This is a genomic window from Klenkia sesuvii (assembly GCF_037083825.1).
Lineage (GTDB): Bacteria > Actinomycetota > Actinomycetes > Mycobacteriales > Geodermatophilaceae > Klenkia > Klenkia sesuvii.
The window spans coordinates 1-43,634 of record NZ_JBAPLU010000028.1; the positions used below are offsets into that span (position 1 = coordinate 1).

The 43,634-nt window shown below is 73.4% G+C and carries 43 protein-coding genes and 2 tRNA genes; 26 read left to right on the forward strand and 19 right to left on the reverse strand.

The window, feature by feature from the left end; translation table 11 throughout:
- Nucleotides 1-209 precede the first annotated feature (209 nt).
- Complete coding sequence (locus TEK04_RS19175; protein ID WP_336405965.1) at nucleotides 210-947, reverse strand: IclR family transcriptional regulator; 738 nt, start codon at nucleotides 945-947, stop codon at nucleotides 210-212.
- 276 nt (nucleotides 948-1,223) lie between these two features.
- Here TEK04_RS19175 and TEK04_RS19180 point away from each other — a divergent pair, with 276 nt between their 5' ends.
- From TEK04_RS19180 to TEK04_RS19235, 12 genes are all read left to right on the forward strand, one after another.
- A complete protein-coding gene (locus TEK04_RS19180) occupies nucleotides 1,224-2,087 on the forward strand; it encodes a DODA-type extradiol aromatic ring-opening family dioxygenase (protein WP_336405966.1) in 864 nt (287 codons plus the stop codon).
- The gene (locus TEK04_RS19185; protein ID WP_336405967.1) at nucleotides 2,084-2,458 is read left to right on the forward strand and encodes a hypothetical protein; all 375 of its coding nucleotides are present in this window, start codon (nucleotides 2,084-2,086) and stop codon (nucleotides 2,456-2,458) included. Before TEK04_RS19180 ends, TEK04_RS19185 begins: the two co-directional genes overlap by 4 nt.
- An 83-nt stretch (nucleotides 2,459-2,541) precedes the next feature.
- On the forward strand, nucleotides 2,542-3,954 hold the full coding sequence (gene ligM, locus TEK04_RS19190; RefSeq protein ID WP_336405968.1) for a vanillate/3-O-methylgallate O-demethylase: 1,413 nt from the start codon (nucleotides 2,542-2,544) through the stop codon (nucleotides 3,952-3,954).
- Between the two features lie 143 nt (nucleotides 3,955-4,097).
- On the forward strand, nucleotides 4,098-4,994 hold the full coding sequence (locus tag TEK04_RS19195) for a methylenetetrahydrofolate reductase (protein ID WP_336405969.1): 897 nt from the start codon (nucleotides 4,098-4,100) through the stop codon (nucleotides 4,992-4,994).
- A gap of 2 nt (nucleotides 4,995-4,996) precedes the next feature.
- Nucleotides 4,997-5,914, forward strand: a complete 918-nt coding sequence (gene purU, locus TEK04_RS19200) for a formyltetrahydrofolate deformylase (RefSeq protein WP_336405970.1) — start codon at nucleotides 4,997-4,999, stop codon at nucleotides 5,912-5,914.
- An 11-nt stretch (nucleotides 5,915-5,925) separates the two neighbouring features.
- A complete protein-coding gene (gene folD, locus TEK04_RS19205) occupies nucleotides 5,926-6,813 on the forward strand; it encodes a bifunctional methylenetetrahydrofolate dehydrogenase/methenyltetrahydrofolate cyclohydrolase FolD (protein WP_336405971.1) in 888 nt (295 codons plus the stop codon).
- 232 nt (nucleotides 6,814-7,045) lie between these two features.
- Nucleotides 7,046-7,933, forward strand: a complete 888-nt coding sequence (locus TEK04_RS19210) for an ABC transporter substrate-binding protein (RefSeq protein WP_336405972.1) — start codon at nucleotides 7,046-7,048, stop codon at nucleotides 7,931-7,933.
- A 2-nt stretch (nucleotides 7,934-7,935) separates the two neighbouring features.
- Nucleotides 7,936-8,733: an ABC transporter permease gene (locus tag TEK04_RS19215; RefSeq protein WP_336405973.1), complete on the forward strand. Its 798-nt coding sequence runs from the start codon at nucleotides 7,936-7,938 to the stop codon at nucleotides 8,731-8,733.
- Nucleotides 8,730-9,500: an ABC transporter permease gene (locus tag TEK04_RS19220; protein WP_336405974.1), complete on the forward strand. Its 771-nt coding sequence runs from the start codon at nucleotides 8,730-8,732 to the stop codon at nucleotides 9,498-9,500. The genes TEK04_RS19215 and TEK04_RS19220 overlap by 4 nt, the downstream gene beginning before the upstream one ends.
- 7 nt (nucleotides 9,501-9,507) lie before the next feature.
- A complete protein-coding gene (locus tag TEK04_RS19225) occupies nucleotides 9,508-10,272 on the forward strand; it encodes an ABC transporter ATP-binding protein (protein ID WP_336405975.1) in 765 nt (254 codons plus the stop codon).
- Nucleotides 10,273-10,326: 54 nt separating this feature from the next.
- Nucleotides 10,327-11,991 (forward strand): thiamine pyrophosphate-binding protein, encoded by a 1,665-nt coding sequence (locus TEK04_RS19230; RefSeq protein ID WP_336405976.1) that lies wholly within the window; start codon nucleotides 10,327-10,329, stop codon nucleotides 11,989-11,991.
- 157 nt (nucleotides 11,992-12,148) lie between these two features.
- Nucleotides 12,149-12,219 (forward strand) — tRNA-Gly (locus TEK04_RS19235).
- Nucleotides 12,220-12,237: 18 nt separating this feature from the next.
- Here TEK04_RS19235 and TEK04_RS19240 read toward each other — a convergent pair.
- The 3 genes from TEK04_RS19240 to TEK04_RS19250 form a co-directional block, all read right to left on the reverse strand.
- Complete coding sequence (locus tag TEK04_RS19240; protein ID WP_432277358.1) at nucleotides 12,238-13,734, reverse strand: methyl-accepting chemotaxis protein; 1,497 nt, start codon at nucleotides 13,732-13,734, stop codon at nucleotides 12,238-12,240.
- Nucleotides 13,735-13,883: 149 nt separating this feature from the next.
- Complete coding sequence (locus TEK04_RS19245; protein WP_336405978.1) at nucleotides 13,884-14,870, reverse strand: sigma-70 family RNA polymerase sigma factor; 987 nt, start codon at nucleotides 14,868-14,870, stop codon at nucleotides 13,884-13,886.
- 7 nt (nucleotides 14,871-14,877) lie between these two features.
- Nucleotides 14,878-16,371, reverse strand: coding sequence for a hypothetical protein (locus TEK04_RS19250; RefSeq protein WP_336405979.1), 1,494 nt, complete (start codon nucleotides 16,369-16,371; stop codon nucleotides 14,878-14,880).
- 139 nt (nucleotides 16,372-16,510) lie between these two features.
- Here TEK04_RS19250 and TEK04_RS19255 point away from each other — a divergent pair, with 139 nt between their 5' ends.
- Complete coding sequence (locus TEK04_RS19255) at nucleotides 16,511-17,791, forward strand: GNAT family N-acetyltransferase (RefSeq protein ID WP_336405980.1); 1,281 nt, start codon at nucleotides 16,511-16,513, stop codon at nucleotides 17,789-17,791.
- Nucleotides 17,792-17,800: 9 nt separating this feature from the next.
- Here the strand turns inward: TEK04_RS19255 and TEK04_RS19260 are convergent, their stop codons facing one another.
- Genes TEK04_RS19260 through TEK04_RS19285 form a run of 6 tightly spaced genes read right to left on the reverse strand, consistent with a single transcriptional unit; the run spans nucleotide 17,801 to nucleotide 20,932 of the window.
- Nucleotides 17,801-18,193, reverse strand: coding sequence for a type II toxin-antitoxin system VapC family toxin (locus TEK04_RS19260; protein WP_336405981.1), 393 nt, complete (start codon nucleotides 18,191-18,193; stop codon nucleotides 17,801-17,803).
- Nucleotides 18,180-18,410, reverse strand: coding sequence for a FitA-like ribbon-helix-helix domain-containing protein (locus TEK04_RS19265; RefSeq protein ID WP_336405982.1), 231 nt, complete (start codon nucleotides 18,408-18,410; stop codon nucleotides 18,180-18,182). Before TEK04_RS19265 ends, TEK04_RS19260 begins: the two co-directional genes overlap by 14 nt.
- Before the next feature lie 32 nt (nucleotides 18,411-18,442).
- Entirely contained in the window at nucleotides 18,443-18,997 is a 555-nt protein-coding gene (locus TEK04_RS19270) for a hypothetical protein (protein ID WP_336405983.1), read from the reverse strand.
- Between the two features lies 1 nt (nucleotide 18,998).
- Nucleotides 18,999-19,466, reverse strand: coding sequence for a ribose-5-phosphate isomerase (locus TEK04_RS19275; protein WP_336405984.1), 468 nt, complete (start codon nucleotides 19,464-19,466; stop codon nucleotides 18,999-19,001).
- Between the two features lie 12 nt (nucleotides 19,467-19,478).
- The gene (locus TEK04_RS19280) at nucleotides 19,479-20,240 is read right to left on the reverse strand and encodes an SDR family oxidoreductase (RefSeq protein WP_336405985.1); all 762 of its coding nucleotides are present in this window, start codon (nucleotides 20,238-20,240) and stop codon (nucleotides 19,479-19,481) included.
- A gap of 26 nt (nucleotides 20,241-20,266) precedes the next feature.
- Complete coding sequence (locus TEK04_RS19285) at nucleotides 20,267-20,932, reverse strand: mycothiol-dependent nitroreductase Rv2466c family protein (protein WP_336405986.1); 666 nt, start codon at nucleotides 20,930-20,932, stop codon at nucleotides 20,267-20,269.
- A gap of 136 nt (nucleotides 20,933-21,068) precedes the next feature.
- Between TEK04_RS19285 and pepN the strand changes: the two genes are divergently transcribed.
- Nucleotides 21,069-23,624 carry an aminopeptidase N gene (pepN, locus tag TEK04_RS19290; RefSeq protein ID WP_336405987.1) on the forward strand — a complete coding sequence of 852 codons (2,556 nt, stop codon included), beginning with the start codon at nucleotides 21,069-21,071 and terminating at the stop codon, nucleotides 23,622-23,624.
- A gap of 104 nt (nucleotides 23,625-23,728) precedes the next feature.
- On the opposite strand, the gene TEK04_RS19295 is transcribed toward pepN, so the two are convergent.
- Complete coding sequence (locus tag TEK04_RS19295) at nucleotides 23,729-24,169, reverse strand: DUF5130 family protein (RefSeq protein WP_336405988.1); 441 nt, start codon at nucleotides 24,167-24,169, stop codon at nucleotides 23,729-23,731.
- A 60-nt stretch (nucleotides 24,170-24,229) separates the two neighbouring features.
- Nucleotides 24,230-24,541: an aa3-type cytochrome oxidase subunit CtaJ gene (ctaJ, locus tag TEK04_RS19300; protein WP_336405989.1), complete on the reverse strand. Its 312-nt coding sequence runs from the start codon at nucleotides 24,539-24,541 to the stop codon at nucleotides 24,230-24,232.
- An 84-nt stretch (nucleotides 24,542-24,625) separates the two neighbouring features.
- Between ctaJ and kynU the strand changes: the two genes are divergently transcribed.
- Nucleotides 24,626-25,891, forward strand: coding sequence for a kynureninase (gene kynU, locus TEK04_RS19305; RefSeq protein ID WP_336405990.1), 1,266 nt, complete (start codon nucleotides 24,626-24,628; stop codon nucleotides 25,889-25,891).
- Between the two features lie 130 nt (nucleotides 25,892-26,021).
- On the opposite strand, the gene TEK04_RS19310 is transcribed toward kynU, so the two are convergent.
- Nucleotides 26,022-26,609: an HNH endonuclease gene (locus TEK04_RS19310; protein ID WP_336405991.1), complete on the reverse strand. Its 588-nt coding sequence runs from the start codon at nucleotides 26,607-26,609 to the stop codon at nucleotides 26,022-26,024.
- Between the two features lie 119 nt (nucleotides 26,610-26,728).
- On the opposite strand from TEK04_RS19310, the gene TEK04_RS19315 reads away from it, so the two are divergent.
- The 6 genes from TEK04_RS19315 to TEK04_RS19340 all read left to right on the forward strand — a co-directional run bounded on the left by TEK04_RS19315 (nucleotide 26,729) and on the right by TEK04_RS19340 (nucleotide 35,032).
- Nucleotides 26,729-28,858: a prolyl oligopeptidase family serine peptidase gene (locus tag TEK04_RS19315; RefSeq protein WP_336405992.1), complete on the forward strand. Its 2,130-nt coding sequence runs from the start codon at nucleotides 26,729-26,731 to the stop codon at nucleotides 28,856-28,858.
- A 60-nt stretch (nucleotides 28,859-28,918) separates the two neighbouring features.
- A complete protein-coding gene (locus TEK04_RS19320; RefSeq protein WP_336405993.1) occupies nucleotides 28,919-29,923 on the forward strand; it encodes a mechanosensitive ion channel family protein in 1,005 nt (334 codons plus the stop codon).
- Between the two features lie 62 nt (nucleotides 29,924-29,985).
- Entirely contained in the window at nucleotides 29,986-31,215 is a 1,230-nt protein-coding gene (locus TEK04_RS19325; RefSeq protein ID WP_336405994.1) for an MFS transporter, read from the forward strand.
- Complete coding sequence (locus TEK04_RS19330; RefSeq protein ID WP_336405995.1) at nucleotides 31,212-31,637, forward strand: globin; 426 nt, start codon at nucleotides 31,212-31,214, stop codon at nucleotides 31,635-31,637. Before TEK04_RS19325 ends, TEK04_RS19330 begins: the two co-directional genes overlap by 4 nt.
- A gap of 65 nt (nucleotides 31,638-31,702) precedes the next feature.
- Entirely contained in the window at nucleotides 31,703-33,295 is a 1,593-nt protein-coding gene (locus TEK04_RS19335) for a glycoside hydrolase family 13 protein (protein ID WP_336405996.1), read from the forward strand.
- A 162-nt stretch (nucleotides 33,296-33,457) separates the two neighbouring features.
- A complete protein-coding gene (locus TEK04_RS19340; protein WP_336405997.1) occupies nucleotides 33,458-35,032 on the forward strand; it encodes an ATP-binding cassette domain-containing protein in 1,575 nt (524 codons plus the stop codon).
- Nucleotides 35,033-35,161: 129 nt separating this feature from the next.
- Here the strand turns inward: TEK04_RS19340 and TEK04_RS19345 are convergent, their stop codons facing one another.
- Nucleotides 35,162-35,530, reverse strand: a complete 369-nt coding sequence (locus TEK04_RS19345) for a hypothetical protein (RefSeq protein WP_336405998.1) — start codon at nucleotides 35,528-35,530, stop codon at nucleotides 35,162-35,164.
- Between the two features lie 346 nt (nucleotides 35,531-35,876).
- Between TEK04_RS19345 and TEK04_RS19350 the strand changes: the two genes are divergently transcribed.
- The 3 genes from TEK04_RS19350 to TEK04_RS19360 are packed head-to-tail and all read left to right on the forward strand — an operon-like array spanning nucleotide 35,877 to nucleotide 37,782.
- On the forward strand, nucleotides 35,877-36,440 hold the full coding sequence (locus TEK04_RS19350; RefSeq protein WP_336405999.1) for a biotin transporter BioY: 564 nt from the start codon (nucleotides 35,877-35,879) through the stop codon (nucleotides 36,438-36,440).
- Entirely contained in the window at nucleotides 36,437-37,168 is a 732-nt protein-coding gene (locus TEK04_RS19355; RefSeq protein ID WP_336406000.1) for an energy-coupling factor ABC transporter ATP-binding protein, read from the forward strand. Before TEK04_RS19350 ends, TEK04_RS19355 begins: the two co-directional genes overlap by 4 nt.
- Complete coding sequence (locus TEK04_RS19360; protein WP_336406001.1) at nucleotides 37,165-37,782, forward strand: energy-coupling factor transporter transmembrane component T; 618 nt, start codon at nucleotides 37,165-37,167, stop codon at nucleotides 37,780-37,782. The genes TEK04_RS19355 and TEK04_RS19360 overlap by 4 nt, the downstream gene beginning before the upstream one ends.
- Here the strand turns inward: TEK04_RS19360 and TEK04_RS19365 are convergent.
- The 3 genes from TEK04_RS19365 to TEK04_RS19375 form a co-directional block, all read right to left on the reverse strand.
- Nucleotides 37,779-38,873, reverse strand: coding sequence for a thiolase family protein (locus tag TEK04_RS19365; protein WP_336406002.1), 1,095 nt, complete (start codon nucleotides 38,871-38,873; stop codon nucleotides 37,779-37,781). The genes TEK04_RS19360 and TEK04_RS19365 overlap by 4 nt on opposite strands.
- Nucleotides 38,874-38,970: 97 nt before the next feature.
- Nucleotides 38,971-40,029, reverse strand: a complete 1,059-nt coding sequence (locus TEK04_RS19370; protein ID WP_336406003.1) for an AMP-binding protein — start codon at nucleotides 40,027-40,029, stop codon at nucleotides 38,971-38,973.
- Nucleotides 40,002-40,418: an acyl-CoA thioesterase gene (locus TEK04_RS19375; protein ID WP_336406004.1), complete on the reverse strand. Its 417-nt coding sequence runs from the start codon at nucleotides 40,416-40,418 to the stop codon at nucleotides 40,002-40,004. The genes TEK04_RS19370 and TEK04_RS19375 overlap by 28 nt, the downstream gene beginning before the upstream one ends.
- Before the next feature lie 164 nt (nucleotides 40,419-40,582).
- Here TEK04_RS19375 and TEK04_RS19380 point away from each other — a divergent pair, with 164 nt between their 5' ends.
- The gene (locus TEK04_RS19380; protein WP_336406005.1) at nucleotides 40,583-40,900 is read left to right on the forward strand and encodes a protein-tyrosine phosphatase family protein; all 318 of its coding nucleotides are present in this window, start codon (nucleotides 40,583-40,585) and stop codon (nucleotides 40,898-40,900) included.
- 54 nt (nucleotides 40,901-40,954) lie between these two features.
- Here TEK04_RS19380 and ettA read toward each other — a convergent pair whose 3' ends face one another.
- Both ettA and TEK04_RS19390 read right to left on the reverse strand, forming a co-directional pair.
- Entirely contained in the window at nucleotides 40,955-42,625 is a 1,671-nt protein-coding gene (gene ettA / locus TEK04_RS19385; RefSeq protein ID WP_336406006.1) for an energy-dependent translational throttle protein EttA, read from the reverse strand.
- Nucleotides 42,626-42,788: 163 nt separating this feature from the next.
- Nucleotides 42,789-43,301 carry a single-stranded DNA-binding protein gene (locus tag TEK04_RS19390; RefSeq protein ID WP_336406007.1) on the reverse strand — a complete coding sequence of 171 codons (513 nt, stop codon included), beginning with the start codon at nucleotides 43,299-43,301 and terminating at the stop codon, nucleotides 42,789-42,791.
- A 175-nt stretch (nucleotides 43,302-43,476) separates the two neighbouring features.
- Here TEK04_RS19390 and TEK04_RS19395 point away from each other — a divergent pair.
- A tRNA-Arg gene (locus tag TEK04_RS19395) sits at nucleotides 43,477-43,552 on the forward strand.
- Nucleotides 43,553-43,634: the final 82 nt, after the last annotated feature.

Consider the following 43,634-nt stretch of genomic DNA (forward strand, 5'->3'; position numbering starts at 1 on the left):
GGTGGTGGGGACGGCACGCACCACCAAGGCGAGCGGACAAGACAGTGACGGGTGCTTGCTGGCACAAGCTCCTATGAGGTCACGAACCCTCGGCGGTGGGTGCACGAGCACCGCAGCAGGTCGAACCAACAGATCCCGTTGAAGACCCGAAGTCAGTCAGTCGGTGGGTCAGGAACGACCCGCTGCGGTGCTCTCCACCATCCTCACTGTCAGTCGGGGGAGCCGCGTTCGGACAGGACCCGCGAGATCCCCGTTGCGGTCGTGGTCACCGCGGCGCCCAGCCAACGTCCATCGGTCAGCTTCTCCGGGACGACGACGGACAACGCGGCGACCGTCCGGTTGCCCGGCGCCACGATCGGCGCGGCGACGGACACCATCGGCACCGGGCGGTCACGGCGCAACGTGGCGAGTCGGCTCCTTCGTGCACCGGCCAGCGTCCGGCGCAGCGCCTCGGCCGATATCGGCAGCTTCTCCGGCTCCTGCACGAGATGCTGAGCCAGGATCGCCTCCTGCAGCTCCGTGGGAGCGTGGGCCAGCAGGACCAGACCGGCACCCGTCGAGTGGAGGGGCAAGCGGTCACCCGGGTGGTACAGCGGCGCGAGAGCCCGGTGCGAGGAGATCCGGTCCACGAGCACGCCTTCGTCCCCGTCCCGGACGACGAGCAGGACGTGCTGGTGGACCGCTTCGGCGAGGTCACCCATGAAGGGCAACGCGATCTCCCGGAGGCCCTGTCCGCGCGGCGCAAGGGATGCCACCTGCAGCAGGCGGAGCCCCACGGCGTACCGACCGTGCTCGTCCCGCTCCAGCGCGCCCCAGTTGACCAGTCGGCCCGCGAGCCGAGCCGCGGTGGTCTTGGGAAGGCCGCTGCGGCGGCTCAGATCCACCAGGTTCAACCTGGGGTGATCACGGTCGAAGGCGCCGAGCAGCGCGAAGCCGCGATCCAGCACCGGGTCGCTGTGCGGGGGCCGCCGCCCCCGTCTGGGCGGCGGCTGGTCTGCCGTCATCGGGTGCTCGCGGACGGGGCGCGATCGCGCGCCTGGAGTACTGGGAGGGCCATTGGTTGGGATTGTGCCTCACGGCTTGTGGGCTCCGTCACCCATGCTCCCGGGCATCCGGTCGAGGAACGGCCCGGAGCTGCACACCCCCGCCGAGCGGCCGGGCGGGCGAGGTGGGGATCACCGCCCCCCACCCGGCCCGTTCGGCAGATCGTGGAAGGAGAGACCATGGCAGTCGTAGGTGCCGTGCTGGCCACCACGCACCACCCGTTCTTCTACCGGGAGACCGTGCTCACACCGGCCGAGAAGCGTCGTCCCGAGGCCGCCGAGTGGAAGCGGAAGGTCGAGGCCTACCGGGAGACCCTCACCGCTTCCCGACCCGACGTCCTGGTCATGGTCGGCGCCGATCATTTCCATCAACTGTTCTACGACAACTACCCGACCTTCCTGATCGGCAAGCAGCCGAAGTACGACGCCACCTTCCACAACGAGGAGCGCTACTTCGGGCTCCCGAAGTTCGTGCTGGACGGCAACGAGGACCTGTCCGGCTTCATGCTGCAGGGGCTCATCGATCGGGGCTTCGACTTCGCCGTGAGCCACGAGCTCAAGATCGACCACTCGATCACGTGCGCCATCGTGACGGTGCGCCCCGACGCCGACCTGCCCATCGTGCCGATCTACACCAACATCTTCGCCCCACCGCTGGCGAGCCCGTCGCGCTTCTACGCCCTCGGCAGGGCGATACGGGAGGTCATCGAGGCGTACCCGAGCGACCAGCGGGTGGCCGTCATCGGGACCGGTCACCTGTCCCTGGAGATCGGGGGGCCCCGCCAGTTCCAGAGCACCGCCCCCGACATCGAGTTCGACCGACGCGCGGTCCAGTGGCTGGCTGATGGCGACATCGACGCGATCCTGCAGAACGTCACACCGGAGGTCCTGGAGGCCGCCGGCAACGCGACCGACGGGTTCCTGGACCTCGTCCTGATGCTCGGCGTCGCCGGCCCCGGCCCAGCGCACTACGCCGACCACATCGAGCTCTTCCAGACGACCGAGGCGTTCTTCACCTGGTACCCCGAAGGGGATCCCCGGTGAGCCGCTACTACGTCAACAAGTTCCTCTTCCAGGCCGACCGTTCCCCGGAGCTGCTCGCCGCCTACAAGGCCGACCCCGTCGCCGCTCTCGCGCGCTGGGAGGAGACCCAGGGTGGGTGGCTGGACAGGAACGCGACGGTCGAGCAGACGACCTGGTTGAGCTTCACCGACGAGGAGCGTCGGGCGCTCGAGGAGCAGGACCACGTGGCGCTCTTCGAGCTCGGCGCGCACTGGTTCCCGACCCTGCAGGTCTTCGTCGGGATGCACGAGAAGGACTACGAGGCCATCAGCGGGCCGCTCGCCTACCAGCGGGAGTTCGCCGCGGACCTCGCGCACTGGCGCGGCAAGAAGTACCCGGACATCCGGCTCTAGCCGGCGTCTGCCCTCCACGCACCGACCGGCACACCCCCCGTCGGCGAGCAGTCGACCCCCTCCCCGAGGAAGCAGAGGAACTGATGACCCCCCCTACCCTGCAGGACAAGATCGACGAGCACGGCGACGTCGTCGGCATGCTGCGGAACTCCACGGCTCTCCCGTACATCTCGCACCCCGTGGTCCAGCCGGACTTCCACAACTGGCGGGACGAGGCGCTGGCGTGGCGGCAGAGCGTCGTGCTGTTCGACCAGACCCACCACATGGATGCCCTCTACATCCGTGGCCGGGACGCCCACCGGCTCATCAGCCAGACCTCGGTGACCACGCCGAACTTCCCGGTGGACTCCGCGAAGCAGTACGTCGCGGTCAACCACGACGGCCACGTCATCGGGGACGGGATCATCCACCGGGAGGGCGACGAGGACTTCATGTACGTCGGCCGCTCGCCGGCGGCGAACTGGCTGCTGTTCAACGCGGAGACCGGTGGCTACGACGTCGACGTCGAGGTCGACCGGCGTTCGTTCGAGTACCCGATGGGACAGCAGGTGACCCGGCGGTACTGGCGGTTCCAGATCCAGGGCCCGCGTGCGTGGGAGGTCATCGAGAAGATCAACGGCGGCGCGGTCGAGCAGATCAAGTTCTTCCGCGAGGCCTGGCTCAACATCGCCGGTGTGCGTGCCCGCTCGCTGCGCCACGGGATGGCCGGGGCGGCGGGCCTGGAGATCTGGGGACCGTACAACAGCTACCTGCAGGTGCGGGAGGCAATCCTGGAGGCGGGGCAGGAGTTCGGCATCGTGCCGGTCGGTGCCCGGGCCTACCCCACGTCGGCTGTCGAGTCCGGCTGGATCCCCTCCCCGCTGCCGGCGGTGTACTCCGGCGACCAGCTGCGGGACTACCGCACGTGGCTGCCGGCCGACAGCTACGAGGGCCGCCTCCCGCTGGCCGGCTCGTACGTCCCCGATTCGGTCGAGGACTACTACCTGACGCCGTGGGATCTCCGGTACGGGTCCTTCGTCAAGTTCGACCACGACTTCATCGGCCGCGAAGCGCTCGAGTCGCACGATCCCGAGACGTACCGCCGGAAGGTCACCTTCGCCTGGAACGCCGAGGACGTGACCCGCATCCTCGGGTCGGTCGTGGACGTCGACGGCCCTCAGTACAAGTACCTGGAGCTGCCGCTGGGCAACTACGGGATGTCCCAGTACGACAGCGTCCTGGACGGCGCCGGCAAGCTCGTCGGGTTGTCCTTGCTCAACGTCGCACTGTCCTACAACGAGCGCAAGGTCCTGTCCACGGGAGTCGTGGACCGCGACGTGCCGGACGGCGCGGAGCTCCAGCTCGTCTGGGGAGAGCCGAACGGCGGCACCGACAAGCTGAACGTGGAGCGTCACGAGCAGACGAAGGTGCGCGTCGTCGTCAGCCCCTCGCCGTACTCGGCAGTCGTCCGCAGCGACTACCAGGGCGGGTGGCGCAGCTCGGACTCCGTTCTCTGAGGCCGGTCCGCTCGGTGGCGGCTGGCGACCTCGGGGAGCGACCTCGTGGTCCCTGCGATGTCCGCCCGCCGCCGTCGAGCGGGTACCCGTGGACAGGCCCCCACGTCACCTTCCCAGCGCATCCACCGCTCAGGAGAAGCAGCATGGTGAACCGACATCTCCGCGGCCGAGCCGCGGCCGCGCGCGCGGAGCTGAGCCAGGCACTCGATCGCGTCGGCTACGAGGTGATCCCGTTCAAGAGGACCGAAGAGGCGGTCCGCGCGCACGTGCCCACCACCGTCCCCCTGACCGTGACGGCATCACCGGCGAAGGGGCAGGACGCCACCGTCGACCTCGCCGTCGCGCTGGCCGGGCGCGGCTACGCCGTCTCCCCGCACCTGTCCGCGCAGCAGGTGCGGGACCAGGCCCACCTCGCCGAGATCGTGGACAGGTGCCGGACGGCAGGCATCACCGGCGTGTTCGTCGTCGGCGGTGACCCGACGGACGAACCCACCGCATTCCGGCACGCGCAGGACCTGCTCGTCGCGCTGCACGAGCTGGACCACGGCTTCACCGACATCGGGATCGGCGGGCACCCCGAGGGCCACCCGGAGGTCTCCGACGACGTGCTGTTCCAGGCGCTGGCGGACAAGGCTCCGCTGGCCACGCACATCACCACGCAGATCGTCTTCGACCCCGGGACCATCCTGGCCTGGGCGCGGGAGCTGAAGCGGCGGGGGATCGACCTACCGGTGCACATCGGCGTCCCAGGGGCGGTCCACCGGCAGAAGCTGCTGCGGGTGTCCGGCGGACTGGGGATCGGTGAGTCGGCGAAGTTCCTGAAGAAGCAGCAGAACCTGCTCTGGCGCTTCTTCCTGCCCGGCGGATACCGGCCCGACCCGATCATCCGCGGTCTGGCCCCCCATCTGGGCGGACCCGACAACGCCATCACCGGGTTCCACGTCTTCACCTTCAACGACCTCGGCCCCACCGAGGCGTGGCGGCAGCGAACCCTCCAGCAGCTAGACCCCGCCCGCCCGGGCCGGCGACCACGGAAGTGACCATGTCCAGCGCACCTTCGACCAACCTGTCGGCGCTGCCGCGCAGGACTTCGACACCCCCGACCGACCCCGATCACGGCAGGTTGTTGATCCAGTGCCCTGACCGTCCGGGGATCGTCTCGGCGATCAGCACCTTCCTGACCGAGGCCGGGGCGAACATCATCACCCTGGACCAGCACGCCACCGAGGGGGCGGACGGACAGTTCTTCCAGCGCACGCAGTTCCACCTCCCGGGCCTGCCGGCCGCCCGGGAGGGACTCGCGCGGTCGTTCGCCGCCCAGGTCGCGGCGCAGTTCCACATGGAGTTCCGGCTGACCGAGACGGCCAAGCCCAAACGGGTCGCGATCATGGTCTCCAAGACCGACCACTGCGTGCTGGACCTCCTGTGGCGCAACCGCCGCGGCGACCTCGACATGAACGTGGTGATGGTGATCTCCAACCATCCCGACCTCGCCGACCAGGTCCGCTCCTTCGGGGTGCCCTACTTCCACGTCCCCGCGACGAGGGAGAACCGGGCCCAGGCCGAGGCGCGCATCCTCGAACTGCTGCGCGGCAACGTCGACCTGGTGGTCCTTGCCCGCTACATGCAGATCATCACGCCGGACTTCCTGGACGGCGTGGACTGTCCGTTGATCAACATCCACCACTCGTTCCTGCCCGCGTTCATCGGAGCCGGGCCCTACCAGAAGGCCAAGGACCGTGGCGTGAAGCTCATCGGCGCCACCGCGCACTACGTGACCCCCGACCTGGACGAGGGCCCGATCATCGAGCAGGACGTCGTCCGGGTGGACCACCGGCACGTCACGGCCGACCTCGTGCGCCTGGGCGCCGACGTCGAGCGGGCCGTGCTGTCGCGCGCGGTGCGCTGGCACCTCGAGGACCGGGTCGCACGCCACGGCAACACCACCATCGTCTTCTGAGGAGCCCACCCATGCCCGCGGAGCTGATCAACGGCACGGCCATCGCCCGGCAGGTCCGGGAGGACGTCGCACGGGGGGTCGCAGAGCTGGTCGCGACCGGTGGCGCCGCGCCCGGGCTGGCGACCGTGCTGATCGGTGACGACCCCGCCTCGGAGGTCTACGTCCGCAACAAGCGACGCGCCTGCACAGCGGCCGGGATGATCGACCAGCACCGTCACCTGCCCGGCGACGTCGACCAGGCCACCGCAGCTGCACTGATCGACCAGCTCGCCGCCGACCCGGCCGTCTCCGGCATCCTCCTGCAGCTGCCCACACCGGCCCATCTCGACGTCGAGGTGCTCCTGGCCCGGATCCCGGCGGACAAGGACGTCGACGGGCTCACCGTCGCCAACGCCGGCCTGCTCGCCCAGGGGCGGCCGGGGCTGCGACCGTGCACGCCGTCCGGGGTCATGGCACTGCTCGACCAGCACGACGTGCCGCTGCAGGGGGCAGAAGCCGTCGTCGTCGGGCGCTCCGTGCTCGTCGGCAAGCCCATGGCGCACCTGCTGCTCGAACGGCACGCCACCGTCACCACCTGCCACTCACGAACGCGCGACCTCGCCGAGGTCTGCCGACGCGCCGACGTGCTCGTCGTCGCCGCCGGAATACCTGGACTGATCGGACCCGAGGCGGTCAAGCCGGCCGCGACGGTGATCGACGTCGGCATCCATCGGAGCGGGAACGGCCTGCGCGGCGACGTCGACACCGCCGCCGTCGCCGAGGTCGCCTCCCGCATCACCCCCGTGCCCGGCGGGGTCGGGCCGATGACCATCGCCCTGCTGCTGGCGAACACCCTGACAGCCGCACGTCGCCAGCAGGGGCGGGCAGATGGCCCAATCAATGGGACCACGGCTAGCTGATGCGACGCAGGTCACACATCCTCTCGATCACCTGCAGCGGGTCTCGAACGACGAACTGCACACCATTTCGCACGGGCGTCTGAGCAAGGAGAACGGTATGTCCACAGGACGTGCACCGCGTCGAGTCGGTGCTCTGCTCACTTCGGTTGCGGTCGGGGTCACCCTTGCCGCGTGTGGCGGTTCGGACGGCACGTCCGGTTCCTCGTCGTCAGGAGCAGGTGCCTCCGAGCCGGTGACGGTCAGGGTGTCGGTCCTCCCGCTCATCGACGTCGCCCCGCTCTACCTCGGGATCGAGCAGGGCTTCTTCGAGGACGAGAACATCACGGTCGAGGTGCAGTTGGCGAACTCGGGGGCGGCGACCGTGGCATCGCTGCTCTCGGACGAGGTCCAGTTCGCCTACACCGGAGTCATCCCCTTCATGATCGCCCGGTCGCAGAACGTCCCCATCGCGGCGGTCACGAACGCTCAACTGCAGAACTCCCCCGAGGACCAGGACACGCTGGAGCGCGGCAACGCCGACATCCTGGTCGCCGACTCCAGCCCGATCCAGACCGCCGCCGACCTCGAAGGTCGCACCATCGCCCTGAACGCGCTGGCGGGTGTGCAGGAGGTGCTGCTCCGGAACACCCTCGACGTGGCCGGCGTGCCCCAGGACTCCGTACAGCTCGTCGAGCTGGCCACCCCCACCATGGTCGACGCGCTGTCCAACGGAACGGTCGACGCGGCATTCGTCAACGAGCCGTTCGAGACGATCGGGCTGAGCCAGGGACTGCGGATCGCGGCGACGCCGTTCCTGGACCTGGAGTACCCGGCCAACTTGTCGATCTACGTCACCTCGCAGCAGTTCGCCAGCGGCAACCAGGATGTGGTCGAACGGTTCGGCCGCGCCGTGAACGAGGCTTCGACGTACGCCCAGGAGAACCCGGACGAGGCGCGAGAGCAGGCGGCGACCTACACCACGGTGCCCGAGAACGTCCTCGCGGACGTCCTCCTCCCCTACTGGACCCCCGACATCAGCCGGGAATCCATCCAGGAGCAAGCCGATCTGGCGGTCAGGTACGACGTGCTCCCCGAAGCCCCGGACGTCGACGAACTGTTCTCCGACATCATCACCGACTGACCATGGCCGCCGCCGCATCGACGAGGAGGCAGCTGCCGGGTCGCGTCGCCATGACCTTCGGCAGCTTCCTCATCGGCCTGGTCGCCTGGCAGTTGCTGTCGTCATCGGGCCTGGTGCCGCGCAACGCGCTCCCGGGCCCGGTGGCGACCGCCACTGCGGCCGGTGAACTCCTCCGCACGGGTGCCATCTGGTCACCGATGCTCGACACGCTCGTCGGCGCGGCGGCCGGGCTCGGCATCGCCATGGCTCTGGCGATCCCGATCGGGCTCGGGATCGGGAGCAGCACGTTCCTCGATCGAGCGACCAGCGCCGTGCTGGAGTTCCTGCGGCCGGTCCCGGCCCCCGCCATTCTCCCCATCGCCATCCTGCTGCTGGGCAGCGGATCGACGATGAAGATCGCGCTGGTCGCATTCGGGTGCTTCTTCCCCATCCTCGTACAAACCGTCCACGGCATCCGCGAGACCGACCCGACCCTCCTGCAGACGACGAGGGCATTCCGCATCTCGCCGGCCCGCCGGTTCCTCATCCGACTGCTGTCGGCGTCGCCGAACATCTTCACGGGGGTACGGGTGTCGGCATCCATCGCTCTTCTGGTGGCCGTCGCGGTCGAGATCATCGCCGGGGCGCCCGGTCTGGGCAGCGCGATCCAACTCGCGTCCGGTGGCGGCAACCCCGCCGCGGCCAACGTCTACATCATCCTGGCGGGTGCGCTCGGGGTGCTCGTCGCGGGAGGACTGGGATCGGTCCAGCGGTCGACCATCACCTGGGTGGGCGAAGGAAGGAGCGCCGAGCTCCGATGAGTTCCGCCCTGACCCGCTACGGGCTCCCCCTGGTCCTGCCCATCGCGATCCTCACCACCTGGGCTGTGCTCACGGCGAACGGCGAGTCCTTCTACTGGCCGCCGCTGGCGGACATCATCCCGAGGATCTGGTCCCTCTGGTTCGTGGAGAACTTCCAGAGCGACTTCCTGCCCAGTCTCTGGCGCGTGCTCGCCAGCTGGACCCTCGCCTGCGGCATCGGGGTCGTCGCGGGCATCGTCACGGGCAGCCTCCCCGTCGTCCGGGACCTGCTGAACCCCCTCGCGAACTTCCTCCGCGCCATCCCCGCCGCCGCGCTCATCCCCTTCACCATCCTCGCGTTCGGCATCGGGGACACCGCCAAGGTCTTCGTGATCACCTTCGTGGCGGTGTGGCCGGTGTTCATCAACACCATGGATGGGGTGGACGAGATCGATCCCGGGCTGGTGCAGGCGGCGCGGGCGTTCCGCATCTCCCCTGCGCGGCGTCTGTTCGGCGTCGTCCTGCCCGCTGCGGCTCCGCGCATCGCCACCGGCATGCGAACCAGTCTCGCGATCGCAGTCATCGTCATGCTGATCAGCGAGATGGTCGCGAGCACGAACGGTATCGGCCTTGTCACCATCCAAGCGCAACGCACCTTCCAGACCGTGGACATGTGGGCCGGCATCCTCGTCCTCGGGATCCTGGGCTTCGTCCTCAACTTCATCTTCCAACGCGTCGAACGGCGGCTACTGAGATGGAACTTCGACAGCAAGCGCCTGGGAGTGTGACACCGCGGTGACGGAACTGCTGAGTGTGGACCAGATCCACAAGGTGTACGGGAGCGGCGACCAGGCACACACCGCGCTGGAGTCGGTCAGCTTCGACGTACGTCACGGGGAGATCGTCTGCGTGGTCGGACCATCCGGCTGCGGGAAGACGACCCTCCTGCGATGCATCTCGGGGCTGTCCACCCCGACCACGGGCATCGCCCGCCTGCGAGGCGAGCCGGTCACCGAACCACCGGCCGGCCTCGGGTTCGTCTTCCAGGACTACAGCCGGTCGCTGTACCCGTGGTGGAGCGTGGCGGCGAACGTCGCGTTCCCGTTGCGGGGCCGCCTACCGCAACGGGAGATCGAGGTCCGCGTCGACCGGGCGGTCGAGGCCGTCGGTCTGGCCCAGGCCAGAGATCGCAAACCGTTCCAGCTGTCCGGTGGGATGCAGCAGCGGGTGGCCATCGCCCGGGCGATCGCCTACGAACCGGACGTCATGCTCATGGACGAGCCCTTCGCGTCCGTGGATGCGCAGACCCGTGCCGAACTCGAGGACGTCGTACGCAACCTCCGCAGCGAGTTCGACATGACCATCCTGTTCATCACCCACGACATCGACGAGTCGGTCTACCTCGCCGATCGCGTCGTCGTGCTGACCCCGTCGCCGACGACGGTCCGGGAGATCGTGGAGATCCCGCTGGGTGCAGAACGCGACCAGATCAAGACCAAGGAGCTGGACGAGTTCGTCCACCTCCGCGGCCACATCTACCGAGCTGTCAAGAACCGCTGAACCGCGCGAGCAGCGCGACGTCGCGGCTCGCGCCACTCGACGAGGAGGTCCGCCGTGAAGGCTTACGAAGCGCTGGGTGCGGTGCTGCACTCGCTGGGCGTGACGACGGTGTTCGGCGTGCTCGGTGACGGCAACCTGAGGTTCGCCGTCGCCGCACGCGCTGCGGGGATCGGCTACTTGGCGGCCCGTCATGAAGCGTCAGCGGTCGCGATGGCGGACGCCTACGCCAGAGCACGTGGACAGGTCGGCGTCGCCACCGTCACGACGGGGCCCGGCGTGACCAACGCCGTCACCGCCCTGATGGAGGCCGTGCGCTCGCAGACGCCCGTGGTGCTGCTCACCGGCGCCGCCTCGACGTCCATGGAGGACTACCCCCAGCTCATGGACCAGGAAGCCATGGCGAAGTCACTCGGGGTGGGGGTGGTCCGCTTCAGGTCCAGCCGCTACCTCCCGACGGACCTGGCGAGTGCGCTACGGCGGGCGGCCCGGGAACGCAGACCGATCATGTTCTCCGTCCCGGTCGATGTGCAGGAGGACGAAGTCGGAGACTGCCCACGGGCGGTCCCGCCCGCGTCGCCCGGCGTCGTGGTCCCCGACCGCCCCACGATCGAGCAGGTCGCCGGGCTCATCCGCGCCTCGAACCGGCCGGTGATCCTCGCCGGCTGGGGAGCCTGGCTCGCAGGCGCCGGCGAAGCGCTGCGCCGGCTGGGCGAACGCACCGGCGCCGTCCTCACGACGACTGCACTCACGAAGGGCTTCTGGGCCGGGGAACGGGCCAGCGTCGGTGTCAGCGGCGGCTTCGCGTCGGAGGAGGCTGCGACGATCCTCGGTCGGGCGGACCTGGTACTCGCCTTCGGGGCGAGCCTGAACCGATGGACGACACGCGGCGGCAGGATGTTCCCGGATGCCGTCGTCGTGCAGGTCGACACCTCTGTGGCTGCGTTCGAGCACTACCTGCGCGGGGTGGTGCCCGTCGTCGGGGACGCCGGCGCGACCGCGGAGCTGCTCCTGGAATGCCTGGGCGACCTGCCGGCAGCGTCGACCTTCGCCCACGAGATCGACGACGAACGGTTCACGACCGCACGCAACGGAGATCCCTTCACCGATGCGTCCACGGAGACCACGATCGATCCCCGGACGCTCACGGTGCACCTCCGGGAGCACCTGCCGCCGAACGCCGTCGTCGTCCAGGACAGCGGAGCCTTCGTCGGGTTCCCGGGCTCCTACTACGAACCCGCGCGACCCGGGGGCTACCTGTTCGTGCAGGGCTTCCAGACCATGGGACTCGGGCTGGCCCTGGGTGTCGGAGTCGCTGCGGCAGACCCCGATGCCCTGCCGGTCACCCTCGTCGGCGACGGCGGTCTGCTGATGAGCCTCGGCGAGCTCGAGACCATCATCCGTCAGGGTACCCCGCACCTGGTCGTCGTCTACAACGACTCCGCCTACGGCGCCGAGGTGCACATCGGTGGCCACCACGGGTTCGACACCGACATCGTGCGCTTCCCCGACACCGACTTCGCCGCCACCGCTCGCGCCCTCGGCGGCGAGGGGTTCGTGGTCCGCGGCGTCGCTGACCTGGAACCGCTGTCGACGTGGCTGGAGGACCCGCGCGGCCTCCTCCTCCTCGACTGCAGGACTGAAGCACACATCGCATCTCCGTTCCTCGGCGAGGTCTTCAAGCCCGCCCTCGATGCGCCACGCGCGCAACCGGTCCGCTGAACGGCTGCGGTCCGCCACGCCGGCCGGCCACCGCGGGAAGGCACCGCTCCCGGAGCAGGTGCGCTACCGAGCTGCGCCACACCCCCGGGCGAGGGCCGAGTCCACATGCGCGACCACCGCGGCCGGACCTACCGCTACCCTGGGCGGGCAACGTCTCGCGGGTGTAGCTCAATGGTAGAGCCCCAGCCTTCCAAGCTGGCCATGCCGGTTCGATCCCGGTCACCCGCTCTCCCCGGCACGCACGGCTCAGCGCGCGACGTCCTCGAACGCCGACGCCATTCGCGCCTGCTCCTCGAGCACCTCGGCGATGCGGGCCTGGACGACGTCCAGCCTGCCGATGGTCTCCGAGGTGCTGTGGATGCCCTCGGCGACCGACCGGCTGGACGCCTGGATCCCGGCGATCTGGTCGGAGACCCTCTTGGTCGCCGCGGCGGTCTCGCGGGCGAGGTCCTTCACCTCCGACGCCACCACCGCGAACCCCTTGCCGAGCTCGCCCGCGCGGGCGGCCTCGATGGTGGCGTTGAGCGCCAGCAGGTTGGTCTGGTCGGCGATCCCGGAGATGATCCGGATGACCTCGTCCACCGCGGCCGAGGCCTGGCCGAGCGCCTCCACCTCGCGGGTCATCGTCGTGGCCTGCCCGACGGCCTGGTCGGCGACCAGCCCGGCGTCGCCCGCGGCCTCGCGCAGCCGGGCGATCGTGTCCAGCAGCTCCCTGGCGTTGCGGGCGGCGTGGTCGCTGCGGCGCAGGACGTCGAGCCGCTGCGACACCAGCTGCTGCACGTTGCGCAGGGCAGCGGCCCGGGACTCGGAGAGCTCGATGGTGTCGGTGACGAAGAAGTCCATGGTGCCGATGACGACGCCGCCGACGACGAGCGGGAAGCACACCCCGGACTTGACGCCCGCGCGCTGTGCGGCCGGTGCCCGGACGCAGTCGGTCACCTCGCCGATGTCGCGGACGAACACGAGGTCGCGCTGGCGCCAGGCGCGGCCGGACAACCCGACCCCCTCGGCGAAGGAGGCCGCCAGGGTCACCCGGCGGAACTCCTCGCCCGCCGACCCCGACTCCTGGACGAACCGCAGGACGTCCTCGCTCTCGTCGCGCGCCCAGAAGGAGCCGTAGGCCCAGCCGAAGGCGGTGCGCACCGTGTCCAGGGCCACGCGCAGCGCGCGCTCCTCGGTGGCGGCCTCGGCGATCTGCCCGACGACCGTGGTGACCGCCCGGCGGTCGTCGAGGGTCTCCCGCAGGGCGGCCATGCTCACGGCGGCCCTGCGGGCGTTGGTCAGCAGCCGCTCGAGCGAGTGCCACTTCGCCTGCCAGAAGACCGGCAGCTCGCCGTCCTTGTAGAACTCCTTGATCGCCACCACCGTGCCGTCCTCGACCACCGGCAGGAAGGCACCGCTGGTGGCACCGCCCGCGCTCGCCGCGGCCCAGCGCGCGCAGGCGCCGGGGTCGGTGGTCGCGTCGCAGACCACCGGCTCGTGGGTCGACAATGCCCGACCACCCAGCCCCGTGGACGACGTCAGGGTCTGCGCGCGGGCACCCTGCAGCGCCGGGACCAGCGCTCCCCACTCCCCGGCGAGCCGGAAGGCCCCGCGCCCGGCAGGCAGCCACACCGCGCCGTAGTCGAGCCCCAGCTCCGCCACCAGCGTGCCGGTCATGACCCGGTGGGCCTCGACGTCGTCGGCCACGCCGCGGTCCAGCGCGGTGATCACGGCTTCGACGGCCTCGACGTCCCGGGGCATCTCCGCCACCGGCGTCACGTCCCGTCCCCTGCGTCGTCCCACCACGACCCCTCCCGTTCCCCACCGGGTCCCGACGACTCGGCACCGCCATCATCGGCACCGGATCGTCCGAATCGTCCCGAACGCACGAGGAGGTGTGCGGTGCGCACCTACCGGTGCCCTGCCTCCACGGGCGGGGTGGCCGGCAGGCCCCAGAGGGCGAACAGCCGGGTGTCCAGGAACGAGGTGATGCGGCTGATCCGGCCCTCGTGCACCTCCAGCGCCTGGATGGCGAAGGGGGTGTACCCGCCCGCCCCGTCGGGCCGCCACTGCGCGAACGCCGTGGACCCGTTGACCGACACCGGCAGCAGGACCGACCCGCGGCACCCCGCACCCGGTCCCTGCATCCAGGCGACGACGTCGCGCGCCGAGCGCAGCCACATCGCGAAGGGCGGCATGTCCTGCACGGCGTCGTCGTGCAGGAGCCGGACGAAGGCGGCCATGTCGTAGCGCTGGAAGGCGTCGACGTAGGCGCCGAGCAGCTCGGCCTGGTCGGCGTCGACCTCACCGGACCGGGCCTTGCCGTCCCAGCCGGCCAGGGTGGCCCGGGCCCGCTGCAGGGCGCTGTTGACCGCGGCCACCGTGGTGCCCAGCAGGCCGGCGACCTCCTCGGCCCGCCAGCGCAACACCTCGCGCAGCACGAGGACGGCGCGCTGGCGGGGCGGCAGCACCTGCAGCGCCGCGACGAACGCCAGCCGCACCGAGTCCCGCTGGGCGACGAGGTCCGCGGGGTCCCCGCCCAGCACCGAGGAGGTGAGGGCCGGTTCCACCCACGCCCCGTCGGGCAGGGTCTGCGCCAGGGACGCCTCCACCGGGGCGTAGGGCTCGTCGGACAGGTCGACCGGCAGGGCCCGCCGCTTGCGCCCGTCGAGGGAGTCCAGGCACACGTTCGTGGCGATCCGGTACAGCCAGGACCGCAACGCACCCGGGCCCTGCAGCGTGTCCAGCGAGCGCCACGCCCGGACCATCGTCTCCTGCACCGCGTCCTCGGCGTCGAACGAGGACCCCAGCATCCGGTAGCAGTACCCGGTCAGCTCGCGCCGGTGGGTGGCCATCCGCTCCTCGAGGTCCGCGCGGGTCTCCAGCAGCTCGGTCATGGCGTCCTCACTGGTAGGTGACGAGCTCCGGCAGCGGCTGCGCCTGGGCCACGGTCTCGGCCGGGGTGAGCATCGGCTGGTCCTCGTCGATGAAGTTCTTCCACCCCCAGTACAGCGGAGCAGGTGCCCCCTGGTGAAGGGCGTTCCACGTGCCCTGCTTGGCCGGCTGGCTGCCCTGGCCGTCGACGTGCACCATCACGGCCAGCTCGTCGCGGGACGTGTCCAGCCGCTCCCGGTCGGTGATCATGCTCAGCCGGAACTGGTGCAGCACCAGCAGCTTCTGCGGCAGCGCGTTCGCCCGGGTCAGGTCGGCCAGCCAGGTGACCACCTGGTTGACCTCGTCGACGCCGACCGAGCCGATCTGCCGCAGGTGCACCTCATCGGGGCCCAGCCGCCACTCGGGGTCCAGCGCCAGGCCGACGTAGGGCAGTTCCAGCAGCGACTGGTACTGCTGCGCCTGGGTGAGGAAGTCGGTGCGCCCCGGCTGCAGGTCGAGCACCACGTACAACCCCGCGGCGCCGGCGGCCTCGACGTAGGGCCGCAGGGCCGCCGGGTCGGCCTCGCTGGAGTAGTTGCCGTCGGGCCCGGCCGAGGCCGAGGCCACCGTCACGATGATCTCGAAGGTGGGGACGACGGTGCGGTCGGGCAGCAGGTCGGCGTAGGGGGCGGCGAACTCGCCGGCCCGGGCGATCGAGGCGTCGAGCCCCTGCTCCCCCAGGACGCCGAGGGCCGGGCCGTCCGGCGAGCCGTAGAGCGCCACCAGGAAGTGCTCGGGGAACAGCAGTTGGCCGCCACCGGGGAGCTGGGTGCCCGAGGCGGCCGTGGTGGTCTTCCAGTCCAGCCCCTCGACGCCGGAGAAGTCCGCGCCGAGGGCCACCACGGCGGCCGGCTGCACCCCCGACAACGCGTCGACGACGTCGGCCGAGGCCCGCGGGTCGGTCTGCCCGGCCGTGTCGACGACGGTCGCGCCGGCCGCGCGCGCGGTGACGGCACCGGCCGCGGTGCCCGCCGCCCCGCTGTCGAGCACGACGACGTCGGTGAGGGGCTCGGGCGCGGACACCGCGGGCAGCTCGTCACCGGTGCCGGTCACCTCGCGGTCACCGAGGACGCCGTCCTCGGTGACCGCGCCCTCGGCGACGACGACCCGCTCGGCACCCAGGCGGTCGAGCTCGCCGACGACCGGGGCGGCGTCGGCGCCCAGCAGCAGCAGCGGCACGCCGAGCTGCTCGGCGGCGTCCACGGCGTCCCCGGGCAGCGGCTCGGCGTCCGGCGCGACCACGACGACCGGCGAGGAGGTGTAGAGGGCTCGGCTGGCCGACCCCGCGCCGGCCACCGGGTCGGTGTCGGCCACGAGGGTGGTGGCGGCCGTGGGCACGGCGGTCAACGCCTGCCCGGCCGTGGGTTCGGTGCCGGACGCCTGCTCACCGTCGGCTGGGCCGGAGCACGCCGACAGGGCGAGCAGTCCGGTGAGGAGGACGGCGGTCAGGGGGGCAGCGCGCATGGGCCTTCTCTCGTCGTGGTCGCCCCGGCGCCCGGGCTGCACCGTCGAGGACCGCGTCCGACCCTAGCGGTCGACCAGGACGCCGGCCGGGTGCCGCAATCCGGTCGCCCCGTCGCCCCGCACCCGGTAGGCAGGGGGCGTGACACCTGATGCCACCCCTGCTGCCACCCCCGCTGCCGACCCCGCCCTGGTCGCCGCGCTGCGCCCGATCGCGGCCGAGGAGTGGCCAGCCTTCACCACCGCCATGAGCCGCGTGTTCGGCGAGGACCCGACCGGCCCCGACGTCGACCGGCCCCGTCCGACGGCCGAGCTCGACCGGTCGCTGGCGCTGTTCGACGACGGCTTCGTGGCCGCGACCGCCGGCGCCTACAGCCACCAGCTCACGGTGCCCGGTGGCGTCGTTCCGGCCGCCGGCGTCACCTGGGTCACGGTCTCCCCCACCCACCGCCGCCGCGGTGTGCTCACCGCGATCATGCGCCGCCAGCTCGACGACGTGCACGCCGCGGGCACCGAGCCGGTCGCTGCGCTGTGGGCGGCGGAGGGCAGCATCTACGGCCGGTTCGGCTACGCCCCGGCCGTGTGGCGCGGCGGCATCGTGCTCGACCCCAGCCGCACCCGGCTGCGCGAGGACCTGCCGGCGTCGTCCGGGCGCATCTCGGTCGTCGACCTCGACGCCTACCGCGTGGCCGCCGTCCCCCTGTACGAGCGGCTGCGCCGCGACGTCCCCGGCCACCTGGCCCGCGACGAGCGCTGGTGGGACCGACGGCTGCGCGACGAGAAGGACGACCGCGACGGCTGGACGGCGCGCCGGTACGCGCTGCACACCGAACCCGACGGCACCGTCACCGGGTACGCGAGCTACCGCCAGAAGGAGGAGTGGTCCCCGCGCGACGAGCCGCGGGGCAAGCTGCAGCTGGTGGACCTGGTGGCCGCCACGCCCGCGGTGCGGGTGGCGCTGTGGCGGTTCGTGCTCGGCCACGACCTGGTGCGGGAGGTCTCCTCCTGGTCGCTGGGTGCCGAGGACCCGGTGCGCTCGATGGTGGCCGACCCGCGCTCGGTGCCGACGGCGCCGTCGGACGCCCTGTGGGTCCGGCTGGTGGACGTCGAGCGGGCGCTGGCGGCCCGTCGCTACCCCGCCCCGATCGACCTGGTGCTCGAGGTGCGCGACCGCTTCTGCCCGTGGAACGACGGCCGCTGGCGGTTGATCGGCCACCCGGCGGGCGGGCACTGCGGCCGCACCGACCGCGACCCGGACCTGGTGCTGGGCGTCGAGGAGCTCGCGGCCGTCTACCTGGGCGGGGTGTCGCTGGGCACCCTGCACCGCGCCGGGCGGGTCACGGAGATCAGCCCCGGCGCGGTGGCCCTGGCCTCGACCTCGTTCTCGTGGCCGGTGGCCCCGCAGAGCCCGGACGCGTTCTGATGCACCGGCTCAGCGGAACACCTCGATTGGGCACCGGGTACCCGGAGCCCGGGCCAGGCGCGCGTCGGCCGTGAGGAGGGTGGCGGACAAGACCTCGGCCAGCGCGACGTAGGCGACGTCGTAGGTCGAGACGGCATCCCGCAGTTCCCAGCCGCGCCCGACCAGGTCCCGGTGCCCGTACCGGGCGAGCGGGAGGTCCGTCAGGTACAGCAAGGCGCGCCGGGCGCGCTGGGGTGGCACGGCTCCTCGAAGCACCTGCCTGCGGACGACGGACGCCACCTCGAGGTCGACCAGCTCCGGCGCAGCCAGCACCTGGTCGGCCACCCTCGCCCGCGCCCGGCGTCCGGTCTCCCCGTCGTCGAGGACGACGGGGGTCAGCACGCTGGCGTCAATGACCAGCACGGTCCGCCCGCAGGTCGGCCACGACGGTGTCCAGCTCGGCCACGCCCCCGGAGTCGCCCTCGATCCGGGCGAGGACCTCGTCGAGGGTCGGCTGGGCGGCGTCGGCGATCAGCCGGCTCCGCAGGTACTCCTGCAGGGACTGGTGGGCGGCCGCAGCGCGACGGCGGAGGACGGCGTGCGTCTCGGCGGGGACGTCCTTGACCTGCACAGCGGGCATGGCGCCAGAATGGCGCCATGCGGATCGGGGTGTCAAGGTGCGGCGGCGTAGGACCACGACGTCGGGCGGGGCCGGCCGGGCAGATCGACCCGACCGGTGGCCCACCGCAGGGTCGTGGCCGGGTCGGTGTCGGTGGGCGCGCCGGGGAACAGCCGGGCCAGGGTCGCGGTGACGACGTCGGACGGCGGTGCCCACCGGGCGCCCACCACCTCGGCGACGTCGCCGGTGTGCACGACCACCTCGGCGCACGCCATGGCGGCGAACCCGGCCGGGTCGGGCGACCCCCAGGGGTGGAACCCGCGCTCGGCGGGGTCGGCGCCGTCGAGCACACGGGCCAGCACCTCGCCCCAGGTGGTGAGCCCGGTGAGCAGCCGCCCGTAGCTGGCGGCCGGGTCGGGCTCCCAGCGACCGGCGGTGAGGTCGACCGGGCCGACGAGCAGGTCGTGGCCGTACCAGTGCAGGCACTCCCCCACGTGCCAGACGACCCCGGCGACGTCGGTGTCCAGCACGGCGACCGCCGGGTCGGGGACGCGGGCCAGCAGCGCGACGGCCTCGTCGACGCACCGACGGACGTCGTCGCCGCCCACCTCAGCCGCCGGCGGGGTGGTGCCGCTCCTGCTCGTACGCAGCGACCAGGCCGATGCGGCGGGCGTGCCGCTCCTCGCCGCTGAACGGGGTGCGCAGGAACGTCAGCACCAGCCCGGTGGCCTCCTCGACGCTGTGCTGGCGGCCACCCACGGCCACCACGTTGGCGTCGTTGTGCTGGCGGGCGAGCTCGGCGGTCGAGGTGTTCCAGACCAGCGCGGCGCGGACGCCGGGCACCTTGTTGGCCGCGATCTGCTCGCCGTTGCCCGACCCGCCGATGACCACGCCCAGGGAACCCGGTTCGACCACGACCCGCTCGCCGACCTCGATGCAGAAGGGCGGGTAGTCGTCGAGGGGGTCGTAGTCGAAGGCCCCGCAGTCGACCGGCTCGTACCCGGCGGCGGCGACCGCCTCCAGCAGGTGGGCCTTGAGCTCGAGACCGGCGTGGTCGGTACCCAGGAAGACGCGCATGCCGGCAGTCTCTCAGGACAGGCGGGCCGCGACCGGCAGGGGCAGCACCCGCAGCAGGCCGGCGACCGCGCGCCACGGCCACTCGGGCACGTAGGCGCGCACCGGCTCGCGGTCGACGGCGGCGACGAGGGCGTCGACACCGGTGTCGAGGTCGACGGTGAACGGGCCGCGCCGGCCGGTGTTGATGTCGGTCTCGATGAAGCCCGGGTGGACGGTGGTGACCCTGATGCGGCGGGTCGCCCGGGAGGACAGCAGGTCGGCCCGGATGCCCTCGGCCAGCACGGCGTCGGCGGCCTTCGAGGTGGCGTAGGCCGTGCGGGTGCCGCCCATCCCCCGCACGCCGGCGACGGAGCTGATGACCACGAGGTGGCCGTGGCCCTGCGCCCGGAACAGCGCGACGGCGGCCTCGCAGGTGGCGTGGGTGCCCAGCACGTTGGTGGTCAGCACCGCCCGGTTGGGGCGGGCTCCCCCGGTGCCCACCGGCACACCCTTGCCCAGGCCGGCGTTGGCCACGACGCGGTCGACCCCGCCGAGCTCGCCGACCACCCGCGGCACGGTCTCGGCGACCGCGTCGGGGTCGTCGACGTCCAGCGGTGCGACGACCACGGTGCCGCCGTGCACCGCCAGCTCGTCGCGCAGCCGCTCGAGCCGGTCGGTGCGGCGGGCCAGCAGGGCCAGGTCGTGGCCGGCGGCGGCCCAGCGGCGGGCCATGCCCTCACCGAGCCCGGAGCTGGCCCCGGTGATGACGATGCGCTGGCGGCGGGGGTGCGGCATGCCCGCGAGCATGCCGCACCCGGCGGTCAGCCGTGCGTCGAGACCGCGAGCGCGGAGGCGGGGACGGTCGAGAAGTCCGGCTCCTCGGTGCGGGTGCGCTTGAGCTCCCAGAAGCCGGGCAGGTTGGCCAGCAGGACGGCGCCGTCGAAGGCCTTGCCGGCGTCCTCGCCGGTGGGCACCCGGCTGATGACCGGGCCGAAGAAGGCCACGCCGTCGACGTGCAGCACGGGGGTGCCGACCTCCTCGCCGACGGGGTCCATGCCCTCGTGGTGGCTCTTCTTCAACGCCTCGTCGTACTCGGTGGACGTCCCCGCGTCGGCGAGCGAGGCCGGCAGGCCGACCTTCTCCAGCGCGGGCGCGATGACCTCGGACAGCTCCAGGCCCTCCTGGTGCCGCAGGGTGCCCATCGCGGTGTACAGGTCGCCGAGGACCTCGTCGCCGTGCTGCTGCTGCGCGGCGACCAGCACCCGCACCGGGCCCCAGGCCTGCTTCATCATCTCGGTGTACTCCTCCGGGAGGTCCCGGCCCTCGTTGAGCACCGCCAGGCTCATCACGTGCCAGTGCACGTCGAGGTCCCGAACCTGGGACGCCTCGACCACCCACCGGCTGGTCAGCCAGGCCCAGGGGCACAGCGGGTCGACCCAGACGTCGACCTTCGCGCTGGTGGGGGCGGTCTGCACGGCCTCGGTCATGCCATCTCCTCGTGTTCGCGGTTGCTCGCCGCCCTCAAGGCGCCGGCCGTGCCTGGGCATTCCCCGCCGCACCCGTGCTCCACACACGTCCCCCGGCTGGGTGGGACCGTCGGTGCGGCGTGCGAAGCTGCGCGGCGTGGCTGTTCCCAACCTGACCCGCAACGCCGCTGCCGCGCGCGCCCGGCTGCTCACCGTGCACGAGTACGACCTCCAGCTCGACGTCACCGACGGCGCCGGCCGGCCGGGCGTCGAGACGTTCCGATCGACCACGACGGTCCGTTTCGACGCCACCACGGAGGGCGCCGACACGTTCATCGACCTGGTGGCCGACCGGGTGCACTCGGCCACGCTCAACGGCGCCGCGCTCGACGTCTCGACGTGGACCGAGGAGGGTGGCCTGCCGCTGCCCGCGCTGGCTGCCCGCAACGAGCTGGTCGTCGACGCCGAGTGCCGCTACTCCCGCACCGGTGAGGGCCTGCACCGCTTCCTCGACCCCGAGGACGGCGCCGTCTACCTCTACTCGCACTTCGAGCCGGCCGAGGCCAAGCGCATGTTCGCCTGCTTCGACCAGCCCGACCTCAAGGCGACCTTCACCGTGCACGTCACCGCGCCCTTCGACTGGCAGGTGGTCTCCAACACCGGGGGGCGCACCATCGAGGCCGGTGCCAACGGCTCCCAGCTGGTGCACTTCGAGCCGACCAAGCGGATCTCCACCTACCTCGTCGCGCTGGTCGCCGGGCCCTACGCCAAGGTGACCGACTCGCACGAGGGCCTGCCGCTGGGCATCTACTGCCGGGCCTCGCTGGCCCAGCACCTCGACGCCGACGCGATCTTCGAGGTCACCAAGCAGGGCTTCGACTTCTACCACCGGGTGTTCGACTACCCCTACCCGTTCGACAAGTACGACCAGCTGTTCGTGCCGGAGTTCAACGCCGGGGCGATGGAGAACGCCGGCTGCGTGACGTTCCTGGAGGACTACGTCTTCCGGTCGCGCACCAGCCGCGCCCGCTACGAGCGGCGGGCCGAGACGATCCTGCACGAGCTGGCGCACATGTGGTTCGGCGACCTGGTGACGATGCGCTGGTGGGACGACCTGTGGCTCAACGAGTCCTTCGCCACCTACATCTCCACGCTGTGCCAGGCCGAGGCGACCGAGTTCACGACCGCCTGGACGACGTTCGCCAACACCGAGAAGAGCTGGGCCTACGCGCAGGACCAGCTGCCCTCGACCCACCCGATCGCCGCCGACATGGTCGACGTCGCCGCCGTCGAGGTGAACTTCGACGGCATCACCTACGCCAAGGGTGCCTCGGTGCTCAAGCAGCTGGTCGCCTACGTGGGCCAGGACGCGTTCCTGGCCGGGGTGCGGCGGTACTTCCGCACCCACGAGTACGGCAACACCACGCTGGCCGACCTGCTCGGCCCGCTGTCCGAGGCCACCGGCCGCGACCTGTCGGCCTGGGCCCAGCAGTGGTTGCAGACCAGCCAGGTGAACACGCTGCGCCCGGTGTTCGAGGTCGACGCCGACGGCCGCTACCGCTCCTTCGCCATCGAGCAGACCGCGGTCCCCGAGCACCCCGTGCTGCGCGACCACCGGCTGGCCGTCGGCCTCTACGGCCGCGGCCCCGACGGGCTGACCCGCACCCACCGGGTGGAGCTGGACGTGAGCGGTCCGCGCACCGAGGTCGCCGAGCTGCTCGGCCACCCCGCCGCCGACCTGGTGCTGGTCAACGACGACGACCTCACCTACGCCAAGACCCGCCTCGACGAGCGGTCGCTGGCCACGCTGCGGTCGAGCATCGCCGACCTCGCCGAGCCGCTGCCCCGCGCGCTGTGCTGGTCGGCGGCCTGGGACATGACCCGCGACGGCGAGCTGGCCGCGCGCGAGTGGGTCGGCCTGGTGCTGGCCGGGGTCGACGCCGAGACCGAGATCTCGGTGGTGCAGTCGCTGCTGGCCCGGGTGCAGGCGGCGCTGTCGAACTACGTCGACCCGGCATGGGCCGAGTCGGGCTGGACCGCCCTGGGCGACAAGGCCCTGGCGTCGCTGCGCTCGGCGCAGCCGGGTTCGGACGCGCAGCTGCAGTGGTCGCGCACCCTGGCCGCGGCGGTGCGCACCGACGAGCACGTGGCTGCCCTGCGGGGGCTGCTCGACGGGTCGGCGGAGGTGCCCGGGCTGCAGGTCGACGCCGACGCGCGGTGGGCCTTCCTGCACGGCCTGGTCGCCGTGGGCGCGGCCGGCGACGCCGAGATCGACGCCGAGGCCGCCCGCGACGCGACGGCCACCGGCGCGCGCCGGGCCGCCACCGCCCGCGCCCTGCGGCCGACCGAGCTGGCCAAGGCCGAGACCTGGGAGCGGGCCTTCCACGACGAGACCGTCGCCAACTCGATCCACGAGGCGATGGTGGCCGGGTTCTGGCACCCCGCCCAGCGCGAGCTCACCGCGCCCTACGTCGAGCGCTACTTCGCCGACGTCGCCCCGCTGTGGGCCCGCCGTCCCGGCGAGATCGCGAAGAACACGGTCGAGTACCTGTTCCCCAAGCAGGTGTCGGCCACGACCGTGCAGGCCGCCGACGCGTGGCTGGCCGACACCACCCACCCGGCGCCGCTCCGCCGGTTGGTGGGTGAGGGCCGCGACGGCGTCGTCCGGTCGCTGCGCGCCCAGGAGCGCGACCGCGCGGCCGCCGGCAGCTGACGTGCAGAGGGCCCCCGCCGTCGGGGCGGGGGCCCTCTGCCGGGCTCATCAGCCGACCCCTCGTCCGGTCCGGACCGTGGGGGCCGGGGCCGAGGGGCGCTCCCTCAGTTCGTGATGCGGTGCGCGGCCGGGTGCCCGGCCTGGTCGGAGAGCTGCCGCAGCCCGTTGACGATGCCGCCGACCAGGTCGCCGGCGCCGAAGCGGCCGGTCATGGTGAGGACGGCCAGCGCGCAGGCGCGGTCGGGCAGCCGGCGGGCCGCCGCGGACCCGGTGACGATCTCGAGCACCCGCTGGTCGGGGGCGACGGCGATGAGCACGGACTGGCTGGTGTCGCCGCCCGAGCGGGCGTGCAGCTCCTCGGCGCCAGCCCGGGTGTCGGTGGGCAGCTCACCGATGTAGAGGGTGAACCGCAACCCGGTCTCGCGGGAGGACATGGTCAGCGCCTCGTCGAGGCGGAGCAGCTCGGCCGGGCTGAACGGCGAGGCCGCCGGCCCCTCCTGGTCGTCGACGATCGGCTCGCGGGTGTCCTCGAGCTCGGTGGCCATCAGTGGGTGCCTCTCTGTCGCTGCGTCACGAGGGGTGCGGGGCGGGGTGGGGGTGGCCGGTCACCAGGTGCCGCGGGCGCCACCGGCGGCGGTGCGCCGCGGGCCGTCGACGGTCTCGCCGATGGTCAGGGCGGCGACCTGCTCGCCGACGTGGTGGTCGTCGGCGAGCGCGGTGCCGTGACCCCCGCCGTGACCCCCGCCGTGGCCGCCCACCGGGTGCGGCTCGTACCAGACGGCGTCGTGACCCCAGGGCGAACCGGGCTTGTAGCGGTCGCGGTTCTTCAGGCCCGGCAGCAGCACCAGCGCGTAGGCCAGCAGCACCACGGCCAGCGGGGCCACCACGAAGACGAGGAGGGTCTCGATGACGGTCACCTCCGGGAATCTACCGGGGGGCCGGTCCCCCGGCGCGCCAGCCCGCGGGCGGCTGGTCGGGCCGGCCGCGGGCACGATGGACCCGTGCCCTCCCGCGACGACGCGCAGCGACTCGACGACGCCGACCCCCTCGCCGGGTTCCGCGACCGCTTCACCGGCGACGGCCCGGGTGGGCTCTGGGACGACGGCCCTGCCCGCCGCATCTACCTCGACGGCAACTCGCTCGGCCGGCTGCCCCGGGCCACCCCGGCAGCGGTGGCCCGGGTGGTCGAGCAGGAGTGGGGCCACGGGCTGGTCGGGTCGTGGTCGCACTGGGTCGGGCAGGCCACGCGGGTCGGTGACCTCCTGGCCGCGGGGGTGCTGGGCGCCCGGCCGGGTGAGGTGCTGGTCGCCGACTCCACGTCGGTCAACCTCTACAAGCTGCTGCAGGCGGGGGTGGCCGCCCGACCCGGCCGCGACGTGCTGGTGTGCTGCGCCGACGACTTCCCCACCGACCGCTACGTCGTGGCCGGGGTGGCCGAGCAGCACGGCCTGGCGGTGCGGGAGGTCACCGCCGACGTCGACACCGGCCTCACCGCCGACGACCTGGCCGGGGTGCTCGACGACCGGGTGGCCGTCGTCGTCCTGTCGCTGGTGGCCTACCGGTCGGGGGCGCTGCTGGACCTGCCCGCGGTGACCGAGCAGGTGCGCCGGTCCGGCGCCCTGCTGCTGTGGGACCTCAGCCACGCGGTGGGGTCGGTGGAGGTCGACCTCGCAGCGGCCGACCTGGCGGTGGGCTGCACCTACAAGCACCTCAACGGCGGGCCGGGTGCCCCGGCGTTCCTCTACGTCCGGCGGGAGCTGCAGGGGTCGATGCGCCAGCCGATCCAGGGCTGGTTCGGGCAGCGCGACCAGTTCGCGATGGGCCCGGCCTACGAGCCGACCGAGGGGGTGGAGCGCTTCGCGGTGGGCACGCCGCCGGTCCTCGCCACGGCGGCGGTCGAGGTGGGGGCAGGCATCTCGGCCGAGGCGGGCATGCCGGCGGTCGCGGCCAAGGGCCGGGCGCTGACCGACCTGCTGGTGGCCCTGGTCGACGAGCGGGTTCCGCAGGTGCGGCTGGCCTCGCCGCGGGCGGCCCACCGTCGCGGCGCGCACGTCAGCGTCGAGCACCCGCAGGCCTGGCAGCTCACCCAGGCGCTGGTCGACCGCGGGGTGGTGCCGGACTTCCGGACGCCGGACCGCGTGCGCTTCGGCCCGGCACCGCTGTACACCCGCTTCGTCGACGTCTGGGACGCCGTCGACCGCCTCGTCGACGTCCTCGCCACCGACGCCCACCTCGGCTACCCCGCAGAACGCGCGAGGGTCACCTGATGGTCGCGCCGCACCTGCTGCCGGGTGGGTCGCCCCCCGCCGGCGCCCTCCCCTCCACGTCACGGCACGGACGAGGAGGCGACGAGGTGGGTTGACCCACCCTGCGGCGGGCACCGGCGTCGGCGGCGCGTCAGCCGGCGTCGGCGAGGCCGAGCCAGGTGCGCCAGCGGGGGTCGACGGTGCGGTGGCCCAGCAGCCGCCATGCCGAGCCCGACGGCGCCCGCGGGGGCTGGGGCAGGCTCCAGCCGAGCTCGGCCAGCGACCGGTCGGCCTTGGTGTGGTTGCACCGCCGGCACGCGGCCACGACGTTGTCCCAGCTGTGGGTGCCGCCGCGGCTGCGCGGCCACACGTGGTCGATGCTGGTGGCCGGTGCCCCGCAGTAGACGCAGGTGGACCCGTCGCGGGTGAACACCGCCCGGCGCGACAGGGGCACCTGGGCGGGGTAGGGCACCCGCACGTACCGGGTCAGCCGCACGACCACGGGCACCGGCAGGGCGACGAGCTCGGCGTGGCAGAGCACGTCGGACACGTCGACCGGTTCGGCCTTGCCGGTGAGCACGAGCACGATGGCCCGGCGACTGGAGACCACGCCGAGCGGCTCGTAGGTGGCGTTGAGCAGCAGCGTGGCCGCGACGGTGGCAGCGGGCATCGCGGGGCGGGGGTCGCGCGGCCGGCCCGGCGGGCCTGCAGCGGTCGACCCGGGTGCGGTGAGCGGCACGGGGCACCTCCGTTGCGCCCCGGACCGCCGGGGTGCTGCGACCCACGGGCACCCCCATACTGCCCCGGATCCACCGGCAGCGGGCAAACGCCCTCCTTCCTCCTCGTTACGGTCCGGTGGTGAGCAGCGCCCCCAGCAGTGCCCCCGACCCCGCCCCCGACCCCGCCCTCGCCCCCCGTCTGGACCTCGTCGAGGACCTGCACGGCCACCGCGTCGCCGACCCCTACCGCTGGCTGGAGGACCCCGCCGACCCGCGGACGCAGGCCTGGACGGCGGCCCAGGACGCCTACGCGCGGCAGGTGCTGTCGGCGCTCCCGGCGCGGGGGTCCTTCGCCGCCCGGCTGCGCGAGCTGGTGCGCTCGGGTGCGGTGGGCATCCCGGTGCAGCGGGCCGACCGGGCCTTCTCCACCCGCCGCGACCCGGGCCAGGAGCACGCGGTGCTGCGGGTCCGCGAGCCCGACGGCACCGCGCGGGTGCTGGTCGACCCGATGGCCCTCGACGCCGCGGGCACCACCACGCTCGATGCCTGGTCGCCGTCGTGGGAGGGCACGCGCCTGGCCTACCAGGTCTCGGTCGGCGGGGACGAGGAGTCGCTGCTGCACGTGCTCGACGTGGCGACCGGGGAGCTGCTCGACGGCCCGGTCGACCGCTGCCGCTACTCCCCCGTCGCCTGGCTGCCCGGTGGGGAGGAGCTGTTCTACGTCCGCCGCCTGGCGCCGGAGGAGGTGCCGGCGGGTGAGGAGCAGTTCCACCGCCGCGTCTACCTCCACCGGGTGGGTGCCGACCCGTCGTCCGACGTCCTGGTCCACGGGGAGGGGCTGGACCCGACGAACTACTACGGCGTGCGGACGTCGTCCGACGGCCGCTGGCTGGTGGTCTCCGCCTCGGCCGGCACCGCGCCGCGGGACGACGTCTGGCTGGCCGACCTGCACGGCGACGGCGTCCTCCGGCCGCTGCAGGTGGGGGTCGACGCGCAGACCTCGGCGTGGGTGGCCCGCGACGGCCGGCTGTGGCTGTTCTCCGACCGCGACGCGCCGCGCGGGCGGCTGGCCGTGGCCGACCCGGCGGACCCGGCGTCCTGGGCGCCGGAGAGCTGGACCGTCGTCGTCCCGCAGGTCGAGGGCGCCGTGCTGACCGACGTCGCGCTCGTGGACGCCGCCGACGGGGCGCTGCAGGTGCTGGCCGTGCACGCCGTCGACGCCACCGACCGCCTGTCGGTGTGGGCTGCCGACGGGTCCGGGAAGGTCGCCGACGTCGCCGTCCCACCGGGGTCGATCGCCGGGGTGAGCAGCCCGCCCGAGGGCGGCCGCACGGCCTGGGTGGGCTACACCGACCACGCCACCCCGCCGTCGGTGCTGCGCTGGGACGCCGCCACCCCGACCTCGCTGGTCGACCAGGAGCGGGCGCCGGTGGCCGGCGCCGTGCCGGACGTGGTGGTCACCGAGACCCACGCGACGTCGGCCGACGGCACCCCGGTGCACCTGTTCGTCGTCGCGCGGGCCGGCGCACCCGACCGGCCGCGGCCCACCGTCCTGTACGGCTACGGCGGGTTCAACGTGTCGCTGACCCCGGCCTACAGCGCGCAGACCCTCGCCTGGGTGGCCGCCGGCGGGGTGTGGGCGGTGGCCAACCTGCGCGGCGGCTCCGAGCACGGCGAGGAGTGGCACCGCGCCGGCATGCGCGAGCGCAAGCAGAACGTCTTCGACGACTTCGCCGCCGCCGGTGAGCACCTGGTGCGCGAGGGCTGGACGACGCACGCGCAGCTCGGGGTGCTCGGCGGCTCCAACGGTGGCCTGCTGGTGGGCACGACCACCACCCAGCGCCCGGACCTGGTGGCCGCGGTGGTCTGCAGCGCACCGCTGCTGGACATGGTGCGGTACGAGCTGTTCGGTCTGGGCCGCACCTGGAACGACGAGTACGGCACCGCGGCCGACCCCGAGGAGCTGGGGTGGCTCCTCGGCTACTCGCCCTACCACCACGTGACCGTGGGGACCGCCTACCCGGCCGTGCTGTTCACCACCTTCGAGTCCGACACGCGGGTGGACCCGTTGCACGCCCGCAAGCTGGCCGCGGCGCTGCAGCACGCCACCTCCTCCGACGCGCCGGTGGTGCTCCGCCGCGAGCTGTCGGTCGGCCACGGGGCCCGGGCGGTGAGCCGTACGGTGGAGCTGGCCGCCGACCAGTTGGCCTTCCTGGCCGCCGCCACCGGGCTCGTCGAGGAGCACCCAGACGAGCCCGCTGCCGGCTGAGCCACGCCGACCGGCCGCCTCGACCCCTCCTCTCGAGCCACCTGGGAGACTTCCCCCGTCATGAGCACTGCACTGTCCGTCACCGCCGCGGCGTCCGACGCCGTGGTGCCCGACTGCGTGACCGCCGACCCCTCGTCCCTGTGCGCCCAGCTCTACAGCTGGTTCGGCCTGGACTGGCTGGCCGCCAACGCCCAAGCACTGGTGGCCACCCCGCTGCGGATCGTGCTGATCGTGCTGGTGGCCGCTGTGGCCCGGGCCGTGGTCAACCGAGGCATCCGCCGGCTCACCGAGCGCACGGCCACCGGTCAGGTGCCGACGATCCTCAAGCCGCGCCGGGCGAAGGGCGAGAACCACCAGCAGGTGGTGGAGCAGGTCGCCGCCCGGCGCACCCAGCGGGCCGAGGCCATCGGCTCGGTGCTGCGCAGCTTCGCCTCCATCGTCGTGTTCTTCATCGCCGTGGTCATGATCCTGGGCGAGCTGGGCATCAACCTGGCCCCCATCGTGGCCTCGGCCGGGGTGGTCGGCGTGGCGCTGGGCTTCGGCGCGCAGAACCTCATCAAGGACTTCATCGCCGGGATCGGCATCATCCTGGAGGACCAGTACGGGGTGGGCGACGTGGTCGACCTCGGCGAGGCCAGCGGCACCGTGGAGGCCGTGGGCCTGCGGATCACCCGGCTGCGCGACATCAACGGCGTCGTCTGGTACGCCCGCAACGGCGAAGTGCTGCGGGTGGGCAACAAGAGCCAGGGCTACGCCCAGGTGGTCATCGACATGCCCGTCACCCACGACACCGACCTGGAGCACTGCCGCTCCGTCATGCAGGAGGTCGGCGAGGTCGTGCACGCCGAGCCCGCGTGGGCCGACGTCCTCCTCGGGGCCCCCGAGTCCCTCGGGGTCGAGTCGATCACCCCGCAGGCGATCGTGATGCGGCTGCAGGTGCGCTCCACCAACGCCGACCAGTGGCGGGTCGCCCGCGAACTGCGGCTGCGGCTGCAGGAGCGGTTCGCCGCCGAGGGCATCCGGATCCCGGTCACCCCGGCCCTGACCGGGGCGGGTCCGACCTGAGCCACCGGGCACCGGAGGACGTCCGCGACGGCCGGCCGGCGACGTACGGCTCGGTCTTCGCGGTGGCCGAGTACCGGCCGCTGTTCGGGTCCTACGTGCTGGCCACCGTCGGCGAGATGCTCGCCCGGCTGGCGCTGACGGTCCTGGTCTTCCAGCGCACCGGCTCCCCCGTGCTGGGTGCCCTCACCTTCGCCATCAGCTACCTGCCCTGGATCCTCGCCGGACCGGTGCTGGCGGCGCTGGCCGACCGGTTGCCCCGGCACCGGGTCATGGTGGTCAGCGACCTCGTGCGGGCACTGCTCGTGGCCCTCATGGCAGTGCCCGGCATGCCGTTGCCCGCCCTCCTGGTGCTGCTGCTGCTGGTCTCGCTGGCCAGCCCGCCCTACGAGGCGGCCCGCTCGGCGCTGACCGCCGACGTGCTCACCGGGGACCGCTACGCCGTCGCGATGTCGCTGGGCGGGGTCGTGCTGCAAGGCGCCCAGGTCGTGGGCTTCCTGCTCGGCGGGGTGCTGGTGACCACGCTGTCGCCGTCGGTGGGGTTGCTGGTCAACGCGGCGACGTTCGCGCTCTCGGGCCTCTGGCTGGCCGGCGGGCTGCGCGCCCGACCCGCCCCGGCGGCCGCCGTCGACGGCGCGACGCCCACCAGCGTGGCCGCCGACGTCGCCGCCGGGCTGCGCCTGGTGCTCACCACACCGCGGCTGCTGGCCATCGTCGGCCTCCTCTGGCTGGGGACGCTGGTCACCAACGCCCACGAGGGCATCGCCCCCGCCCTGTCGGCGGACCTGGTGGGCGACCAGTCGGCGGTCGGCCTGGTGCTGGCGGCCCACCCGGTGGGCGCCGTCGTCGGCAGCGTGCTGGTCGGCCGGTTCTGCCCGCCCGACCTGCGGGAGCGGCTCCTGGTCCCGCTCGTGCTGCTGTCGGTGGGTGCGCTGGCCGCCGCCGGCCTGGCCGGGCGACTGTTGGAGGGCGCCGTCGCGGTGGCGCTGTTCACCGGGTTGCTGGCCGTCTCCGGCGCGGGCAGTGCGTGGCTGATCCCGCTGAACGTCGCGTTCGTGGCGGCGGTGCCCCCGGCGGCGCGGGGTCGGGCCTTCGGGGTGGCCAGCGCGGGCATGTCCGGCGTCCAGGGCCTGGGCGCCCTGGCCGCGGGCGCCGTCGCGGGGGTGCTGGACGCCACGACCGTGGTCCTCGTGGCGGGGGTGGCGGGTCTGCCGCTGGTGGTCCCGCCGTTGCTGGGCCTGCTGCGCACCCGACCGCCCGCCGGCGTCGTCGTTGCGGGACCATCGAGGGCATGAGCGAGTCGAGCCGCCCGCTGCCCTCGGCACGCACGTTCTACGCCGAGGTCGGGGGCGCACCCACCTTCCGCGCGCTGGTCGCGCACTTCTACGCCGGGGTGCGCGCCGACCCCGTGCTGGCACCGCTGTACCCGCAGGACGACTGGGACGGCGCCGAGGAGCGGCTCCGCCGTTTCCTGGAGCAGTACTGGGGCGGCCCGACCACCTACTCCCAGGAGCGCGGGCACCCCCGACTGCGCATGCGGCACGCCCCCTTCGCCATCGGCGGTCGCGAGCGCGACGCCTGGCTGCGGCACATGCGTGCCGCCGTGGACTCCCTGCAGCTCACGCCCGAGCAGGACGCGGCCCTCTGGGGCTACCTCGAGATGGCCGCCCGCAGCATGCAGAACCGGTGGGACGAACCCACCGACCTCGCGCCCTGAGCGTCCCCCGACCACCCGCTGACAGCGTCGTCGGCGTGCCCCTCCGCCACCCCCAGGAGCACCCCGTGACCAGCACCCTGCCCATCCCCGCGCCCATCCCCGCGCCCATCCCCGCGCCCACTGACTGGTGGCGCGACGCGGTCTTCTACCAGGTCTACATCCGCTCCTTCGCCGACGGCGGCGACGACGGCGTCGGTGACCTCGCCGGGCTCCGGGCGCGGCTGCCCGAGCTCGCCCGGCTCGGCGTCGACGCGTTGTGGATCAACCCGTTCTTCCCCTCGCCGATGGCCGACCACGGCTACGACGTGGCCGACCCCCGCGACGTCGAGCCCGTCTTCGGGGACCTGGCCGAGTTCGACCGCGTGCTGGGTGAGGCGCACGCGCTGGGCATCCGGGTCACCATCGACCTGGTCCCCAACCACACCTCCGACCAGCGGGACTGGTTCGCCCAGGCCCTCGCCGCCGGCCCCGGGTCCCCCGAGCGCGCCCGCTACGTCTTCCGCGACGGCGCGGGCCTCGACGGCACGAAGCCGCCGAACAACTGGCCCTCGATCTTCGGCGGCCCGGCGTGGACCCGCGTGCCCGACGGCCAGTGGTACCTGCACCTGTTCGCACCCGAGCAGCCCGACCTGGACTTCACGCACCCCGAGGTCCTTGCCGACCTCGAGGAAACGCTGCGCTTCTGGTTGGACCGCGGCGTCGACGGCTTCCGCATCGACGTGGCGCACGGCATGGCCAAGGCCCCGGGGCTGCCCGACGTCACCTTCGACGAGGAGACGGGGATCTTCGACGACCACGGCCCCGACGACCCGCGGCTGGACCAGGACGGCGTGCACGACATCCACCGGATGGTCCGCCGCGTGCTCGACGAGTACCCGGGGGCCATGACCGTCGGCGAGGTGTGGGTGTCCAGCGAGGAGCGGCTGGCCCGGTACCTGCGCCCCGACGAGCTGCACTCGGCCTTCAACTTCCGGCTGCTCACCGCCGACTGGGCGCTGGCCGACCTGCGCGCTGCCGTCGCCGACTCCCTCGACGCGGTGGGCGCCACCCCGGCGCCGGCCTGCTGGGTGCTGTCCAACCACGACCGGCCGCGGCACGTCACCCGCTACGGCGGCGGCGAGGTGGGCACCCGGCGGGCACGGGCGGCGGCGCTGCTGCAGTTCGCGCTCCCCGGGATGGCGTTCGTCTACAACGGTGACGAGCTGGGCATGCCCGACGTCGAGCTGCCCGACGAGGCGCTGACCGACCCCGTGTGGACCCGCTCGGGCGGCACCGAGCGCGGCCGCGACGCCTGCCGCATCCCCGTGCCGTGGAGCGGCACGGAACCGCCGTACGGCTTCACCACCGGCGCCTCGACGTGGCTGCCGATGCCCGGCGGCTGGGCCGGGCTGACCGCCGCCGCCCAGGACGGCGACCCCGGTTCGATGCTGTCGCTGTACCGGGCGGCGCTGCGGTTGCGCCGCGAGGTCTCCGGCGGGCTCGAGTGGGTACCGGCACCCGACGGATGCCTGGCGTTCCGTCGCGGCAGCGGCCTGGTGCTGCTGCTCAACCTGTCGGGTCGGCCGGTGCCGCTGCCGGAGGGCCAGGTGCTGCTGGCCAGCGCCGACGCGGCCGACGGGCAGCTCCCGGACGACGCCGCCGTGTGGCTGCAGGCCTGACCCCCGCCTGACCACCGCCTGACCACCGCCTGACCGGGGGCGGTGGTCGCCTCCCGGGAGGCGACCGCCCCCGCCGCGGGTAGCATTCGGGTGACCACTCACCGTCACGGGGGACGACGTCGGGGCCGGCTCGCCGGGTCCGTTCCGGGAGGCTCACCACCGATGGACCTGCTGCAGGTGGAGGGCCTGGTCAAGGCCTACGGGGCCCGACGCGTGCTGCAGGACGTCAGCTTCTCGGTGGGCGAGGGCGAGGTCGTGGGCCTGGTCGGCGCCAACGGGGCCGGCAAGTCCACCGTGGGCGACGTCGTGGCCGGCCGCTACGCCCCCGACGGCGGGCGCATGACCGTGCTGGGGCACGCCTACGCCCCGCTGTCGGCCGCCGACGCCCGGCACCTGGGCGTGGGCGCGGTCGAGCAGCTGGTGCGGCTGGACCCGGAGCTGACCGTGGCCCGGGCCGTGCTGCGCGACACCGAGCTGGCCGATGCCCCCGACGCCCGGGTCCGCGCCCGGGCCCGGGCCGTGCTGGCCGACGTCGGCCTGGACCTGGACCCCGACCAGCTGGTGGCCGACGTCCCCCGGTTCGTGCACGGCCTGGTCGAGGCCGCCCGGGTGCTGGCCGAGGACACCCGCGTGGTGGTCATGGACGAGGTCTCCGCGGCGCTGACCCCCAGCGAGGTCGTGGGCCTGCACGCCATCGCCGACCGGCTGCGCTCCCAGGGGCGCGGGGTGCTCTACATCAGCCACCGGTTGCCCGAGATGCTCGAGGTCGTCGACCGGGTCCTGGTGCTGCGCGCGGGTCGCATCGCGCTGGACGCCCCCGCCGCGGGGCTGGACGCCGCCGGGCTGGCCGTGGCCACCCTCGACGGGGTCGCTCCCGCAGAGCCGCGGCCGTGGGGCACCCGCGCGGCCGCCCCCGTCGTCATCCCCGAGGCCCGCCGAGCACCGGAGGGCTCCCCGGCCGCGCTCGGGCCGGTCACCACCACCCGCCCCCAGCCGTCGGCCGACCTCGCCCTGGAGGTGCGCAACCTGCGGGTGCCGGGCAGCCCCGGCGGGGTGGACCTGCGCCTGCGCCGCGGCGAGGTGCTGGGGCTGACCGGACGGCGCCGCTCGGGCCTGCAGGAGATCGCCGGTGCGCTCACCGGGGAGATCCCCGCGCAGTGCGACGGGGTGGCCCTGCAGGGCCAGGAGCGCCCGGTGCCGGCCGACCCGGGCTCGGCGCCGCTGCGGCTGGCCGCCTACCGGCCCGACGACGACGCCTACGGCGTGGACCCCGGCGAGACGATCGCCCGCACCCTGACCAGCCAGGAGTGGGGCCGCCCCGAGGACCTGCGCACCGAGATCGCCACCCTGCGCGGGGTCATCGACACGGTGCACCGCATGAACGTCCGCACCACGAGCATCCGCACGGTGTTCGGTGCCCTGTCCGGCGGCGACCAGCACAAGCTGGCCCTGGCCCGGTGGATGGCCGCCACCGACGGTGACGTGGTCGTGGTGCACGAGCCGACGCGCGGCCTGGACCTGCGCTCGCGCCGCGAGGTGCGCCGGCTGCTGGACGACGCCACCGCGCACGGCCGCTCGGTGGTCGTCGTGTCGGTGGACCCCGACGAGCTGACCGAGGTCTGCGACCGCATCGGCGTGGTGGCCGACGGCGTCGTCGAGGAGTGGCTGGACACCCACGAGATGGCGCTGCCCGACGTCCGGGCCCGCATCCTGGGCGCCGTCGCCACCCCCGCCTGACCAGCCCGCCCCCCGCCCAGCGTTGATCAGGGGGGTGCACGACGTTCTGTCCCCCGCCACGAGATCTGGTGGCGGGGGACAGAACGTCGTGCACCCCCCCTGATCAACGCTGGGCGGGAGCGAAGAGGGTCAGACGCTGACGGTGGCGGCGACGCTGCGCAGCTTGTGCCGGGCGAGCGCGAGGTTGGCCGTCGTGCGGTTGAGCACCAGGTAGATGAACAGGCCGCTGTTGCCGGCGCCCTTGAGCACGTTGATGAGGTGGTACTGACCCTTCAGCGTGATCAGGATGTCCTCGATCTCGTCGTCCAGCTCGAGGTCGCCGATGGTGCGCAGCTTGGCGCGCACCACGTTGGAGTTGCCCGCGGCGGCGACGTTCAGGTCGAAACCGGGGCTGCCCCCGGCGGCGAGGGCCATGCCGCTGTCGGCGTCGACGATCGCGGCGCCGTTGGCTCCGTCGATCTCGAGCAGGGAGGCGATGACGGTGTCCAGCTGGGCCATGGGAAGGGCTCCTGTCCTCTCGGTGGGGTGGTGCCGCGGGTGCGCGGCACCGGGTGGGGGGACGTCACCGGTCGGGACGTCGGGGGCGGGCTGGGGCGCCGTGGGGGTATCGGCCGGCCGCACGGCGGGCGCTGGTGCCGACAGCACGCGCTGCCACCACGAGGACCACCATGCGGACGCCATTCCCTCTTCGCCGTTCGTCGCGGACCCCGTGGACCCCAGACAACCTCACGCTGCGCACCCGTGCAATCGGGCTGGGTAACCCCCAGGTCAGCCCGGTGACGTTCCGCTCCGCAGGCCTCGGCTACCTTCCGCGGTCGACACCCGCACCGTCCGGAGGACCCCGATGAAGACCCGTGACCTGGCCTACGTCGCGCTGTTCGCCGCCCTGACCGCGGTGCTCGGCCTGCTGCCGGCCGTCCCGGTCGCCGCGCTGCCGGTGCCCATCACCGCGCAGACCCTCGGCGTCATGCTGGCCGGCGCCGTGCTCGGCGCCAAGCGCGGGTTCCTGGCGCTGCTGCTCTTCCTGGTGCTGGTCGCCGTCGGCCTCCCGGTGCTGTCGGGCGGGCGCGGCGGGTTGTCGGTCTTCGTGGGGCCCAGCGCCGGGTTCCTCTACTCGTGGCCGATCGGCGCCCTGGTCACCGGGCTGCTGGTCGAGCTGTTCTGGCGACGGCTCAACCTGGCCACCGCGCTGGTCGCCACGCTGGTCGGCGGCATCGGTGTCGTCTACGCCATCGGGATCCCGTTCATCAGCCTGTACTCCGACACCCCGCTGGGCGCTGCCGCCACCGGCTCGGCGGTCTTCGTGCCGGGCGACCTGGTGAAGGCGGTCGTCGCCGCGGTGCTCGCCGTCGCCGTCCGGAAGTCCTACCCGGTGATCGAGCGGCCCCGGCAGGCCACCCGGCCGTGAGGCGGCGGCGCACGGCCGCACCGGCACCCGAACCCGACCCCGGACGGGGCATCGAGCTGCTCGGGGTCGGCCACGCCTACGGCGGGCGCACCGTCCTGCGCGACCTGGACCTGCACCTGACCGAGCACCGCATCGGCGTGGTCGGGGCGAACGGCTCGGGCAAGTCGACGTTCGCCCGGCTGCTCAACGGCCTGGTCGTGCCCAGCACGGGCCGCGTGCTGGTCGACGGCCTGGACACCGCCACTGCCGCCCGCGAGGTGCGCCGCCGGGTCGGCTTCGTCTTCCAGGACCCCGACGCGCAGATCGTGCACCCCACCGTCGCCGAGGACGTCGGCTACGGCCTGGAGAACCAGGGCGTCCCGGCGGACGAGCGCGCCGAGCGGGTGGCGGAGGTGCTCGCCCGGTACGGCCTGGCCGAGCACGCCGACCACCCCGCGCACCTGCTGTCGGGCGGTCAGAAGCAGCTGCTGGCCGTCGCCGGCGTCCTGGTGATGCGCCCGGCGCGCATCGTGCTCGACGAGCCCACCACCCTGCTCGACCTGGTCAACGCCCGACGCATCGCAGGGGTCGTGGCCGGGCTGGACCAGTCGGTCGTCGTCGTGACCCACGACCTCGAGCTGCTGACCGGCTTCGACCGCGTGCTCGTGGTGGACGGCGGCCGGGTGGTCGCCGACGACCGTCCCACGCCTGCCCTGTCGGCCTACCGCGCGCTCATGGCCGACCGGTGACGCTGGCCCTGTACGTCCCCCGGGCCAGTGCGGTGCACCGCGCCCCGGCCGGGGCCAAGCTGCTGGCGCTGGTCGTGCTGGGCGCGGTGGTGTTCGTCGTCCCGACCCTGCTGGTGGCCGTCACGTCGCTGGCGGTCGTGCTGCTGGTCGGCGTGCTCCTGGCCCGGTTGCCGGGGGCGGTGCTGGCTCGGCAGGCCCGGGTGGTCGCGGTCTGGGTGGTGGCGATCTTCGTCTTCCACGCGCTGGCGACCGACGTCCTCACCGGGGCGGTCACCGCCGTCCGGCTGCTGGCGCTGGTGCTGGCCGCCGCCGTGGTCACCGCCACCACCCGGGTGACCGCGTTGGTGGCGGTGGTGGAGCGGCTGTGCGCGCCGCTGCGGCTGGTCGGGGTGCGCCCGGCGCGCATCGGGTTGGCGGTGGCCATGGCGCTGCGCTTCATCCCGCTGGTGGCCGAACGCGCCGACCGCATCCGCGAGGCCCAGGCCGCCCGGGGCGGCCGGGTGCGTGGGCCGCGGGCGCTGGTGCGGCTGGTGGTGCCGCTGCTGGTGTCGGTGCTGCAGCTGGCGCACACGGTGGGCGAGGCCCTCGACGCCCGTGGCGCCGACACCGCCTAGCCGGGCACCGGGCCGACCGCCTCGACCACGACGGCGACACCCTGCCCGCCGCCGGCCGCGATCGCGGCCAGGCCGTAGCGGCCACCGCCGGCCCGCACCAGTTGGCTGAACAGCCGGACGACGAGCACCGCGCCCGACGCGCCCCACGGGTGCCCCAGCGCGAGCGCACCACCCTGCGGGCACACCCGCCCGGGATCGAGGTCCAGCGCCCGGCAGCAGGCGAGCACCTGACCGGCGAACGCCTCGTTCAGCTCGACCACGTCGAGGTCGTCGAGGCCCAGCCCGGCCCGCTCGAGCGCCGCCCGCGCGGCCGGGACCAGGGACAGCCCGGGCAGGGCCGGGTCCGACCCCGTCGTCGCCGTCGCCAGCACGCGCAGCCCCGGGACGGCGAGCTCGGCATGGGTGGCCGCGTCGACGACCGCCACCACGGCGGCCCCGTCGTTGACCCCGCAGGAGTTGCCGGCCGTGCCGGTGCCGCCCCACGCCGGGCGCAGCCGGGCCAGCCGCTGCTCGGTCAGACCGGGTCGGGGCCGTTCGTCGCGGGCCACCCCGGCCACCGGCACGACCTCGGCGTCGAACCGGCCGGCCTGCTGCGCGGCGACGGCGCGGGCGTGGGAGCGGGCGGCGTAGGCGTCCTGCTCGGCGCGGGTGACCCCGAACCGGGCCGCGAGGGTGTCGGCCGCGGGTCCCATGTCGGGGTCCCCGAGGGCGGGCGGGGCGAACACGGCGCGGCCGGGGCGGGTCGACGTCGATGCCGACTCCACCCCGCCGGTCAGCGCGAGACCGGGCTCGGTGCGCACCGCGCGGGCGGCCAGCGCCACGGCGGCCAACCCGCTGGCGCACTGCCGGTCGACGGTCAGCGCCGGCACCTCGACGGGCAGCCCGGCGGTGAGGGCAGCCACCCGGGCGAGGTCCCCGCCGGGGCCGGTGCAGTTGCCCAGCAGCACCTCGGCCGGGGCCACGGGGACGGCTGCCGCCACGGCGGCGAGCACGGGTGCGGCCAGCTCGGCGGCCGGGACCGAGGCAAAGGCGTGCCCCGCCGTCCCGATGGCCGACCGCAGCGCCGCGACGACGACGGGCGCGTCGCTCACGCGCACCGGTCCCCCTCCGCGGGCGTCCGCCCCTCCCCCACAGCGGGCGTCACGTGATGGCTCGGACCCGGTCGGGGGCCGCGGTGGGTCCTGGCCGTCATGTGACGGCTCGGGGGTGGCGGGGCTGGGCGGCCAGCGAGGCGACCGCGGTGCGGTCGACCTTGCCGGCTGCCGTCAGCGGCCAGCAGTCGAGGTGGACCCAGCGGCGGGGGCGTTGGGCGGCCGACAGCTCGGGCAGCCCGGTTGCGCGGGCGGCCGCGAGCGCCTCGGCGTCGGTGCCGACAGCCGCCACGAGCTGCCCCAACCGCGGGTGCGGCACCCCCACGACCACGCAGTCGCCGGCCCCCGCTGCGCGGAGGGCAGCCTCCACGTCGGCCACCAGCACGGTGGCTCCCCCGGTCAGGACGGCGAGGTGGCCCCGGCCGGCCACGACCAGCCGTCCGTACGCGGTGCGCCCCCCGCGGTCACCCACGGTGGCCCACCCCTGGGCGTCGCGCACGAACGGGCCGTCCCCCTCCGCGTAGCCGTCGGCGAGGTAGGGCGAGCGCGCCCAAAGGACGCCGTCGCGCACCTCGACCTCGACCCCGGGGAACGGGCGCAGGTCGTCGTCGGCGCTGCCCCAGGCGAGGAAGGACAGCTCCGCGGCGCCGTAGTAGTGCCCGACCCGCGCCCCGGCCGCCGCTGCGCGGTCGGCCAGCTCGCGGGTCAACCGGTCGCCGGCCACCACGACCCGCAGGCCGCGCAGGGCCGTGCCGTCGGCCAGCGCGGTCGTGAGCACCGCGGGGGTGAGGCAGGCGTGGGTGGCCGCGGAGACGTCGTCGACGACCTGGCCGCCGACCGCCTGGGCGTGCACGGCGGCGAACAGGTTCATCGAGGCGGTCAGCGGTCCGGGCAACCACAGCCTGGCGCCCGCGCCGAGGTCGGCCAGCGCGGACACCGCGGGGAAGGAGTCCCACCACGACGCGGTGCTGCGCACGACGGAGCGTGGCCGGGAGGTCGTGCCCGAGGTGCGCAGCGCGATGCGCCGGCCCGTGCGGTGGGCGGCCAGGACGGCCTGGACGGGGTCGGCCGCGGCGAGCACGTCGACGGGCGCGCCGGCGGCATCCGCGGTGGCACCAGCCGGGCCGGTCACCCCTGCGCCGGTTCGTCCAGCCACTGCTGCAGCCACACCTTCTCCTCGGGGGTGATCCGCCGCGGACGCTGCAGCGCGAAGTCGAACGGCACCAGCACGGTGCTGCCGGTGACCGCCAGCACCCCGTGGTCGAAAAGCTCGTAGTGGCAGGTGAGCGCGGCCGCACGCACGTTCGACACCCAGATCTGCACGGTGAGCGGCTCGGCGTCGTACACCACCGGTCGCCGGTACTGCACCTCGTGGGAGTGCACGACCAGCCCGCGGCGCATGCCGGTCTCGGCGTCGTGGGTGGGCTGGTCGAAGAACAGCGCGACGCGCGCGGACTCGAAGTAGCCGAGGAACGCCACGTTGTTGATGTGCTGGTAGGCGTCCATGTCCGCCCAGCGCATGGGCACCTGCACCGAGAACCTCACGGGCGCACACCTTGCCGCACGACCCACGCCTACGGTGACCCGGTGACCTGTCGATGACGTGGGCGCCGGGCCGTCCGGGGGTGGTCGAGCTGCCCTCGGGGCGACTGGTCCGCGGTCGGGGGGGGGCGCGACCCGCTCCCGGCGGGCCGCTCCCCCAGGTCGGGGTGCACCTGCTCGGCCGCCGACCGGCTCCCGTCGCGTGGGAGCAGCAGTGGGTGCCGTGGCCGGACTTCCGGCTCCCCCGCGACGCCGAGCAGCTGCGCCGCGTGCTGGTCGAGGTGCTGGACCGGTGCGCCGACGAGCGGGTCGAGCTGGCCTGCCGGGGTGGCACCGGCCGCACGGGGACGGCGCTCGCCTGCCTGGCCGTGCTGGACGGCGTGCCGGCCGCCGACGCGGTGCGGTGGGTGCGTGCCCGCTACCGACCGTGCGCCGTCGAGACCTGGTCGCAGCGCCGCTTCGTGCAGCGGTTCCCCGCCGAGTGACACCTGACTGCGGTCCCGGGCGAGCTCGGACAGCAGCCAGGTGTCACTCGCTCGTCAATCGCGGGTGAGCTTGCGGTAGGTCGCCCGGTGCGGGCGGGCCGCGTCGGCACCCAGCCGCTCGACCTTGTTCTTCTCGTAGTCCTCGAAGTTGCCCTCGAACCAGAACCACGTCGAGTCACCCTCGTAGGCGAGGATGTGGGTGGCCACCCGGTCGAGGAACCAGCGGTCGTGGCTGACCACGACGGCGCAACCGGGGAACTCCAGCAGCGCGCTCTCCAGGCTGGTGAGCGTCTCGGTGTCCAGGTCGTTGGTGGGCTCGTCGAGCAGCAGCAGGTTGCCGCCCTGCTTGAGAGTCAGCGCCAGGTTCAGCCGGTTGCGCTCGCCACCGGAGAGCACGCCGGCCTTCTTCTGCTGGTCGGGGCCCTTGAACCCGAACGCCGAGACGTAGGCGCGGGAGGGCATCTCGACGTTGCCGACCTTGATGTGGTCCAGGCCGTCGGAGACGACCTCCCACAGGCTCTTGGCCGGGTCGATGCCGCTGCGGTTCTGCTCGACGTAGGCGATCTTGACCGTCTCGCCGACCTTGATGTCGCCGCCGTCGGGCTCCTCCTGGTCGACCAGCATCTTGAACAGGGTGGTCTTGCCGACGCCGTTGGGCCCCACGACGCCGACGATGCCGTTGCGCGGGAGGGAGAACGTCAGGCCGTCGATGAGGACGCGGTCGCCGAAGCCCTTGACCAGCTTCTCGGTCTCGATGACCACGTTGCCCAGCCGGGGACCCGGCGGGATCTGGATCTCCTCGAAGTCGAGCTTGCGGAACTTGTCGGCCTCCGCGGCCATCTCCTCGTATCGGGCGAGGCGGGCCTTGCTCTTGGCCTGGCGGGCCTTGGCGCCCGAGCGCACCCACTCCAGCTCGTCCTTGAGCCGCTTGGCGCGCTTGGCGTCCTTGGCCCCCTCGACCTTCAGGCGCGCGGCCTTGGTCTCGAGGTAGGTGGAGTAGTTGCCCTCGTAGGGGTAGGCCCGGCCGCGGTCGAGCTCGAGGATCCACTGCGCCACGTTGTCCAGGAAGTACCGGTCGTGGGTGACGGCGACGACAGTGCCGGCGTACTTCTCCAGGTGCGCCTCGAGCCAGGCCACCGACTCGGCGTCGAGGTGGTTGGTGGGCTCGTCGAGCAGCAGCAGGTCGGGCGCCTCGAGCAGCAGCTTGCACAGCGCGACGCGGCGGCGCTCACCACCGGAGAGCACCTTCACGTCGGCGTCGCCGGGCGGGCAGCGGAGCGCGTCCATCGCCTGCTCGATGCGGTTGTCGAGCTCCCAGCCGTCGCCGTTCTCGATGACCTCCATGAGCTCGCCCTGCTCGGCCAGCAGCGCGTCGAAGTCGGCGTCGGGCTCCCCCATCGCGGCACTGACCTCCTCGAAGCGGGTCAGCGCGGCCCGGAGGTCCTTGACGGCCTCCTCGACGTTGCCGCGGACGTCGAGGTCCTCGTTCAGCGGGGGCTCCTGCTGGAGCATGCCGACGGTCGCGTCGGGGGCCAGCACGGTGTCGCCGTTGGAGGCGTGCTCGAGCCCGGCCATGATCTTCAGGACCGTCGACTTGCCGGCGCCGTTGGGGCCGACGACGCCGATCTTGGCGCCGGGCAGGAACGCCAGCGTGACGTCGTCGAGGATGACCTTGTCGCCGTGCGCCTTGCGGGCACGCACCATGGAGTAGATGTACTGGGCCACGGGAGCCTTCCGTCGTCTTCGGGGATCGTGCGGGTCGAGGTCGGCGCGGGCGACCCGGGCACGACCACGGGCCGGCGCTGCGCACCGTCGTCCAGTCTCCCAGCCCCCGGCAACCCCGACGGCGCCGGGACCGGGGAGGACGTCCCCGGCCCCGGTCGGCCGGTCAGGCGAGCGCCGCCTCGAGGACGGCCCCCGCCCGGTCCCGCTCGGCGCGGTCGTCGTCGAAGTCGGGGTCGGTGCCGCGGGCCGGGTCGTGCGCGTGGTCGTCGACGAGGTCGGGCACCGCCCCGTCCTCGGTCAGCGGCGGGGGCACGACCATGCGCGTGGTGCGCTCGAACGCCGCCCGGCCCTTGGCGAGGTCGGGGCCCACGGCGTAGGCCTTGACCTTGAAGGCCGAGCGGCGGCCCTCGTCGGTGTCCCACTCGTCGAGGCGCAGCTCGCCCTGCACCACGACCGGGTCGCCCTTGTGCAGGCTGACCATGACGTTGTCGGCCAGCTGACCCCAGCAGTCGATGCCGATGAAGATGTCGTTCTTGGGCACCCAGGCCTGCTGCTGGGGGTCGAACCGGCGGCTGCTGGACGCCAGCCGGAACTTGACGACCCGGCCGTTCGCGGTCGCGGTGCTGCGCGGGTCCTCGACGAGGTTGCCGACGATGGTCAACGGGGTGTCGTTCACGGTGCTCCTCCAGGGGTGGTGCCGGCGAGGGCCGCCGGCACCACGACCCTCGCGCCGCGCCGGCCGGTCGAGGAGCCTGCGCGCACATCTGTGGACAGCACCCCCCGATGTGGACGACGGCCAGCGCGGTCGACGTCCGGTCGTGTAGGGCGGGTGGGATGATCGACGACGCCGAGCGCCCGTAGCTCAGCGGATAGAGCAGGGGCCTTCTAATCCCTTGGTCGCAGGTTCGATTCCTGCCGGGCGCACCACGCTGACCAGCGCGTCCCCGGCCCAGGCCCCATCGCCCGGGCCGGGGGTGGCAGCACCGGTGGCAGCACCGCGCCTCACGAC

Coding starts and splice junctions, on each gene's coding strand:
- TEK04_RS19285 (WP_336405986.1), bottom strand. CDS start 20,932: ATGACCGAGGCCGTGCAGACCGCCCCCACCAGCGCGAAGGTCGACGTC.
- TEK04_RS19240 (WP_432277358.1), bottom strand. CDS start 13,734: ATGCCCCGGGACGTCGAGGCCGTCGAAGCCGTGATCACCGCGCTGGAC.
- TEK04_RS19340 (WP_336405997.1), top strand. CDS start 33,458: ATGGACCTGCTGCAGGTGGAGGGCCTGGTCAAGGCCTACGGGGCCCGA.
- TEK04_RS19320 (WP_336405993.1), top strand. CDS start 28,919: ATGAGCACTGCACTGTCCGTCACCGCCGCGGCGTCCGACGCCGTGGTG.
- TEK04_RS19350 (WP_336405999.1), top strand. CDS start 35,877: ATGAAGACCCGTGACCTGGCCTACGTCGCGCTGTTCGCCGCCCTGACC.
- TEK04_RS19280 (WP_336405985.1), bottom strand. CDS start 20,240: ATGCCGCACCCCCGCCGCCAGCGCATCGTCATCACCGGGGCCAGCTCC.
- TEK04_RS19215 (WP_336405973.1), top strand. CDS start 7,936: ATGGCCGCCGCCGCATCGACGAGGAGGCAGCTGCCGGGTCGCGTCGCC.
- TEK04_RS19245 (WP_336405978.1), bottom strand. CDS start 14,870: ATGACCGAGCTGCTGGAGACCCGCGCGGACCTCGAGGAGCGGATGGCC.
- TEK04_RS19180 (WP_336405966.1), top strand. CDS start 1,224: ATGGCAGTCGTAGGTGCCGTGCTGGCCACCACGCACCACCCGTTCTTC.
- TEK04_RS19265 (WP_336405982.1), bottom strand. CDS start 18,410: ATGCCCGCTGTGCAGGTCAAGGACGTCCCCGCCGAGACGCACGCCGTC.
- TEK04_RS19345 (WP_336405998.1), bottom strand. CDS start 35,530: ATGGCCCAGCTGGACACCGTCATCGCCTCCCTGCTCGAGATCGACGGA.
- TEK04_RS19295 (WP_336405988.1), bottom strand. CDS start 24,169: ATGGCCACCGAGCTCGAGGACACCCGCGAGCCGATCGTCGACGACCAG.
- purU (WP_336405970.1), top strand. CDS start 4,997: ATGTCCAGCGCACCTTCGACCAACCTGTCGGCGCTGCCGCGCAGGACT.
- TEK04_RS19250 (WP_336405979.1), bottom strand. CDS start 16,371: ATGCGCGCTGCCCCCCTGACCGCCGTCCTCCTCACCGGACTGCTCGCC.
- TEK04_RS19275 (WP_336405984.1), bottom strand. CDS start 19,466: ATGCGCGTCTTCCTGGGTACCGACCACGCCGGTCTCGAGCTCAAGGCC.
- TEK04_RS19330 (WP_336405995.1), top strand. CDS start 31,212: ATGAGCGAGTCGAGCCGCCCGCTGCCCTCGGCACGCACGTTCTACGCC.
- TEK04_RS19220 (WP_336405974.1), top strand. CDS start 8,730: ATGAGTTCCGCCCTGACCCGCTACGGGCTCCCCCTGGTCCTGCCCATC.
- TEK04_RS19195 (WP_336405969.1), top strand. CDS start 4,098: ATGGTGAACCGACATCTCCGCGGCCGAGCCGCGGCCGCGCGCGCGGAG.
- ligM (WP_336405968.1), top strand. CDS start 2,542: ATGACCCCCCCTACCCTGCAGGACAAGATCGACGAGCACGGCGACGTC.
- folD (WP_336405971.1), top strand. CDS start 5,926: ATGCCCGCGGAGCTGATCAACGGCACGGCCATCGCCCGGCAGGTCCGG.